This window comes from Limosilactobacillus coleohominis, assembly GCF_016901675.1.
In the GTDB taxonomy this organism is placed as follows: domain Bacteria; phylum Bacillota; class Bacilli; order Lactobacillales; family Lactobacillaceae; genus Limosilactobacillus; species Limosilactobacillus intestinavium.
In genome coordinates, this window is sequence record NZ_JACJKU010000001.1 from 1 (window position 1) to 51162 (window position 51162).

At 39.0% G+C, this 51162-nt stretch carries 49 protein-coding genes and 2 riboswitches; of the genes, 44 read left to right on the forward strand and 5 right to left on the reverse strand.

The window, feature by feature from the left end; translation table 11 throughout:
- From dtd to H5975_RS00025, 5 genes are all read left to right on the forward strand, one after another.
- The coding region (gene dtd / locus H5975_RS00005) for a D-aminoacyl-tRNA deacylase (RefSeq protein WP_204784364.1) at positions 1-333 on the forward strand (333 nt) is incomplete at its 5' end.
- A gap of 299 nt (positions 334-632) precedes the next feature.
- Positions 633-1292, forward strand: coding sequence for an amino acid ABC transporter permease (locus H5975_RS00010; protein WP_204784365.1), 660 nt, complete (start codon positions 633-635; stop codon positions 1290-1292).
- Entirely contained in the window at positions 1273-1950 is a 678-nt protein-coding gene (locus tag H5975_RS00015) for an amino acid ABC transporter permease (protein WP_204784366.1), read from the forward strand. Before H5975_RS00010 ends, H5975_RS00015 begins: the two co-directional genes overlap by 20 nt.
- Before the next feature lie 18 nt (positions 1951-1968).
- Positions 1969-2709: an amino acid ABC transporter ATP-binding protein gene (locus H5975_RS00020; protein WP_204784367.1), complete on the forward strand. Its 741-nt coding sequence runs from the start codon at positions 1969-1971 to the stop codon at positions 2707-2709.
- Positions 2710-2727: 18 nt separating this feature from the next.
- A complete protein-coding gene (locus H5975_RS00025) occupies positions 2728-3582 on the forward strand; it encodes a transporter substrate-binding domain-containing protein (RefSeq protein ID WP_204784368.1) in 855 nt (284 codons plus the stop codon).
- A gap of 110 nt (positions 3583-3692) precedes the next feature.
- Here H5975_RS00025 and H5975_RS00030 read toward each other — a convergent pair whose 3' ends face one another.
- Both H5975_RS00030 and H5975_RS00035 read right to left on the reverse strand, forming a co-directional pair.
- Positions 3693-4532: a fructosamine kinase family protein gene (locus H5975_RS00030; protein WP_204784369.1), complete on the reverse strand. Its 840-nt coding sequence runs from the start codon at positions 4530-4532 to the stop codon at positions 3693-3695.
- Positions 4533-4550: 18 nt separating this feature from the next.
- On the reverse strand, positions 4551-5243 hold the full coding sequence (locus H5975_RS00035; protein WP_204784370.1) for an N-acetylmuramoyl-L-alanine amidase: 693 nt from the start codon (positions 5241-5243) through the stop codon (positions 4551-4553).
- A 522-nt stretch (positions 5244-5765) separates the two neighbouring features.
- Between H5975_RS00035 and hisS the strand changes: the two genes are divergently transcribed.
- From hisS to rpoD, 13 genes are all read left to right on the forward strand, one after another.
- Entirely contained in the window at positions 5766-7058 is a 1293-nt protein-coding gene (gene hisS, locus H5975_RS00040; RefSeq protein WP_178659551.1) for a histidine--tRNA ligase, read from the forward strand.
- Positions 7059-7063: 5 nt separating this feature from the next.
- A complete protein-coding gene (gene aspS, locus H5975_RS00045) occupies positions 7064-8833 on the forward strand; it encodes an aspartate--tRNA ligase (protein WP_204784371.1) in 1770 nt (589 codons plus the stop codon).
- A 135-nt stretch (positions 8834-8968) separates the two neighbouring features.
- Complete coding sequence (rpsU, locus tag H5975_RS00050) at positions 8969-9154, forward strand: 30S ribosomal protein S21 (protein WP_033935611.1); 186 nt, start codon at positions 8969-8971, stop codon at positions 9152-9154.
- Positions 9155-9209: 55 nt separating this feature from the next.
- The gene (locus tag H5975_RS00055; RefSeq protein WP_204784372.1) at positions 9210-9659 is read left to right on the forward strand and encodes a GatB/YqeY domain-containing protein; all 450 of its coding nucleotides are present in this window, start codon (positions 9210-9212) and stop codon (positions 9657-9659) included.
- Positions 9660-9888: 229 nt separating this feature from the next.
- A complete protein-coding gene (locus H5975_RS00060; protein WP_204784399.1) occupies positions 9889-10875 on the forward strand; it encodes a PhoH family protein in 987 nt (328 codons plus the stop codon).
- On the forward strand, positions 10875-11348 hold the full coding sequence (ybeY, locus tag H5975_RS00065; RefSeq protein ID WP_204784373.1) for an rRNA maturation RNase YbeY: 474 nt from the start codon (positions 10875-10877) through the stop codon (positions 11346-11348). The genes H5975_RS00060 and ybeY overlap by 1 nt, the downstream gene beginning before the upstream one ends.
- On the forward strand, positions 11332-11730 hold the full coding sequence (locus H5975_RS00070) for a diacylglycerol kinase family protein (protein ID WP_204784400.1): 399 nt from the start codon (positions 11332-11334) through the stop codon (positions 11728-11730). The genes ybeY and H5975_RS00070 overlap by 17 nt, the downstream gene beginning before the upstream one ends.
- A gap of 3 nt (positions 11731-11733) precedes the next feature.
- Entirely contained in the window at positions 11734-12639 is a 906-nt protein-coding gene (gene era / locus H5975_RS00075) for a GTPase Era (RefSeq protein ID WP_178659555.1), read from the forward strand.
- 203 nt (positions 12640-12842) lie between these two features.
- Complete coding sequence (gene recO, locus H5975_RS00080) at positions 12843-13625, forward strand: DNA repair protein RecO (protein ID WP_204784374.1); 783 nt, start codon at positions 12843-12845, stop codon at positions 13623-13625.
- A 286-nt stretch (positions 13626-13911) separates the two neighbouring features.
- A complete protein-coding gene (gene glyQ / locus H5975_RS00085; RefSeq protein WP_204784375.1) occupies positions 13912-14883 on the forward strand; it encodes a glycine--tRNA ligase subunit alpha in 972 nt (323 codons plus the stop codon).
- 25 nt (positions 14884-14908) lie between these two features.
- Positions 14909-16981 (forward strand): glycine--tRNA ligase subunit beta, encoded by a 2073-nt coding sequence (gene glyS / locus H5975_RS00090; protein WP_204784376.1) that lies wholly within the window; start codon positions 14909-14911, stop codon positions 16979-16981.
- 127 nt (positions 16982-17108) lie between these two features.
- Complete coding sequence (gene dnaG, locus H5975_RS00095; protein WP_204784377.1) at positions 17109-18992, forward strand: DNA primase; 1884 nt, start codon at positions 17109-17111, stop codon at positions 18990-18992.
- Between the two features lies 1 nt (position 18993).
- Positions 18994-20139 (forward strand): RNA polymerase sigma factor RpoD, encoded by a 1146-nt coding sequence (gene rpoD / locus H5975_RS00100; RefSeq protein WP_204784378.1) that lies wholly within the window; start codon positions 18994-18996, stop codon positions 20137-20139.
- Between the two features lie 61 nt (positions 20140-20200).
- On the opposite strand, the gene dapF is transcribed toward rpoD, so the two are convergent.
- Positions 20201-21211: a diaminopimelate epimerase gene (gene dapF, locus H5975_RS00105; RefSeq protein ID WP_204784379.1), complete on the reverse strand. Its 1011-nt coding sequence runs from the start codon at positions 21209-21211 to the stop codon at positions 20201-20203.
- 13 nt (positions 21212-21224) lie between these two features.
- Complete coding sequence (locus H5975_RS00110; RefSeq protein ID WP_204784380.1) at positions 21225-22589, reverse strand: aspartate kinase; 1365 nt, start codon at positions 22587-22589, stop codon at positions 21225-21227.
- A gap of 172 nt (positions 22590-22761) precedes the next feature.
- Positions 22762-22945: riboswitch (Lysine riboswitch) on the forward strand.
- A gap of 91 nt (positions 22946-23036) precedes the next feature.
- On the opposite strand from H5975_RS00110, the gene lysA reads away from it, so the two are divergent.
- The 9 genes from lysA to pepT all read left to right on the forward strand — a co-directional run bounded on the left by lysA (position 23037) and on the right by pepT (position 32085).
- Entirely contained in the window at positions 23037-24347 is a 1311-nt protein-coding gene (gene lysA / locus H5975_RS00115) for a diaminopimelate decarboxylase (RefSeq protein ID WP_204784381.1), read from the forward strand.
- A gap of 20 nt (positions 24348-24367) precedes the next feature.
- Entirely contained in the window at positions 24368-25081 is a 714-nt protein-coding gene (gene dapD, locus H5975_RS00120) for a 2,3,4,5-tetrahydropyridine-2,6-dicarboxylate N-acetyltransferase (protein ID WP_178659564.1), read from the forward strand.
- A 2-nt stretch (positions 25082-25083) separates the two neighbouring features.
- Positions 25084-26244: an N-acetyldiaminopimelate deacetylase gene (locus H5975_RS00125; RefSeq protein ID WP_204784382.1), complete on the forward strand. Its 1161-nt coding sequence runs from the start codon at positions 25084-25086 to the stop codon at positions 26242-26244.
- A 2-nt stretch (positions 26245-26246) separates the two neighbouring features.
- Positions 26247-27167, forward strand: a complete 921-nt coding sequence (gene dapA / locus H5975_RS00130; RefSeq protein WP_239473095.1) for a 4-hydroxy-tetrahydrodipicolinate synthase — start codon at positions 26247-26249, stop codon at positions 27165-27167.
- A 1-nt stretch (position 27168) separates the two neighbouring features.
- On the forward strand, positions 27169-27948 hold the full coding sequence (dapB, locus tag H5975_RS00135) for a 4-hydroxy-tetrahydrodipicolinate reductase (protein ID WP_204784383.1): 780 nt from the start codon (positions 27169-27171) through the stop codon (positions 27946-27948).
- A 19-nt stretch (positions 27949-27967) separates the two neighbouring features.
- Positions 27968-29149, forward strand: coding sequence for an aminotransferase class I/II-fold pyridoxal phosphate-dependent enzyme (locus H5975_RS00140; RefSeq protein ID WP_204784384.1), 1182 nt, complete (start codon positions 27968-27970; stop codon positions 29147-29149).
- Between the two features lie 90 nt (positions 29150-29239).
- Complete coding sequence (locus H5975_RS00145; protein ID WP_204784385.1) at positions 29240-29959, forward strand: tRNA (adenine(22)-N(1))-methyltransferase; 720 nt, start codon at positions 29240-29242, stop codon at positions 29957-29959.
- Positions 29934-30755 carry a Nif3-like dinuclear metal center hexameric protein gene (locus H5975_RS00150; protein WP_204784386.1) on the forward strand — a complete coding sequence of 274 codons (822 nt, stop codon included), beginning with the start codon at positions 29934-29936 and terminating at the stop codon, positions 30753-30755. The genes H5975_RS00145 and H5975_RS00150 overlap by 26 nt, the downstream gene beginning before the upstream one ends.
- A gap of 82 nt (positions 30756-30837) precedes the next feature.
- Complete coding sequence (gene pepT / locus H5975_RS00155) at positions 30838-32085, forward strand: peptidase T (RefSeq protein ID WP_204784387.1); 1248 nt, start codon at positions 30838-30840, stop codon at positions 32083-32085.
- Between the two features lie 93 nt (positions 32086-32178).
- On the opposite strand, the gene H5975_RS00160 is transcribed toward pepT, so the two are convergent.
- A complete protein-coding gene (locus H5975_RS00160; protein ID WP_304134593.1) occupies positions 32179-32382 on the reverse strand; it encodes a YjzD family protein in 204 nt (67 codons plus the stop codon).
- A 133-nt stretch (positions 32383-32515) separates the two neighbouring features.
- On the opposite strand from H5975_RS00160, the gene dnaE reads away from it, so the two are divergent.
- The 17 genes from dnaE (at position 32516) to H5975_RS00245 (ending at position 51115) form a co-directional block, all read left to right on the forward strand.
- Complete coding sequence (gene dnaE / locus H5975_RS00165) at positions 32516-35845, forward strand: DNA polymerase III subunit alpha (protein WP_204784388.1); 3330 nt, start codon at positions 32516-32518, stop codon at positions 35843-35845.
- A gap of 162 nt (positions 35846-36007) precedes the next feature.
- Positions 36008-37429 (forward strand): pyruvate kinase, encoded by a 1422-nt coding sequence (gene pyk, locus H5975_RS00170; RefSeq protein WP_178660780.1) that lies wholly within the window; start codon positions 36008-36010, stop codon positions 37427-37429.
- A gap of 121 nt (positions 37430-37550) precedes the next feature.
- Positions 37551-38438: a CvfB family protein gene (locus H5975_RS00175; protein WP_204784389.1), complete on the forward strand. Its 888-nt coding sequence runs from the start codon at positions 37551-37553 to the stop codon at positions 38436-38438.
- The gene (gene xerD / locus H5975_RS00180) at positions 38431-39336 is read left to right on the forward strand and encodes a site-specific tyrosine recombinase XerD (protein WP_239473096.1); all 906 of its coding nucleotides are present in this window, start codon (positions 38431-38433) and stop codon (positions 39334-39336) included. The genes H5975_RS00175 and xerD overlap by 8 nt, the downstream gene beginning before the upstream one ends.
- A 12-nt stretch (positions 39337-39348) precedes the next feature.
- Positions 39349-39714, forward strand: a complete 366-nt coding sequence (locus H5975_RS00185) for a reductase (RefSeq protein ID WP_178662361.1) — start codon at positions 39349-39351, stop codon at positions 39712-39714.
- A gap of 14 nt (positions 39715-39728) precedes the next feature.
- Complete coding sequence (locus tag H5975_RS00190) at positions 39729-40520, forward strand: segregation and condensation protein A (RefSeq protein ID WP_204784390.1); 792 nt, start codon at positions 39729-39731, stop codon at positions 40518-40520.
- Positions 40498-41061: an SMC-Scp complex subunit ScpB gene (gene scpB / locus H5975_RS00195; protein WP_204784391.1), complete on the forward strand. Its 564-nt coding sequence runs from the start codon at positions 40498-40500 to the stop codon at positions 41059-41061. The genes H5975_RS00190 and scpB overlap by 23 nt, the downstream gene beginning before the upstream one ends.
- A gap of 32 nt (positions 41062-41093) precedes the next feature.
- Entirely contained in the window at positions 41094-41816 is a 723-nt protein-coding gene (locus H5975_RS00200) for a pseudouridine synthase (protein WP_178662364.1), read from the forward strand.
- A 54-nt stretch (positions 41817-41870) separates the two neighbouring features.
- Positions 41871-41989: riboswitch (FMN riboswitch) on the forward strand.
- A 99-nt stretch (positions 41990-42088) separates the two neighbouring features.
- The gene (locus H5975_RS00205) at positions 42089-42667 is read left to right on the forward strand and encodes an ECF transporter S component (RefSeq protein ID WP_178662365.1); all 579 of its coding nucleotides are present in this window, start codon (positions 42089-42091) and stop codon (positions 42665-42667) included.
- An 82-nt stretch (positions 42668-42749) separates the two neighbouring features.
- Complete coding sequence (locus tag H5975_RS00210; RefSeq protein ID WP_204784392.1) at positions 42750-43778, forward strand: helix-turn-helix domain-containing protein; 1029 nt, start codon at positions 42750-42752, stop codon at positions 43776-43778.
- Positions 43771-45222 carry a RecQ family ATP-dependent DNA helicase gene (locus H5975_RS00215; protein ID WP_204784393.1) on the forward strand — a complete coding sequence of 484 codons (1452 nt, stop codon included), beginning with the start codon at positions 43771-43773 and terminating at the stop codon, positions 45220-45222. The genes H5975_RS00210 and H5975_RS00215 overlap by 8 nt, the downstream gene beginning before the upstream one ends.
- A 58-nt stretch (positions 45223-45280) precedes the next feature.
- Positions 45281-45862, forward strand: coding sequence for an SAG1386/EF1546 family surface-associated protein (locus H5975_RS00220; protein ID WP_204784394.1), 582 nt, complete (start codon positions 45281-45283; stop codon positions 45860-45862).
- 17 nt (positions 45863-45879) lie between these two features.
- Positions 45880-46560 (forward strand): (d)CMP kinase, encoded by a 681-nt coding sequence (cmk, locus tag H5975_RS00225; protein WP_204784395.1) that lies wholly within the window; start codon positions 45880-45882, stop codon positions 46558-46560.
- Positions 46561-46637: 77 nt separating this feature from the next.
- Positions 46638-47873 (forward strand): 30S ribosomal protein S1, encoded by a 1236-nt coding sequence (gene rpsA / locus H5975_RS00230; RefSeq protein WP_204784396.1) that lies wholly within the window; start codon positions 46638-46640, stop codon positions 47871-47873.
- A gap of 91 nt (positions 47874-47964) precedes the next feature.
- Positions 47965-49275, forward strand: coding sequence for a ribosome biogenesis GTPase Der (gene der, locus H5975_RS00235; RefSeq protein ID WP_204784397.1), 1311 nt, complete (start codon positions 47965-47967; stop codon positions 49273-49275).
- A gap of 211 nt (positions 49276-49486) precedes the next feature.
- Positions 49487-49762, forward strand: a complete 276-nt coding sequence (locus tag H5975_RS00240) for an HU family DNA-binding protein (protein WP_006915942.1) — start codon at positions 49487-49489, stop codon at positions 49760-49762.
- A gap of 90 nt (positions 49763-49852) precedes the next feature.
- Positions 49853-51115, forward strand: a complete 1263-nt coding sequence (locus H5975_RS00245; RefSeq protein WP_204784398.1) for a tetratricopeptide repeat protein — start codon at positions 49853-49855, stop codon at positions 51113-51115.
- Positions 51116-51162 lie beyond the last annotated feature (47 nt).

Below are 51162 nucleotides of genomic sequence, written 5' to 3' on the forward strand. Positions count from 1 at the left end.
GATGATACAGAAGATACTTTAGATTATATGGTTCATAAAGTTACTAATTTACGCGTGTTTGAAAGTGAACCTGGAAAAATGGATTTAGGATTAACCGATGTTAATGGTGCTATTTTATCCATTTCTCAATTCACGTTATATGCGGATGTTAAGCATGGAAACCGGCCTGGCTTTTCAAAAGCCGCTAAGCCATCCTTGGCAAAACCGCTTTATGAAAAGTTCAATCAAAAATTGGCGGCTACTGGAATTCATGTTGAAACGGGTGAATTCGGTGCTGATATGAAGGTTGATTTAGAAAACGATGGCCCTGTAACCATCCTTTATGAAAAATAATTAATAGAATTATTAGAAAAAATGAAGATTTAGTATTGACATTTAGTAAGTAAAAACTTATAGTATAAACATACTTTATGAAGAGGAGGAATTAACCATGTCAAACTTTACTTGTTGTTGCTGTACTCACATTCTAAGTCGAGCTGACATGGCTTCAGTTGGACATCTTTTTGGGGTACAGTAATAATGAATCTCTTAGAGATGGACAATTAATTCCTAACAAATGTTAAGGATCACTAGTCATGGATAGCTAGTGATCCTTTTTGTTTGCCTTAGATTTGAAAGGATGGAGAAGAAAGATGAGTTGGACAGTTATCCAACAAAGCCTACCGAATTTCGTGAAAGGATTCCAGTTGACTTTATGGTTATCTTTAATCGGAATTGTTGGATCGGTGATTGTTGGTATCATTACTAGTTTAATACGTTATTTTAAAGTTCCAATATTAGGAAAAATTTTGGGAGCATATGTTGAAATCGGAAGAAATACTCCGTTATTAATTCAATTATTCTTCTTGTACTATGGTTTTCCTGTATTAGGGATTAAACTTTCCGCTGAAACGAGCGGAATTATTGGTTTAATCTTTCTTGGAGGAGCCTATATGGCTGAAGGATTTACCGGTGGTTTTAATGGGATCAGCAAATCGCAAATTGATGCAGGAAAAGCTCTGGGAATGAGCCCTTGGCAAATGGCGCGCTATGTGGTCCTGCCTCAAGGTTTAACGCTGAGTGTACCAGCATTTTCCGCGAATGTGATTTTCTTAATTAAGGAGACGTCGATTTTCTCGGTGATTGCTATTCCTGAATTAACTAATACAGCACTAGATTTAATCGGAATGTACTACCGCTCAAATGAATATTTGTTGGTCTTAGTCATTGCGTACGCAATTATTTTAATTCCGTTGATTATCATTTTAGATTGGCTTGAAAGGAGGGTTCGATATGGCTCATTCGGGGATTAATGTTTTATTTGAAGGAAGTAATTTTGCACGATTAATGGGTGGCCTTTGGACTGCTGTATGGATTGCTGCAATTTCCCTAATAATTGGGTTGGCATTAGGGACAATCTTTGGGTTGTTGAGAACCCTAAAAAGTAGAATTATTCGTTTAATTTTATTGTTGTACTTGGAATTTTTCAGAATTGTTCCAACGATTGTGTTACTGTTCTTGGTTTACTACATTTTGCCACGTCAATTTAATGTCAATATGCCAGCTACTTGGATGGCCGTTCTAGCATTCTCATTATGGGTTGCTGCAGAGTTTAGTGATATTGTCCGGGGAGCGTTAGAATCCGTTCCTAAACATCAACGAGAATCGGGTTTGGCATTAGGATTGGATCAATGGCAGTTGTTTAGATACGTATTGTTACCACAAACGGTTCGACTGGAATTGCCAGCAACCATTAATTTAGCTACTCGGGTTATCAAAACCACATCATTATTAATGACCATCAGTATTATGGATGTTATTAATGTTGGTCAACAAATTGTTGAAGCTAATAATCAATCCCATCCGACTGGCGTGTTCTGGGTTTATGGATTAATTTTCATCCTATACTTTATTGTTGATTATCCATTGTCACTATGGGCAAAACGCTTAACAGCAAAACAACATTATTAATTTAAAACAGGTGATAATATGGCGGAAGAAATTTTAAAAGTCGAACATTTAAATAAATTTTATGGAGACTGGCAAGCCCTTCATGATATTAGTTTTGATTTAAAGAAGGGTGAAGTAGTGACCCTATTAGGACCTTCAGGTTCTGGGAAAAGTACATTGATTAGAACCTTGAACGGGCTAGAAGATTTTAAAGATGGCGCAATTTATTTCAAAGGTGAAAAAGTGGATCCATCGCCAAAGACGTGGCAAGGGTTACGCCAGAAAATTGGAATGGTTTTCCAAAGTTATGATTTATTTCCAAATTTAACGGTAATGGATAATATTCTGTTAGCGCCTACTAAGGTTCAAAACCGACCACGAGAGGAGGTGAAGAAGGAAGCTATGGAACTGTTAGAGCGAGTTCAATTAGCCGACCAAGCCGATTCCTACCCAAGGCAGTTATCTGGTGGACAGAAACAGCGAATTGCAATCGTTCGTGCATTAGCGATGCATCCTGAATTAATGCTTTTCGATGAAGTTACTGCATCATTAGACCCTGAAATGGTTCGTGGTGTTCTAAATATCGTTAAAGAATTATCAGATCGCGATCACATGACAATGATTATTGTGACTCATGAAATGAACTTTGCATCGCAAATTGCTGATAAAGTCTTATTTTTGGAAGACGGCAAGATCCTAGAACAAACTCCAGGGAAGCAGTTCTTCGAGCATCCTCAAACAGAACGTGCAAAAGAATTCTTATCAAGCATGGACTTTTAATATAAGGAGAAGATAAATATGAAATTTAATTGGAAAAAGATTATCACAGCAGCAGTTGCTGCAATGAGTGTCGCTGCTGTGGTGGCAACCGCCGCGGTACGTCCATCAACTGCTAACGCAGATTCAAATACAAGCTCAGTTAGCGCAATCAAGAAGCGTGGTACGCTTCGGGTAGCCGTTTTTGGTGATTTACCTCCATATGGTTGGGTGAACAAAAATGGTAAGCGTGTTGGTTATGATGTTGCTTTAGCTCGTCAAATGGCGAAGGATATGGGAGTTAAGGTTAAGTTTGTTCAAGTTAATGCTAACAACCGGGTTGACACTTTAAACTCCAACAAAGCTGATATTGTTTTAGCTAACTTTACCCAAACTCCTGAACGTAAACAAGTGGTTGATTTTGCTAAACCTTACATGAAAGTTTCAGTTGGGGTTGTTTCTCCAAAGAAGAAGGCAATTACTAACGTTAACCAATTAAAGGGTAAGAAGGTAATTGTTACCAAAGGTACTACTGCTGAAAACTACTTTACTAGTAAGCAAAAGGGCGTTTCACTTTTGAAGTTTGACTCTAAGACTCAACAATTCAACGCCTTAAAGAACAACCGTGCCGCAGCGTTAGCTGATGATAATTCTTATCTCTATGCATGGGTTAAGAATAATCCTAAGTACACTGTTGGTATTAAGAGCATTGGTCCTAAGCAATACATTGCCCCAGGTGTTAAGAAGGGTAACAAGTCATTGTTAAACTGGACTAATAAGGAAATTACCAAGTTAAACAAGCAAGACTTCTTTACTAAAGATTACAACAGTGAATTGAAGCCATACTTTGGTAGTGAAGTTAAGCCTTCAGACATTGTAATTACCTCTGACAAGTAGTGTTAAAGAGATAATGAATAACTCATAAACTCACCTTTCCATCCTTTGAGTAAAAAATTGACGCGAAGCATTCGGATAATCCGAGTGTTTCGCGTCATTTTTATATTAAATTAGTATTTCGATAGAATATTGTCTACTGCAGGCCCATAAGTTTCTCCAAACAAAATTAAGTGCATACAAAGGTAATAAAATTGATACCACGGAAGACGATTTTCAAAACCATCTTGTAGTGGGTACGTTGCATTATATGCTTGATAAAAATCAGGTGTAAACCCACCGAAAATAGTGGTCATAGCTAAATCGTACTCACGATCTCCATAAAGAGCATCTGGGTCAATAAGAGTGGGGGTACCATCTTCTGTAAACATGTAATTACCTGCCCAAAGATCACCATGAAGCAAGCTTGCAGTAACAGGATGCTTTGAATAATAGTGATCGAAAGCATTAACCATATTTTGAAAATGTTGATTGCGCCATTCTGACCAACGATGCTTTTGCTGAGCAACCTTGACTTCTGGAATTAAGCGCTGATTAATATAAAAATCACGCCAGCTGTTATTCCAAGAATTATCTTTGATTAACGATTTAGTATGGTGATTTGTATAGAAACCAAATTGGTCATGATGTTTTTGGTGCATTTTAGCTACTGTAGTACCCAAAGCACTTTGATTTTCTGGTCCTTCAGTTAACCAATTTAAAATTAAATAAGCATCATGATCAATGTCACCTGAAGCGATTGGCGTTGGAGTGTTAATGACAGTTCCTAATTCTTGCAGGCCTCTTCTTTCATGGGCAAAGTATTCTTGCGATTGGTTAGGTTGAACCTTAATAAAATATGGAATACCGTCTGCTATGACTTGATATGCTTCGTTAATGTCACCACCGCTAACCGGTTGCCATGAAGAAATCGGTGCGATTGACAACGAATTAAACCATTCTTGATTTTGCATTGATAAAGCTTCTTTCTATTATTGATTTGCTAGATACAAGTTAATTCCCTTAGCAATAGCATGGGCAGCCTTTTTCTGGAAACTTGATTGACGAATAAGTTTGAAGTCTTTGCTGGTATTTACATATCCAGTTTCACAAAGAATTGACGGTAATTTGGTATCCCGAATTACTAGGAAGTCACCAAACTCTACCCCGCGATTACTAATTGGGAAATTCTTAAACTGGTGACTAACTTTTTTAGCTAACTGTTTTGATGGACCACGATGATAATAGTACGTTGTAATTCCGGATCCCTCGTTTTGAGTAGGTGAGGAATTAAGATGGAGACTGACAAAACAATCTACATGATCATTTTCGGCAATTCGGACCCGTTCTTTTAGACCAACGTCCTTATCCGTTGAACGTGTCATTACCACTTGTGCGCCAGAAGATTCTAATTGATGAGCTAATGATTGAGCTATTTTTAGGGTATAGGTCTTTTCCATGTATTTGCTTTTGTCGGAATCATCTTTATATTCGGCACCGCTATCGCTACCACCATGGCCAGGATCAATAGCAATGATTGCCCCAGCCAAATGATTTTGATTGTTCAAAGGGCGTTTGGAATGAATGAGCCAGCTTGGCACCCAAGCACTTTGGTGATCGCTGAGGCGAATCCGGTACCAGTTACGTCGCTCGCCAATAATGAAGACCCGCTTTTTTTGTTTCATATTTACACTTGAGTAATTAATACCAGGCCCGGACTTAATTGGGATAGTTGTTGGGTTGATGATAATCGTATCATGGTAGATTAGTGCACTAAGGATGAAGATTGCAAGGATAATAAAAGTGCATCCTACGAGTGCTGATTTATTTAGTGGTTTGCTTTTGATAAGAATGACCCCCGTTAACAATCACTTTACTTCAGTTTAAAAATCCTTAAAAAGAAAAGCAAGGAAATATGGATGTTTTAGTGAAAAACATTGACTATCGTTTCGATGACGAGTAACCTTATTAACGTAAATTAATAATTAATGACCGATGAAAAAAGAGTGATTAATTACTGCTGATTAAGCGAGTAGGTGATGGTGAAAGACCTATTGAAGCGTAATTAAGTGACACTTTTGAGGCCCGGCAATGCCCGTCGCTAGTGCGACGTTATCCATGAGTGATACCAAGGTGGTACCGTGCTTTTGCACCCTTGTTTAGCAAGGGTGTTTTTTTGTTAATTGGTTAAATGAGGAGGAAGCAAAATGCGCTATCAACGGCCAAAAGGGACAGCTGATATTCTACCAGGGGATTCCGCACGGTGGGATTATGTAGAAAACTTAGCTCGTCAGGTTTTTCATAAATATGATTATCGTGGAATTCGAACACCAATGTTTGAAAGTTATGATATTTTTGCTCGTTCAGCAGGAGATACTTCAGACGTGGTGACTAAGGAAATGTATGACTTCCAAGATAAGGGAGATCGGCACATTGCATTGCGACCAGAAGGGACAGCAGGAGTAGTCCGTGCATTTAATGAAAATAAATTATATGGTCCCGAATATCAAAAGCCTTACAAGGTTTATTATATGGGACCAATGTTCCGTTATGAACGTCCACAATCTGGTCGTCAACGTGAATTTCACCAAATTGGTGTGGAAGCGTTTGGAAGCGATAATCCAGCAACAGACGTTGAAGTTATTGCAATGGCTTTACAGTTGTTCAAAAAGTTAGGCTTAAAGAATTTGCGGGTAGCCGTAAATACACTTGGTGACCAAAAGAGTCGGGATGACTACCGTACTGCATTAATCAACTATTTAAAGCCACATTATGATGAATTAAGTGAAGATTCTCAAGAACGGTTAGAAAAGAATCCATTACGGGTACTTGATAGTAAGGATCCACGTGATAAGCAATTCGTTGCTGATGCACCTTCAATTTTAGATTACCTAACACCAGAAGCACATGATCGGTTTGAAGAAGTTAAGAAAATGCTCGACGTGCTAGACATTGATTATGTAATTGATCCGGACATGGTTCGTGGTTTAGATTATTATAATCACACGATTTTTGAAGTAATGGTTCAAGCTAAGTCACTTGGTAACGGCTACACAACTATTTGTGGTGGTGGTCGTTACAGTGGCTTGGTAGCTCAACTTGGTGGCCCAGAAATATCAGGTGTCGGCTTTGGAATCGGTGAAGAACGATTACTATTATTGCTACAAGATGAAGGTATTAAATTACCAACCAGTGATGATTTAGATATTTACGTTGTTGGAATTGGTCATGAAACTAATATTGAAAGCTTGCAACTAGTAGAAGCCGCACGTGAGGCAGGCTTATCTGCTGATCGTGATTATCTTGAACGAAAACCAAAAGCGCAGTTTAGAACAGCGGACCGTTTGAATGCCAAGGTTGTGTTGACAATTGGTAAGCAAGAGTTAGCAGAAGGCAATGTTCATTTAAAGGTGATGGCAACCGGGAAAGAAGTATCTGTTAAACTTAATGACTTATTAGATAATTTTGCGGATGTTTATGCAAAACACATTGAGGGGTAATTAAAATGAAAAGAACTAATTATGCAGGTCGAACCAGTGAGAGTCAAATTGGCGAAGAAGTTGTATTAAAAGGCTGGGTAGCTAAGCGACGGAATTTAGGCGGATTGATTTTTATCGATTTGCGTGACCGTGAAGGAATTGTTCAGTTAGTATTTGACGAAAAACAAGATCCTGAAGCATTTGAGGTTGCTAATGAATGTCGAAGTGAATACATTATTGAAGCGCGTGGTTTAGTTCGCCAACGTTCAGAAATTAACCCAGATATTCCAACTGGAAAAATCGAAGTAGCTGTTCAGGAAGCACATATTTTAGCTAAGTCCCAAACTCCGCCTTTTGAAGTTAAGGATGACGTGGACGCTAGTGAAGATTTACGTCTTCAATATCGTTATATTGATTTACGACGTCCAGAAATGATGAAGAACATGAAGTTGCGGAGCAAAGTTGCTTCAATTATCCATAATTATTATGATAATCATGATTTTATGGATGTTGAAACACCAGACTTAACACGGTCAACTCCAGAAGGAGCACGTGACTTCTTAGTACCATCACGTTTATACCCAGGTCATTTTTATGCACTTCCTCAATCTCCACAGTTGTTTAAACAATTATTGATGGCTGCAGGGGTCGATCGTTATTACCAAATGGCACGTTGTTTCCGGGATGAAGACCTTCGTGGTGATCGTCAACCTGAATTTACGCAGGTTGATACTGAAATGAGCTTTGCGACTGCTCAAGACATTCAGAATATGACAGAAGGCTTAATTAAACGAGTTATGAAAGAAGCTCTGGGAGTTGATGTTAAAACACCATTCCCACGGATGGAGTGGCAAGAAGCCATGGATAAGTATGGTTCTGATAAACCAGATACTCGTTTTGGCATGCTGATTAATGATTTATCCGACATTGTCAAGGATAGCAGTTTTAAGGTGTTCTCTGGAACAGTTGCTGATGGTAACTATGTGCGGGCTATTTGTGTACCAAATGGGGCAGATCATTATTCACGCAAGGATATTTCTAAAAAAGAAGAATATATTAAACGTTATGGTGCTAAGGGGTTAGCATGGGTTAAAGTTACAGCGGATGGCTATAGTGGACCAATCGCTAAATTTATTAATGATCTAGCCGAACCAATTAATGAACGTTTAGGTGCTCATGAAGGTGACTTAATTCTATTTGTTGCAGATAGCTTCCATGTGGTTGCTGATTCATTAGGATACCTCAGAGAAAAAATTGCCCAAGAAATGGATATGATTAAGCCAAATCAATGGAATTACCTCTGGGTTGTAAACTGGCCAATGTTTGAATATGATGAAGGCTTTGGTAAGTGGATTGCAGCTCACCACCCATTTACCATGTTAAATGAGGAAGACTTGCATTACCTAGAAGATGGCGAAGACCCTCATAAGGCACACGCCCAAAGTTATGACATCATCTTGAACGGTAATGAAATTGGTGGTGGTTCCATTAGAATTCATGATCCAAAAGTGCAAGAAAAAGTCTTTAAAGCATTAGGCTACACTAAAGAAGAAGCTCGTGCTCGTTTCAGCTTCTTGATTAAGGGATTGGAAAACGGGATGCCTCCTGAAGGTGGACTAGCATTTGGCTTTGATCGTTGGGTAATGTTATTAGCAGGAGCAGATAACATTCGTGATGTCATTCCATTCCCTAAGAATTCTAAAGGGGTTGAACCTATGACGGCAGCACCAGGAACTGTTGATCAGGAACAATTGGATGAACTTCATGTTGACGTTCAAAAAGAAAATAAGGATTAAAATAATTCAAAAAAACGCAAATTTTTTATTGACGCCGATTAAACGGTTGTCTATAATAAACTGCGTAGTGTAAAGACAAGTTTAATTAAGTCGAAACACAGTACGATTTTAAGCTCGGAGGGAGGGGAATTTAAAATGTCAAAGACAATCGTTCGTAAGAATGAATCTTTAGATGATGCTCTTCGGCGCTTTAAGCGTACGGTTTCACGGAACGGAACTCTTCAAGAATACCGTAAGCGTGAGTTCTATGAAAAGCCAAGCGTAAAACGTAAGTTAAAATCTGAAGCGGCACGTAAGCGTAAAAACAAGCGTCGTCACTAAAATATTTAAAGCTCCCGTTTCCTGACGGGAGTTTTTTGTTAAAGGAGATTATAAAATGAGTTTATTAGATACATTAAAAAAAGACATGATTTCAGCAATGAAGGCCAAGGATAAAGATACATTGAGTGTAGTCCGGATGTTAAAGGCTTCCGTTCAAAATGAACAAATTAAGGTAGGACATGACTTAACACCAGATGAAGAAAATGCATTAATGGCAAAGGAATACAAGCAACGAAAGGATTCATTAGCAGAATTTGAAAAAGGTGGTCGTCAAGACTTAGTTGATGCCACTCAAAAAGAAATGGCAGTAGTTGCTAAGTATATGCCAAAACAAATGACCGCTGATGAAGTTCAGAAAGTTGTCGAGGAAACCATTAATGAAGTTAACGCCGAAAGTATGAAGGATTTCGGTAAGGTGATGGGTGCAATTATGCCAAAGGTTAAGGGTAAGGCTGATGGCAAGGTTGTTAATGAAACAGTGAAAAAGGTTTTACAAAGCAAGTAGTGAAGACCTAATTGCTTGAATGATTAGTGCTGACAAAATGCCAAGTTCAGTAGAATATACAACTTTTAAAACACAGGGAAACCGCTAGCATCTTGATTTCATTGTTAGCGGTTTTTCATATTGATGGAATGTGTGAAACGATTCGAAGTTCTTGATTATGGATAGCTGTAAACTAGGTAAAATTACCGTAATAACGTATGCTATAATGAGTAAAAAAAGTAAAGGAGAAATGTTTTTGGCAGCTGATGCAAAAGAAATTACCATGAGTTTTGAAATTGATAATCCGCAAGTAGAGGTTGGATTATTAGGAACTCAGGATAAATATGTTGCCCTCATTGAAGAAGGGATGAATGTTCAAGTTAATCCTTTTGGAACAGAGTTAAAAATCACTGGTGAACAAGAGGATGTCCATTTGACCATGGATGTTTTGCAGAGTTTAGTAGATCTGTTAACGCAAGGCATTATGATCAGTAGCACTGATATTGTGAGTGCGATGAAAATGTCTCATCGGGGAACATTAAAGTATTTTGCTGATCTTTATAATGAAAAGATTATCAATGACCGGAAGGGGCGGCCAATTCGGGTTAAGAATTTTGGACAGCGTCAGTATGTTCATGCGATGAAAGATAATGATATTACTTTTGGCATTGGCCCGGCCGGAACTGGGAAGACGTATCTGGCTGTGGCGATGGCGATTGCGGCACTAAAGCGTGGAGAAGTGGAACGGATCGTTTTAACTCGTCCAGCCGTGGAAGCTGGGGAGAGTTTAGGTTTTCTACCTGGTGACCTTAAGGAAAAGGTTGATCCATATCTGCGTCCCATTTATGATGCCTTGAATGGCATTTTTGGTGCTGATCATACTGAAAGACTAATGGAACGTGATGTTATTGAAATTGCCCCCTTGGCATATATGCGTGGTCGAACATTAGACAATGCATTCGTTATTTTGGATGAGGCCCAGAATACGACTAATGCTCAAATGAAAATGTTTCTAACTCGTCTAGGATTTGGCTCTAAGATGGTAGTTAACGGAGATGTTTCACAGATTGATTTACCGCATGGTTCCCGAAGTGGTTTAATTAGTGCCCAAAAAATATTGGCTAATGTTCCATCAATCGAATTTGTTCATTTTAGTGCAGAAGACGTTGTTCGTCATCCGGTTGTGGCCAAGATTATTACTGCTTATGAGGAAAATGCTAATCAGGAGAAAGCATAATGGATTTAGAATTTTATGATCATACCCAAGGTGAGTTGACAAGCCATCAACGTCAACTAGCTGAAAAATTGTTGGCTTTTGCAGCGGAACAGTTACAACTCAAAGATAATGATGAAATGTCGTTAACGTTTGTTAAAAATCCTGAAATTAAAGAAATTAATGCTAAATACCGGGGAGTAGACCGTGCGACAGATGTGATTTCATTTGCAATTAACGATGACGATGAAAAGATTGTAATGGATGATGAAATGGCGGCAATGATTCCCAAAGATTTAGGAGATTTATTTATTTCGATCGATAAGGTGAAAGAACAGGCGTTATTTCTGGGACATTCTGAAGATCGTGAACTAGGCTTTCTGGTTGTCCATGGTTTCTTACATTTAAATGGTTATGATCATGAGGAGCCTGCAGACGAAGAAAAGATGTTTAGCTTACAGGAGAAAATTTTAGATGCGTATGGACTCAAAAGATAAACACCAAGTAACTAAAAACCACCGCTTAATACAGGCAATGAGTCATGCTAGTCAAGGTATTTGGATGGTGATTTCAAAAGAACGGAACATGCGCTACCATTTGGCCGCTAGTGTGATTGTCATTATTTGCGGACTATTGTTGAGGGTAGCAGCTTGGGAATGGTTATGGTTATTTTTGGCAATCTTTACGGTTTTTTCTGCTGAATTTATGAATACGGTGGCCGAATCATTTTGTGACTTGGTTGTTGGTCACCAATTTGATTTTAATGTCAAAAAAATTAAGGATGTCTCAGCTGGTGGTGTTTTAATTGCTGCACTCTTTGCGGTAATTGTTGGTCTAATTATTTTTATACCCCGGTTGATGGCAGTATTTGGAGGATAAAGAGTGGATAATCAAGAATTTCATTCAGGTTTTGTTGCCTTGATCGGGCGGCCTAACGTTGGTAAATCGACATTACTTAACTATATTGTTGGTCAGAAAGTAGCAATTATGTCTAACGTTGCACAAACGACGCGTAACAAAATTCAAGGTATTTATACTACCAAAAATGCACAAATTGTTTTTATTGATACACCTGGTGTTCATAAGCCAAAAACTAAGTTAGGCGATTTTATGGAACGGTCAACAATGTCTGCTCTATCAGAAGTGGATGCCGTTTTATACGTAGTAGCGGCAGACGAAAAACGTGGCCCAGGTGATGATTTTATTATTAATCATCTGAAAGACATTAATCAGCCAATTTATTTAGTGGTAAATAAAATTGACACAGTTAATCCAAATGAATTACCAGATATTGTTGCACAATATAAAGATGCTTTGCCATTTAAGGATATTGTCCCAGTTTCTGCATTACAAGGTAATAATGTGAATACGTTAATGAATGAACTAGTTCAAGAGTTACCAGTTGGTCCGCAATATTATCCTGATGACCAAATTTCGGACCATCCAGAAAGATTTGTAATCGCTGAAATGATTAGGGAAAAGGTCTTTCAATTAACGCGTGAAGAGGTTCCGCATTCGGTCGCAATTGATGTCACTTCAATTAAGCGGGAAGATAATGATACTGTGCATATTAGTGCCAATATTATTGTTGAGCGACCGGGACAAAAGGGAATTATTATTGGCAAAAAGGGCCAAATGTTGAAAAAAATTGGTCAGCTAGCGCGTCAAGATATTGAACACTTGTTAGGTGATCACGTTTACCTTCAATTGTGGGTAAAGGTGGTTCCAGGTTGGCGTGATAAGTCTGCAATGCTGAAAGACTACGGTTATCGTAAAACAGATTATTAATTTGCAATGGAGCTGTGACATAATTAAGGCTTAAATTATTAAATACGAATAACGTAGTACAACAATGGGACCTAGCACTCGGTAAACCGATCGCTGGGCCCCTATTGTTGCTTTCTACAGGCTAACTACGTGTCGACGGGGTGTGAAAACGAAGTCGCAAACCACTTCTGTCACGCCCCAATTGTTCTTAGCGAGGTGAGTAGATGACAAGAGTTAATGAACTATTTAATGGAGTGGTGATGCAGGTAAGAGATTACCGTGAGCATGACCAATTGATCAAGTTCCTAACTGATAAACAAGGACCAGCAATGTTTTTAGTACGGGGTGCCCGACGGAAAAACTTTAAGATGGCAAGTGATCTTTTGCCGTTTACTTATGGCCAATATGTTGGCTGGTTGTCTAAGGACCGCTTGAATTACATCATCAGCGTTCAAGAATCTAACCATTTAACTCACATTGCAACCGATATTAATGCTAATGCTTATGCTACTTATCTTTTAGAATTAGTAGATCGCGCATTTGATGACGGAAAAAACATTGGCGGATGGTATGACCAAGTGATGGCTGCTCTTCACTTGATTGAAAAGGGACGTGATCCGCAAATTGTAGTAAATGTCATTGAAGTACAACTATTAGGACGATTTGGGATACTACCTGAGTGGCGGCATTGCGTAATTTGTGGGCGTACAGAAAAGGTCATGGATTATTCTGAAGCTTATGGTGGATTAATTTGTATTAATCATTTTGATCAAGACCCGCATCGCTTGCACTTAGACCCCAAAACAGTCAACTACTTACGCTTTTTTGCTACCTTGAATTTAAAAAAGGTTCATGAGATTAAAGTTGATCCACTAGTGAAAAGGAATTTACGATGGGCATTAGATAAAATTTATGGTGACCAGGTTGGATTGCGGTTAAAAAGTAAAAGATTCATTGACCAAATGGGTACTTGGACCGCTCAATTAAAAAATTGGCGTGAAAAATAATCTTTTTTAGCATATCAAATTGACTTTTTTTAACATGGTTGTATGATTATAAAGTGTAAATTAAATGAGTTTAACGAAGACGGAGAGTTTCCTAAAAGTGATTTTGTCAGCGAGCAAGGAATGGTGTAAGCCTTGTAAATCTATTTAGTGAATGGCACTCTAGCAGTTAAGATGAATTAAGCTGTTTCACAGAGATGTGAAAAAGCAGGGTGGAACCGCGATTCATTCGTCCCTGCAGTGGCCTTAGTGCCATTGCAGGGGCTTTTTTTCTGAAAGGAGCACAATTATGACAAAGAAGTTAACAGTGCAAGATATTATCTTTACTCTGGAAAAATACTGGGCAGATCAAGGATGTATGTTAATGCAGGCCTATGACAACGAAAAAGGTGCCGGAACAATGAGTCCATACACTTTTTTACGGGCCATTGGTCCTGAACCATGGAACGTCGCATATGTTGAACCATCACGCCGTCCAGCTGATGGTCGATATGGTGAGAACCCAAACCGGTTATACCAGCACCACCAATTCCAAGTATTAATGAAGCCATCACCAGATAATATTCAAGAACTCTACTTGGGTAGTTTAAAGCAATTAGGGATTGATCCTCTAGAACATGATATCCGCTTTGTGGAAGACAACTGGGAGAATCCATCAATGGGTTGTGCCGGTGTTGGTTGGGAAGTATGGCTCGATGGGATGGAAGTCACTCAATTTACATACTTCCAAGTAGTGGGTGAATTAACTATGAATCCGGTCGCTTCAGAAGTTACCTATGGTTTGGAACGACTTGCTGAATATATTCAAAATGTTGATTCAGTCTATGATTTGGAATGGGCAGATGGTGTTTTGTACGGTGACATCTTCAAAGAACCTGAATATGAACATTCTAAATATTCATTTGAAGAAAGTAATCAGGAGATGCTGCTAGAAGCCTTTAATAACTACGAATCAGAGGCTAAACGGTTAATTAAATTGGGACTAGTTCACCCGGCATATGATTATGTTTTAAAGTGTAGCCATACCTTTAACTTATTAGATGCTCGCGGTGCTGTTTCTGTTACTGAACGGGCCGGTTACTTACACAGAATTCGTATTATGGCAAAATCTATTGCCAAGGCCTTTGTTGAAGAACGTCGGAAACTTGGCTTCCCATTAATTCATGATGAAAAAGTTCGTCAACAAACGGTGGATGAATATACTAAGAAGGCTGAAAAAGCTAAGGAACGTGCTGCTAAGCAAGCTGCGAAAAAAGCCTAGAAGGCACAAAAGGGGGAAAAGTAACATGGCTAATTCATACTTACTTGAAGTTGGGGTCGAAGAAATGCCCGCTCATGTTGTAACGCCAAGCATTAAGCAATTACACGAGCGTGTGGCAAAATATCTTAAGGAACAACGCATTACCTTTGATAGTATTCGAGAATATGCTACTCCACGGCGGATGGCATTATTAATTGAAGGATTGAGTGATAAACAACCTGATATTGATGAGTCAGTAAAGGGACCAGCTAAGAAAATTGCCCAAGATCAAGATGGTAATTGGACTAAGGCAGCAATTGGTTTCACACGAGGCCAAGGAGCTACTGTTGATGATATTGAATTTAAGGATGTTAAAGGCACTGAATATGTTTTTGTTGAAAAGCATATTGCTGGAAAGAGCGTTGCTGAAGTATTACAAGGGTTACCAAAAGTTATTACGTCCATGAACTTCCCAACCCTTATGAAGTGGGGATATAATAACCTGCAATTTATTCGACCAATTAGGTGGTTAGTATCATTGCTAAATGATGAAGTAGTGCCATTTAGCATTTTAGATGTCCATGCAGGTCGCCAGACTCAAGGTCATCGCTTCCTAGGGCACCCTGTTGAAATTGCTTCTGCTGAATCTTATGAACAAACCCTTCATGATGATTTTGTTATTGCTGATCAGGCGCAACGGAAGCAATTAATTAAAGAACAAATTAACAAGATTATCAACGAACATGATTGGCAAATCGACTGGGATGCCGATTTGTTAGAAGAAGTTAATAACTTAGTTGAATGGCCAACAGCTTTTGCAGGTTCATTTGACAAGAAATATTTAGCATTGCCAGATGCTGTTTTAATTACTTCTATGAAGGATAATCAACGATTCTTCTGTGTTCGTGATCATGATGGGAAACTTCTTCCACACTTTATTTCAGTTCGGAACGGAAATACTAAATTCATCGAAAATGTCATTAAAGGTAATGAACGGGTACTGGTGCCTCGTTTGGAAGATGCTCAATTCTTCTATGAAGAGGACCAAAAACTTTCGATTGATCAATATGTTGAACGATTAAAGAAAGTTAGTTTCCATGATAAGATCAGTTCAATGTATGACAAGATGGCCCGCACTGCTGTAATTGCTCAAATTTTGGGCAAGAAATTAAATCTAAATGACGAGGAGCTAGCTGACCTAGATCGTGCAGCACACATTTATAAATTTGACTTAACTACTCAAATGGTAGGAGAATTCGCTGAACTTCAAGGGATCATGGGCGAAATTTATGCCAAACTGTTTGGTGAAAAGGCGAGTGTTGCAGCTGCTATTCGGGAACACTACATGCCGATTTCAGCAGAAGGAGATCTTCCAAGCACAAAGATTGGGACAGTTTTGGCAATTGCCGATAAACTTGACAGTATTATTAGTTTCTTTGCAACTGGTATGATTCCTTCAGGATCTAACGACCCATATGCACTACGGCGTCAGGCTTACGGTATTGTAAGAATGATGGCAGAGCAGGGATGGCATTTGCCACTACTAGACATGCAGTCAGAATTTGCGGATGCAATTCAAAAAGCTGGAATCGAAACTAAATTTGATTATCAAAAGAATGCTGGTCAAGTACGTGAATTCTTTATGGATCGTCTTAAACAATTCTTTAATGCAGAAAAAATGCGTCATGACATTGTTGATGCAGTTACCGATACGAATCAATATGATATCGTAAATATTTTGGCAGCTGCAAAATCCATTAATGAACAAAAAGATGATGACGGCTTTAAGGATGATATTGAGGCACTGACACGGGTACTTAGAATTGCTAAGAAAGGTCAGGGTCAAGATTCAAACATTAATTCACAATTATTCCAAAACCCTTCCGAAGAAAAGCTCTTCAATGCGGTAAATAATGTTGCAGATGATTTCTCTCAAGAAGATATGGATAAAGATCTTCGTAGTCTACGGTCATTGTCTTCAGTCATTACTGAATATTTTGATGAAAATATGATTATGGACAAGGATGAACAAATCAAGAATAATCGATTAGCTCAGTTGCAAGAAATCGCAAATATGACTAAGGAATTGGGTAATTTAGATTTATTAATTGTTAAATAACTATTGGATTATTTAGTTAATTGTGGTATCATGTTAGTAAGTTAAATTAGGTATTGTTTAGGAAAGGTCGCAATCCGTTTTGGAAAGCGACCTTTCGTAACTATTTTATATGACTGGAGGAGACGATGTGGCAAGAATTCCAAATGAATTAATTGACCAAATTCGTGATTCAGTTAATATTGTGGATGTAATTAGCCAGGACGTTCAACTCAAGAAACAAGGCAAAAATTTAATGGGTCATTGCCCATTTCATCGAGATGATACACCGTCATTTGCCGTAAATGAGCAAAAGCAGTTTTTCTACTGTTTTAGCTGTCACCGGAGTGGGAACGTTTTTGGCTTTCTTCAGCAACTTCATAATCTATCATTTCCAGAGGCAGTGCAAAAAGTTGCGGAAATGAGTAATATTAGTATCCCAAGCCAATATTCTTCACAATCGCAAACTAAGGTCGACACTAGCCCGCGGGGCCAATTAGTACAGCTCCATGATCAAGTGGCAAAGTTGTATCACCATATTCTTGTGAATACGGAAGCAGGGAGACCCGCTATGCAGTATTTGCTCCATCGTGGAATGAGCAGAGCACTAATTGATCAATTTAACTTAGGGTTTGCTCCGGAAAATAATGCTGATGGAGAAATTTTGCTCCAGTATACTCAAAATCAAGACATTGATTATCAGCTACTTCGTAAATCTGGATTATTTACTGAGGATCGCAATGGTGACTTACATGATCGTTTTCATGGTCGGGTAATGTACCCGATTATGAATGAAAACGGGCACGTTGTTGCCTTTTCCGGGCGAATTTTAGCTCCAAAAGGAAATGATAACGAGCCGAAATATATGAATAGTCCTGAGACTGAGATTTTTAATAAAAGTCGAACGTTATTTAACTTGAATGTTGCCAAAAAGGCAGCACGTCAAACGGAGTCATTGACCCTTTTTGAAGGGTTTATGGATGTGATTTCTGCTTATGGAGCGGGTGTTGAAAATGGGATTGCGTCGATGGGAACCAATTTAACTGAGGACCAAATCAGAACGATTCAAAGAATAACAACCCATGTTAATATCTGCTACGATGGTGATGATCCAGGACAAAACGCAATTTATCGAGCAATTCAAATGTTTGAAAATAATGCTCCTCGTTTGTCACTTCAAATCATTCAACTTCCGGCCGGAATTGACCCTGACGAGTATGTACAGAAATATGGCGGCATTAAATTTAAAGATTATCTGCAGAATTCACAAGAGAATCCCGTTGAATTTCATTTGCGTTATTTGCAACGGGGGTTAAATTTAAAAAATCAAGATGAGCTCTTAGGATACTTGAATGCAGCATTACGGGTAATTGGCCAAGTTTCTGAGCCAGTAGCACGTGATTTATATCTACAAAAATTAGCGGATGAATTTTCCTTAGATAAGGAGAGTTTAAAGAGACAGCTGGACGAGATTATTCCACATGTTCAAAGAACGTCCGCTACTTCAAAGAGGAAAAGTGTTCAGCAACGTGTAACGAGTAATAGTTCATCAGCAATTTATGATCAAGGGCAAACTGCTACTGTAGTATCAAAATTAGAACGTGCAGAGCAGCGATTATTGAAGTATTATATCAATGATGAAGGGGTGCGGTTGTCACTCCAAAACAACAAATCTTTCAAATTTGTCGATGGTGATTATCAAGAGTTGTATACTAAGATACAGGAATATTTTGTTGATCATCAGGAATTTTCAACTGCTGCCTTGATGGATCGGGCAACAAATCAAAATCAACAACGAATTTTAACGCAGGTCGCAGAGCTATCTCTAGATGATAATATTAATGATGATGCTGTGAACGACTGCATTCGGGTGATTATAAATGATGCACCATTAGAACAGCAGATTAAAGCAAAAAAAGCAGCTTTAAATGAAGCGGCAATGATGAATGATCAAGAATTGACAACAAAATTGGCAAGTGAGTTGGTAACCCTCTACCAACACCAACAAAAAATAAAAACGGAGGAATTAAACTAATATGGCAAATGCAAAAAAACAACTTGTAATCTCTAATGATGAGAATTTTGACCAAAAAAAGTATGATCAAGCAGTCGGCAAGTTAATTCGCCAGTATAAAAAGGCTAAAAATATTAAATATGATGAATTAAGTGAACAAATCGCTGCTCCGTTTAAGTTAAATGCTGACGGCTTGGATAATTTAATGCAAAACATTGAAGATGCCGGAATCAGTGTTGTGGATGACAATGGCGATCCAGACCCACGTGCTCTTAAGGCTACCGAAAAATTATCTCAAAAGGCGGTTAACGATCGTGACACTTCCGCACCAACCGGGGTAAAAATTAATGATCCGGTTCGGATGTATTTAAAGGAAATTGGTCGAGTTAACTTATTAACCGCTGATCAAGAAGTTGAATTGGCATTGCGAATTGAGAAAGGGGACGAAACTGCCAAGCAAGAGCTTGCCGAAGCAAACCTCCGACTCGTGGTTTCCATTGCTAAGCGGTACGTTGGTCGTGGAATGCAGTTCTTAGACCTGATTCAAGAAGGTAATATGGGACTGATGAAGGCGGTTGAAAAATTCGACTACCGCAAAGGTTTTAAGTTTTCAACTTATGCTACATGGTGGATTCGTCAAGCGATTACCCGTGCCATTGCGGACCAAGCACGGACAATCCGGATTCCAGTACATATGGTTGAAACAATTAACAAGTTAATCCGGATTCAACGTCAGTTACTTCAAGACTTAGGTCGTGAGCCATTACCAGAAGAAATTGGTGCTGAAATGGATATGCCAACTAAGAAGGTTAGGGATATCTTGAAGATCGCTCAAGAACCGGTTTCTTTGGAAACACCAATTGGTGAAGAGGACGATTCACATTTGGGTGATTTCATTGAGGACCACGATGCTACTAGTCCAGCTGATCACGCAGCATATGAAATGATGAAGAAACAACTGGAAAATGTTTTGGATACGTTAACAGATCGTGAAGAAAATGTGTTGAGATTACGGTTTGGACTTGATGATGGTCGGACACGCACTTTGGAAGAAGTGGGGAAAGTATTCGGCGTTACCCGTGAACGAATTCGGCAAATTGAAGCCAAAGCTTTACGGAAATTACGTCATCCATCACGTTCAAAACAATTGAAAGACTTCTTGGAATAATAGGTGCTAAAAAAGAGGATTTGGTTTGTGATACCAAATCCTCTTTTTGTTAGTTAAGAAACTATTCCTTAACATCAACTTGAACTGTCTTAGGTAGGGAATTTACCATTTGTTCGTAAGCTGATTGTTCTTCAGTTTTAGTGATTGTCGCATTTTGTACAGATACATCTGCATCATGTAATGCTTGTTCGTCAACATCAATCTTGTGTGTAACTGTAGCATTACCAATTAACTCAATCCAATATTGGTGATTATCAAAATGAACAATTGTTTGTACCATTCCACCTGGATTGTAGACAGTGATTGGTGTGTTAAGATCGGCCATGTCGGGATGAGTTAATGCAAAAGCTAGCGATGTGGCTGACATTCCAGTACCACAAGCATTTGTATAACCAACACCCCGTTCGAATGTTCGAACAAATAACTTATTTTTACCAAGAATAGTAGCAAAGTTAACATTGACGCCATCTGAATAGTATGGATTATCACTGTTTAGATAACTTCCCAGTTCACCAAGGAGCGGTCCAGTAATGGTCTCCTTATCCATGAATGCAATTAAATGTGGATTGGGAACGGCAATTGAGGTGAACTTTAAACCAGGAGCTAATTCTGGTACATATTCATCAACAATCCTCTCACCACCTAAATTGTCGAAAGGCAGAGCTTTCTTATCAAAAGAAACTGGAGAAATTTCAGCTGCATAGGCAGGTACTCCATCTGCAAATGGTTGATGCTTAGCTACCTTTAAATCAGCTTTCATTGTTTCAATTTTAAATTCATTTTGATGTTCTTTTTCAGCAACGTACCGCGCCACTGTGCGAATACCATTACCACACATGGATGCTTCGCTACCATCCGCGTTAATAACCCGCATCTGAGCTGTTACTCCGGGATGATCGGAATGATTAACAACCAATAAACCATCAGCACCGTGAAGTAATCCTTTCTCTGGATCCGTAATCTGTTTTGTTAGAGCAACTAGTTCAGGATCCGTTAATTGATGCTCAAGTGTAGTTTGATCTAAAATGAAAAACTTATTTTGGGAACCATGGACTTTTAATAATTGAACCATCGCAAACTCCTCCTTAGTTATTTTTAGGGAAAAAGTGACGATAAATTGCACGAATTGCATTATCGGCATCTTTTTTATAAGTACCAATCATGATAGAAATGCGGGAAGCACCTTGATTAATCATGGAAATACGAATGTTTTGTGCAGCTAATTCATCAAAAATACCTGCTGCCACACCAACCCGATTCAGCATTCCTTCACCGACAACCATAATAATGGCATAATCATCAATCCATTCAAGGCTATCTGGATTAACAGTTGCTTTGACTTCATCACAGATGGTTTGAACCATGTCATCTGAGATTAATTTGCGGTCAAAAATAATTGTTATATCATCAATTCCCGATGGCATATGTTCATAAGGAACCCCATACTTATTTAAAATTTCTAGAATCTTTAGTGTAAATCCAGCTTCACGATTTAGCAAGTACTTGTGTAAGTAGAGAGCTGCATAGTGTTTACCGCCGGCAATACCTGTAACAATTTGTTGTGGTTTGAATCCTTGGTTAGGAACAATCAATGTACCAGGTTTTTCTGGAGCTTGGGTGTTCTTTACGTTAACAACGATGTTTCCTTGGATAGCAGGAATTAAAGCCTCATCATGGAAAACAGAGAAACCAGCGTATGATAATTCACGCATTTCACGATAAGTCATCCGTTTAATAGGTTGAGGATGATCTACTAATGCAGGATTTGCAGAAAAAATTGCGTCCACATCAGTAAAGTTTTCGTAGAGATCGGCATTAAAGCCACGAGCTAAAATTGCGCCCGTAATGTCAGATCCACCACGTGAGAAAGTAGCGATATTCCCATCAATCGTAAAACCAAAGAAACCTGGGAAAATAAGTTTTTCATCATTTTGATAATCAAAATGGGCAAGGTTTACGTAAGTTTGCGGATCTACAATAGCATTATTTGGTTCACCATCGACGATCAAACCAGCTTCTTTCGGGTCAACAAAACGTGCATTAATACCTTTCTTTTGTAAAACCAGTGCCATTAAACGAGCATTTAATCGTTCACCATGAGCCTTGAATGCAGCCATTAGGTAATCATCGTTCGGATAATCTTTGTTTGGCAACTCTACAATAATTTGATGAATGGTAGATAGAGCAGCTCGGTCGACACCGAAGTATTGGCCAATTTCTTCATAACGAGAAAAAATATCATTTTGAATGACACTATAGTCATTATGTTTTAGGACTGCATTGGCATAGTTAATTAATAGATCGGTAACTTTAATATCATCTTTAAACCGTTTTCCAGGAGCTGAAGTAACCACAATTTGTCTTTCAGGCTGGGCATTAATAATCGAAATCGCATGTTCAAATGATTCACCGTTAGCTAATGAGCTACCACCGAATTTAACAACTTTCATCTTTTTACCTTCTTTAATTAAAAGTTTATTATCTAGGATTTTACCATTAATAAGGGTGCTTGCAAACAAAACACTAGAGAAGTTAATATGACAATTGTTGAAAAATGTGAAAATGATGAGAATTTCTGTTGATTTACTATTGACGGGGATATAGTTACGAATTATAGTATAAACAAATCGAAGAGGAGCGACCAACATAAGTAATGGTTACGAGTTTTTACCTGATGATGACTAACTGTAAAAGGGGCGGTCGCCGAAGCGGTGATGATGGTAATAAGTCACTGAGCTGGGTCGTGGTTGAATAAACTACGGACTGTCGCAAGACAATATCAGCTTGCGGTGCGCTATCGACTACTGGATAAATAATATGAATGTCCCGGTATGCGCATTGTGTACCGGGATTTTTTTCTCTTCGAAATGGCAAATAGAGAGCTGGGTGAGAATTTAATGAATGATCAAATTAAGGCAGCAGATATTAATTCGTCTGGTCATCTTCAGATTGGTGGAGTTGATGCCCTAACATTAGCTGACAAATATGGAACACCGGTTTTAGTTTATGACGTTGCTAAAATTCGTGATCAAATTCATCGGTTTCGAAATGTCTTCGAACAAGAACATGTTGAATACGAAGTAAGTTATGCAAGTAAGGCGTTTGCTTCGGTTGCGATTTATCAAGTTATGAAGCAAGAACAAGCACATATTGATGTTGTTTCTGGTGGTGAACTGGCTACGGCAATCAAAGCCGATTTCCCGATGGAAAAAATTAGCTTCCATGGTAACAATAAGTCAGAAGCTGAACTATCAATGGCCTTGGAGCATGGCGTTGGTACGATCGTTGTAGATAATTTCCATGAAATTGATTTATTAAAGCAATTGATTGCTGATTCTTCAAAGCGAGTGAACGTTCAGTTACGAATTACTCCTGGAATAGCGGCGCATACTAATTCGTATATTGCCACAGGACAAGTTGACAGCAAATTCGGGTTTGATGTTGACTCTGGCCAGGCAGATAAAGCATTGCGTGAGCTAATGGCAATTTCGCAAATCAATGTTACTGGTATCCATGCTCATATTGGTTCACAAATTTTTGATGTGCAGGGATTTAAGGGTGTCGCTCACAAGTTAGTTCAAATTGCCGCAGATTGGCAAGAAAAGTATGATTTTCATACTAAGATTTTGAACGTTGGTGGCGGTTTTGGAATTAAATACTCTGCTGACGATCATCCAATTCATCCTGAAGATTTTGTACGGGCCATTATAGATGTAGTAAAAAAATCAGCTCAAGAATCAGGTATTGATATGCCGGCTATTTGGATTGAACCCGGTCGATCAATAGTTGGCCCAGCAGGATATACGTTATATACTATAGGTTCAAGGAAAGATATTCCGGGCCTCTTACCGTATGTAAGTGTTGATGGCGGAATGGGTGATAATATTCGCCCAGCACTTTATAATGCTAAGTATGAAGCGGTGCTGGCGCGTGACCCGCAAGCTCAAAATATCGAAGAAGTTCGCATTGCTGGGAAGTATTGTGAATCTGGAGATATTTTAAGTGATCGTCAACCACTGCCTGAAACACATCCAGGTGACGTGCTCGTGATGTTGGATACGGGTGCTTATGATTACGCGATGGCTTCAAACTATAACCGTAATCCACGCCCAGCTGTAGTATTTGTCGAAAATGGTCGTGATCAGTTAGTTATTAAGCGTGAAAGTTATGATGACTTAACTCATTTGGATCTAAACTACTCATTGTAATAATAGAAAGAGGTATGAAAATGGCAAAATTAGATGCGCAAAGTATTATTAATTATATTGGAAATGCTCCCAAAAAGACTCCTGTAAAAGTATATCTTCGTGGAAAAGATTTATCCAAATTACAATTTCCTGCTGAAGCAGATGCATATGTTGAAGAACATACAGCTACAGTTTTTGGCGATTGGGAAGTTTTAAAGCCATTTTTAGATCAGCATAAGTCAGAATTTGATGGGATGCATGTTGAAAATGATGCCCGTAATTCTGCTGTACCATTGTTAGACTTGAAGAACATTAATGCTCGGATTGAACCTGGTGCAACCATCCGTGACCAAGTTGTAATTGGTGACAATGCAGTGGTTATGATGGGCGCTACAATTAATATTGGTGCAGAAATCGGTGAAGGAACCATGATTGATATGGGCACAATCCTTGGTGGTCGTGCCATTGTTGGAAAGCATTGTCATATTGGTGCCGGTACTGTATTAGCTGGAGTGATTGAACCTGCTTCTGCTGAACCAGTTCGGGTTGACGATAATGTTTTGATTGGTGCTAACGCAGTGGTTCTTGAAGGGGTTCATATTGGTGAAGGTGCCGTTGTAGCAGCTGGTGCTGTTGTAACTCATGATGTTGAACCTCACACAGTTGTAGCCGGTGTTCCAGCCAAGTTTGTTAAGAATGTTGATGCGAAGACAGATAGCAAAACTGGTCTGGAAGATGATTTGAGAAAGTTATAATTATGGCAGAATTAAAAGAAGAAGAATTAATCAAAATTCGTCGTCATTTACACCAAATTCCAGAATTGGCCTTACATGAAGTTGAGACACATGCTTACCTAATGAAGGTCATTCAAGCCATGAATCAAGAACATCTGGAAGTTAAGGAATTTGAAGAATTGCCAACTGCTCTGATGGTTTTGATACATGGTAGTCAACCTGAAAGAACAATTGGCTACCGGACTGATATTGATGCGTTACCAGTTGAAGAAAAAACTGGTTTACCTTACAAGTCTACCCATCCTGGCGTGATGCACGCGTGTGGTCATGACATTCATATGACGGTTGCCTTAGGAGTATTAAGCTACTTTAGTGAGCATCAGCCAAAGGATAATCTGCTATTCTTCTTCCAACCGGCGGAAGAAAGTGAAGCTGGTGGAAAAAGAGCTTATGAACTAGGACTATTTAAGGGACAATGGAAACCAGACGAGTTTTATGGATTGCATGATAATCCCGAACTTCCTGCAGGTGCTATTGGCTGTCGAATGGGGACGTTATTTGCCGGGACCACGGAAGTTAACATTGACATTGAAGGAAAGGGTGGTCATGCGGCCTTCCCTCAAGATGCTAATGATGCGGTTGTAGCTGCTGCCAATTTAATTGTACAGGTCCAAACGATTGTTTCACGAAGTATTGATCCCATTGACAGTGGTGTGATTACTTTAGGGAAAATCACTGCTGGGACCATTCGAAACGTGATTGCAGGCCATGCACGAATTGAGGGAACCATTCGTGGATTAACTCAAGACATGATTCTTTTAATTGACAAGCGTTTACAAGAAGTATGCAATGGTATTGAGGCCAGCTTTGGTGTTAAAGTTACATTAGGATTGAATCAGGGTGGTTATTGGCCAGTTGAGAACAATCCCAAGTTAACAAAACGCTTTATTCAATACATGTCAGATGCAAAGAATGTCAACTTTATTGAAACGAAGCCCGCAATGACTGGTGAAGATTTTGGTTACCTATTAGCTAAATTTCCAGGCACAATGTTCTGGTTAGGGGTTGAGGATGATTCACAATTGCATTCCGCAACTTTGACTCCAAAAGAATCCTCGATTAAACGGGGCATTGATGCAATTACTGGTTTCTTGGAATATCGTATGAATGCTAAGGAGGAATAATAATGAAGTTAGCAGATGCTGATTTATTAACAGCGATTATTACACCTTTCAATGATAACAATGAGATTGATTTTGATGCTTTAGAGAAATTAACTAATTATCTCATTGAACAAGGAAGCAATGGATTTGTTATTGGCGGAACTACCGGTGAAACACCGGAGCTTTCCCATGATGAAAAGATTGAATTGTATACTAAGTTTGGTCAAATTGTTAATGGACGAGTACCAGTAATTGCTGGGACTGGAAGTAATAATACAAAAGAAACGATTAGTTTCACAAATGAAGTTGGTAAAATTGATGGCATTGACTACGCATTGGTTGTTGTTCCACCTTATAACAAGCCAAATCAACGTGGGATGAAGGCTCACTTCACTACTGTGGCTGACAACGTCAATATTCCAATCATTATTTATAACATTCCTGGTCGAACTGGATCAAAGATGTCTCAAGAAACCATTTGTGAATTATCACACCATGATAATATCGCAGGGGTTAAGCAATGTGCTTCACTTGAGGAAATGGAATACGTTATTGACCATAAAGCTGATGACTTCTGTGTATTTTCTGGTGAAGATGCACAAGCATTAACGGCACGTGTATTGGGTGCAAATGGGGTTATCTCGGTGGCCTCACATTCCTACACACCACAAATGCGTGCAATGTATGATGCTCTGTATAAAGGAGATTATCAATCAGCAGCCAAATTGCAACGGTGGTTAACTCCTAAGATGGCAGCATTATTTATGTTCCCATCACCATCACCAGTCAAGGCGTTATTAAATGCTCAAGGATTTAATGTCGGAGGTTGTCGAATGCCAATTATGACCCTAAATGATGATGAAAAAGCACAATTAGCAGTTGCGTTAGATCTGCCAAAAGATGCTTTCAATGGCAAGTTACCATTGAATTTGGAGGAAAATTAAGATGCAAAGAGTATTAGTTGCTGGTATTAATGGAGCGATGGGACAATATGCCACTAAGATGATTAATGATCTCGATGGCTTTGAAGTGTCTGCAGGTCTTGGCTTAGGAATTAAAGATGGCGACCAGGCTAAGTACCATGTTTCAGCAGATACTAAACTGTACGGTTCCTTAGACGAAATTGATGGTGATGTTGCTGATATTTGGTTGGACTTTACAGCACCAGTTGCGGTCTATCCAGATGTTAAATTTGCTTTGAATCATGGAATTAGACCAGTTGTTGGTACAACAGGTTTAACAGATGATCAAGAAAAGGATTTACAGCAGTTAGCTAAAGATAAAGGTTTAGGTGGTTTGATTGCTCCTAACTTTGGTATGTCAGCAGTTTTGTTGATGAAATTTGCTAAGGAAGCTGCCAAATATTTCCCAGATGTTGAAATTATTGAAATGCATCATGAGGATAAGAAGGATGCTCCTTCTGGAACTGCTTTAAGCACAGCCAAATTAATTGCCGAAAATCGGGAACCTCATCAAACCGCTCCTGACACAATTGAAACGTTGAAAGATGTTCGTGGTGGTGATTATGAAGGAATTAAGATTCATTCTGTACGTCTCCCAGGATATGTAGCTCACGAACAAGTATTATTTGGTGGTAAAGGTGAAGCGTTGACTATTCGGCAAGATTCTTTTGATCGGAGTTCATTCATGAGCGGGGTCAAAGTTGCTTTACAAAAAGTCAATGATTTAAATGGATTAGTTATTGGTTTGGAAAACATTCTGTAGAAAAGGAGAATGATGTATTATGCCAGAACTTGCAAAGGGTATGGAAAACTACGTAAACAATGATGTTAAGGCAATTCGTCCTTCAGCAATTCGTGATTTTGATATGAAGATTTCATCTATTCCTGGGTTAGTGAAGTTAACTCTGGGTGAACCAGATTTTAACGTACCAGAACACGTTAAGGAAGCCGCCGTTCAAGGAATTAGAGACAATGATTCTCACTACGGACCTGCTGCTGGTAAGTTAGAATTACGGAAGGCAGTTGCTAAGTACTTAGCTGATACTCGGAATGTTGATTATAATCCAGAAGACGAAATTCTAATTACTAATGGGGGAACAGAGGCTTTAACGGCGATTACCTTTAGTTTGTTAAATCCTGGAGACAAAGTTTTGGTACCTACTCCAGTATTCTCTTTATACTTCCCAATTATTACGCTAACTGGTGCTGAATGTATTCAAGTTGATACATCTGATGATGGCTTTGTATTGACTCCAGAAAAGTTACAGAGCGAAATTGACAAGCATGGTGATGTTAAGATGATCCTCTTAAATTACCCATGCAACCCTACTGGAAGGGCTTATCCAGAAGACTTATTACGTCGGTTAGGTAAGATCCTGCACGATAATAATATTTTGATTGTCGCTGACGAAATGTACAGTGAATTAACATATGATCAAGAACATTTTTCATTAGCAACAATTTATCCTGAACAAACATTGTTAGTATCTGGCTTATCGAAGTCACATGCTATGACTGGATGGCGACTAGGTTATATTGCTGGCTCTGCACCACTGATTGGTGAAATCTATAAGATGCATGGATTCATGGTTACTTGTGTTAACGACATTGCACAAGACGCTGCTGTTGAAGCTTTAAACAATGGTCGTGAAGATCCAGTGGCTTTCCGGAAAGAATATCAAAAGCGTCGTGACTTTGTAGTTGACCGTATGGAAAAGATGGGCTTTGATATTGCTACGCCAGATGGAGCCTTTTACGTTTTTGCTAAGATTCCTGCTCAATTCGGTAAGGATGATTTCAACTTTGCACTTGATTTAGCTAAGAAGGCTAAGGTTGGTGTTATTCCAGGAAGTGCCTTTGGTGCCGGTGGTGAAGGCTACATTCGGATTTCATATGCGGCTTCTGATGAAAAGTTACAAAAAGCAATGGATCAAATCAAGCAATACCTTGATACATTAGACTAGTAAAGAAAGCACGGAATTAAAAACCGTGCTTTTTTTGATGAAGTTATATACAATAAAAGTATTGAATTTTTTGAAAAGGAATGATGCAAGATGGATGCACACCATCTTTCAAAGCGGCTCACGGCGGTGGCACAATATGTCCCGCAAGGCGCCCGCTTAGCTGATATTGGATCGGACCATGCATATTTGCCAGCTTCGTTAATTATTAACCATCGCATTAACTTTGCAATTGCTGGAGAAGTTGCGAAGGGACCATTTGAAAACGAAAAAAAAGAAATCAGACAGTTAGGATTAGAAAAAGTATTAATTCCAAGATTAGCCGATGGTTTAGCAGCAGTTACTGCGGATGATGGCATTGATACAGTAACCATTGCTGGTATGGGTGGATCGTTAATTGCGAAAATTTTAGATGAAGGTCAAGATCGGTTATCTGGAGTGAAAAAATTGATCTTGCAACCAAACGTTGGTGAGAATCGGGTTCGTGAATGGTTGATGAGCCATCAATACCAAATTCAAAATGAACAAATTTTGGAAGAGGATCATCACATTTATGAAATTATTGTTGCGGAACCTACTGTCTGCCCAGTTCGGTATGGAGAAAAGGAATTACTATTTGGACCATTGCTGTTGGAACAGACTTCAGCCATCTTTAATGCAAAATGGCAAGCGGAATTAAAACGTTGTGAAAAAACGGTAGTTCAAATGCGCCAAGCTAAGACGATTCCAGAAGATCATTTGATGACGATGCAAAAGAAAATTAACTTGATTAAGGAAGTGTTACCTGATGACGACCGGGACAGAAATAATTAATCAATTTGAAAAGTTTTGTGACCCTAGTTTAGCCGAATCGTGGGATCATGTTGGCTTACAAATTGGAAACCCTGATAAACCAGTAACGCGCATTATGACGACTTTAGATGTACGGCCAGAGGTGGTAGACGAGGCAATCGAACGGCAAGTTGACTTTATTTTTGCTCACCATCCTGTTATGTTTCACCCGGCTAAGGATCTAGATACAAGAAATCCACAGAATGCAATGTATGCCAAGATTCTAAATAATGGAATTACAGTATATGCAGCACATACAAATTTAGACAGTGTGAATGGTGGGATGAACGATTGGTTAGCAGACCAGTTGCAACTACAAGATACGGTACCGTTAGTGGAAAAAGATATCGATCCTGCAACGGGAATTCCTCGTGGAATGGGTCGGATTGGACAATTGCAACATGCGATGAACGTTGATGAATTTGCTGACTATTGTTTAAAGGTTTTTAACATCAATGGATTACGTTTGATCGCCAAAAAAGGCGATACCCGTCAGATTAAACGGGTAGCAGTTTTAGGTGGTTCTGGATCAGAGTTTTATCAAACAGCTGTTGATAAACACGCTGATGCCTATGTAACTGGGGATGTTAGTTATCACGTTGCTCATGACATTCTCGCTAATGGTTTAGTTGTAGTTGATCCGGGTCACCACATTGAATGTGTAGCTGTTAAGGGACTTCATCAACTACTAGAGGAATGGAAGCAAAAGAATAATTGGTCAGTGGATATTATTGAAACGTCCATTAATACGGAACCATTTCGCTTTGTAACAAAATAGACGACATTTGTAATATGATATAATTATGACAAGCTGACATAGCAATTAGCGGTCTGATATTAATTAAATGAGGTGTTAAATTATGGCAAGTTTGAAATATGAAAACTTACTACCACGTTTTTTGAAGTATGTAAAAGTTGAAACACGGTCAAATCCAAACAGTGATACTATTCCTTCTGATCCTAAGGAAATGGACTTTTTAAAGGAATTGGAAAAGGAATTAAAGGAAATTGGTTTATCTGATGTTCGCTTTAACAAAGCAGGAACATATTTACTAGCTACCTTGCCAAGCAACGTAGATCATGATGTTCCTACCATCGGTCTAATTGCGCACGTTGATACAGCTGACTTTAATGCTCATAACGTCAACCCACAAATTGTTGAAGATTATGATGGCTCATCTGACATTCAATTGGATCAAGATGGGGAATTTGTTTTAAGTCCAGGTGAATTTCCATCATTAAAGAAGTATCAAGGTGACACACTTGTAACAACAGATGGTTCTACATTATTAGGGGCTGATGATAAATCTGGAGTGGCAGAAATTATTACTTTCTGCGAATATCTTATTAATCATCCTGAAATTAAGCACGGCACCATTCAAATTGGATTAGGCACTGACGAAGAAATTGGGATTGGTGCTGAACATTTTGAACCAGAAGAATTCGGGGCTGATTTTGCATACACTGTCGATGGTGGACCTTTAGGCGAACTTGAATATGAAACTTTCAACGCAGCACATGCAGTAGTTGATATTAAAGGGAAAAATGTTCACACTGGTGTAGCCAAGGGCACAATGATCAATGCCTTACAATTGGGAATTGATTTTCATAATAGTTTGCCAGATCATGATCGTGCTGAACGGACAGAAGGTCGGGAAGGATTCTTCCACTTATACAAGTTTAGCGGCGAAGTTGATAGCGCACAGATGGAATACTTGATTCGTGATCATGATAAGGACATTTTTAACGAACGTAAGCATGCATTGGAAGCCGTTGCCGACGATATTAATGCTCAATTAGGTGAGGATCGTGTTAAGGTTACCATTAATGATCAATATTACAACTTGCGTGACGCTTTAAAAGATCATATGGAAGTCGTTGAACTTGCTAAGCAAGCAATGGAAGACCTAGATATTAAGCCAGATATTTACCCAGTTCGTGGTGGTACAGATGGATCGACAATTTCATACAAGGGTCTGCCAACGCCAAACTTATTTGCTGGTGGTGAAAACATGCACAGTCGCTTTGAATATGTTTCGGCACAAACAATGGACCGTGTAATTGATGTTCTTTTGGAAATGAACAAGTTGAATGTTGAAAATAATTAGAAAAGAATTCCTAATTCAAACAAAAGAGGCTCCGTTAGAAATGACGGAACCTCTTTTGTTTAGTTAGCTTTAATAGATTGTTAACCAATTATTTTATTTGCTTTGTCGACGGGGATTAGCCTTATCAGTTATTGTATAAACAATGTTGGCAGCAAGTACTGCGAACACCGCCCCAATGATTGCAGCATTCAAAAAACTAATTGGTGCCGCTTCTAGTTGACCACCAATGTAACCGAGAAGCATTCCTAGAATACCACCCCAAATAATGGCCATAATACTTCCAACAATTCGTCTCACGAGTATCACCCCTTTAATAATCACAATTGTATTCTACCATATTTTGATGGAACTTACGATGACAATGAAAAAAAGAAATCCACCTAAAATCAAAGTTTGTTATAATTTTAAAAAGAAAGGTGAGGTGATAAAAATGGCAGTGGTACCGCTTGATATTAATAGCACATACAGCCTGCTACAAAGCACTATTCGTCCAAAAGAATTAGCAGCGGCAGCTCGCCAACGTGGTTATTCCGCAATGGCCCTCACTGATAATGACGTATTATATGGGGCAGTTGATTTTTATAAAGCTGCACAAGAATCCCAAATTAGTCCTATCATTGGCGCAAAATTTAACATATCGTTAAACGACATAGATGATCAGAAAATTAGTTTGACTGCTATTGCCAGTGATCTTCAGGGATATGAAAACTTGATGCAACTATCTACTATGAGAATGACCTCTGATGTTGATTTAACGAGGGAAGATTTATCTCATTATATAGAGCATTGTTTTATCATTGTTAATCCCACCCCGCCAATTTTGGGTGCGCAAGGGGATCAAGAAGCAGCGCAATTTTTAAAATGGTTAAGTATTCAGGACGTCCAGTCTTTTTTGGGAATTAACCTAACCCTTGACGAAACGATGCGGCAGGTAGTTCAAGATTTGTCAAAGCAATATCGTCTGCCAACTATTGCTGACGAAAGAGTTGATTACCTAAACCCGGACCAATATTTTTCTACTCAAGTCTTACGTTCAATTAGTAGTGGTAATCAAATTCAAACTCCTTTAGAAGTTTCCTCAAAAAAGGGAGCTCATTATCTTAGGACTGCAGAAGAATTAACGAAGCTGTATAACGAAGCCGGGTTGCAAGAGGCCGTTAAGAATAATGAATTGTTAGTTCAGTCAAGCGGCTTTAAGATGAATTTTCAAAAACCAGTGTTACCACACTTTTCCGTTCCGGGTGGCGTTTCAAGCGCTGATTACTTAAGACAGTTATGCATTGACGGTTTGAAAAAACGTCAGTTAGCCCCTCATATGACCATTCAAGATTACAAAAAACGACTGGATCACGAATTAACGGTAATTCATCAAATGAACTTTGATGACTACTTTTTAATCGTTTGGGATGTAATGGACTTTATTCACCGCTCAAAAATTATGACCGGTCCTGGTCGTGGTTCGGCAGCTGGGTCATTAGTGGCTTATGCATTAGCGATCACAGATGTGGACCCGCTTCAATACGGACTTTTATTTGAAAGGTTTTTAAATCCGGAACGAGCTCAAATGCCGGATATTGACCTGGACATTCCTGATAATCGTCGTCAACAGGTTCTTGGATATGTTCATAAGCGTTATGGGCATTCAAGAGTTGCACAGATTATTACATTTGGAACACTTGCTGCCCGTCAAGTTGTAAGGGATGTTGGAAGGGTTTTTGGAGTGCCCCAATATCAAATTGAGCAAATCATCGATATATTAAGACCTCTAACCCGTCATCGTAGTATTACATTGGCAGAAGCTGTTAAAGATTCGCAGCCATTAAGGAATTTGATAATCGATAACCCGATGAATCGACTAATTATCCAAACAGCACAGCAACTAGAAGGACTACCACGGCACTATTCGACACACGCTGCCGGAGTGGTCTTGTCAGCTTCTCCTTTAAGGACGATCGTGCCCTTGCAAAAGGGTAATGACGAAGAAGGGTTGTTAATGACCCAGTTTCCAAAAGAAATTGTTGAATCTGTCGGACTTTTAAAGATGGACTTTCTAGGATTACGTAACTTGTCAATTATGGATAAGGCGATGCAATTAATCCGTCAAAAGGATCCGGATTTTGATATCACTACTGTTCCGCTAAATGATCAGACAACAATTCAATTGTTTCAAAAAGGTGCTACGGATGGAATTTTTCAGTTTGAATCAACTGGAATTCGCCAAACGTTAATTAACCTGCAACCAGATTCGTTTGAAGACATTGTTGCGGTCAATGCTTTGTATCGTCCGGGACCACTAGAAAACATTCCCCATTTTATTGCACGGAAACATGGTCAGGAAAAAATTGTATTGCCAGATGAAAGTTTGCAACCAATTTTAGGACCAACGTATGGAATTTTGGTTTACCAAGAGCAAGTTATGCAAGTAGCATCTAAGATGGCAGGATTTTCTTTAGGTCAAGCCGACTTGTTGCGTCGGGCAATGAGTAAGAAAAAACAAGCCACAATGGAGAGTATGCGCGGCCGGTTCATTAATGGGGCGGTTCAAAATGGTTACAGTAAACAGATTGCGACGCAGGTTTTTGATTATATCGACCAGTTTGCAAACTATGGATTTAACCGTTCCCATGCGGTCGCTTACTCTAAGATGGCATATGAAATGGCATATTTGAAATGCCACTATCCTGCTGAATTTTTTACGGCTTTATTGTCGATCGAGCCAAATATTAATAAAGAACAACTCCATTTAGCAGATGCCAAAAAATTTGGTCTCAAAATTAAGGGGCCAGATATTAACCAAAGCCAGGAAAGTTTTTCTTTGATTAATGGCGATATTCAAATGGGCTTCACAATGATTAAAGGAATGCGTAGAGACTTCATTCAAGCAATAATGGATGAACGACAGCGTGGACCCTTTAAAAATCTGGGTGACTTTGTCCAGAGAATGGGAGACAAATGGCAAAAAGAAAACTTGATAAATCCTTTAATTTATAGCGGCGCGTTTGATCATTTAGGATATAATCGTGCGGAAATGATAGAAGGTCTCTCGGGACTATTTGCCGGTAATGAATTCGCGTTTAAGAGCGCGGATTTGCAGCCGATGATGGAACGTCGAAAAGAATATCCTTTAACATACCGCTTGTTAAAAGAAAAAGAGTATCTTGGCGTTTATATTTCTGGCCACCCAGTTGCACAGTATCAGAAGGTCCGCGAAAGAATACGAACACAGCGGGTATCTGATATTAAAGTCAATGAACATGTCAAAATGTTGGTGATGATTAATCAACTTCGGCAGATCAATACCAAAAAGACACACCAGCCAATGGCATTCGCAAGTGTTTCAGATGAAACCGGAAGCGTTGATGTTACTATTTTCCCTGACCAATATCAAAGGTATGTTGATATTGTCCAACCATCAAGGATTGTCCTCATCAATGGAACTGTGGAATTTCGTAATAACCGTCCTCAAGTAATTGCAAATGAAATCATCCCAGTTCAACGATTGATTACTACCAATTCCAAAAGTAATCAGCGATGGGTGGTAAGGATAGTGAAGGGACAATCACAATCAAAACTATTACACGCATTAAAGGAAAACAGCAGTGAAATTAGCGGCAGTGTTCCGGTGGTGGTATTTGATGAAGCTTCTAATAAGGCCAACTTGTTGGACAGATCTATGTGGCTTCAGAGTTCTAGCAAATCTCGTGAGTTATTGAACAAGATTTTTGGAAGCGCAAACGTTGTATTACAGGCAATTGATTAGTAACCGCTTTCATAAGAAAGGTGCTAAAATGAAGCTTTTCACGTGAAAAAATGGCCTGAAGTTACAGACACAAAAAATAAAACGTGTTATTATAGCACTGTACAATCAAAACTGCTAAGTGAGATTTGATTGGGGTAGTAATGCAAAGGAGAGAATTTTGTTATGAAGAAAACCAAGATTGTTAGTACCTTGGGTCCAGCAAGTACGGACGTAGATACAATTGTTAAGTTAATTAATGCGGGAGCTAATATTTTTCGTTTTAATTTTTCACATGGTGATCATCCAGAACACCTTGGTCGTTTAAACAACGTTCACAAAGCTGAAGAAATCACTGGTAAAAAAGTTGGTATTATGCTTGATACCAAAGGTGCTGAAATTCGGACTACTGTTCAAAAAGATGGTAAGATCGAATACAACATTGGTGACGAAGTACGGATTTCAATGGATGATAGCATTGAAGGAACTCACGACAAGATTGCCGTTACTTATGAAGGCCTTTATGATGATGTTCATGAAGGTGGCCATGTTCTTTTCGATGATGGTTTAATTGACATGCTCGTTGAAAAGAAAGACGAAGCAAATAAGGAACTTGTATGTAAAGTTTTGAACCACGGTATTCTTGGTTCCCGGAAGGGTGTTAACGCCCCTGGTGTTTCCATTAACTTACCTGGAATTACTGAAAAGGACTCTAGTGATATTCGGTTCGGTTTGGATAATGGCATTAACTACATTTCTGCTTCCTTCGTACGGAAGGCACAGGATGTTTTAGACATTCGTGAACTTTTGAAGGAAAAGAATATGGAAGATGTCCAAATTTTCCCTAAGATTGAATCACAAGAAGGAATTGACAACTTTGAAGAAATTATTCAAGTTGCTGATGGTTTAATGGTTCCTCGTGGTGACATGGGGGTTGAAATTCCTGCAGAAAACGTACCTTTGGTACAAAAGCGGATGATTCGTCGTTGCAATGTTTTAGGTAAGCCTGTTATCACTGCAACTCAAATGCTTGATTCAATGCAAGAAAACCCACGTCCTACTCGTGCGGAAGTTTCAGACGTTGCTAACGCCGTCTTTGATGGTACTGACGCAACAATGCTTTCTGGTGAAAGTGCTAATGGTGACTATCCTGTTGAATCAGTTGCTACAATGTCTCGGATTGACGTTAAGGCTGAAAACAACTTAGACCAATTTGGTACTGAAACATTCAACTTTGACAAGTCCGACGTTACTGAAACCATTGGTTCAGCTGTTGCTAACGCTGCCCGTGATCTTAACATTAAGACCATTGTTGCTGCTACTGCTTCTGGTTACACAGCACGGATGATTTCCAAGTATCGTCCTCATGCTGATATTGTTGCTTTAACATTTGATGAACGGACTCAAAAGGGTCTGATGATTAACTGGGGTGTTCAACCATACGTTGTTGAAAAGCCAGGTAACACTGATGAAATGTTCAAGTTAGCTAATGATGAAGTTAAGAAGCTTGGTTTCGCTAACGAAGGCGACAAGATTATCGTGATTGCTGGTTTACCTGTAGGTAACAAGGGTACTACCAACATGATGCGGATCCAAACTGTTAAATAATAAATAGTTTGCCGTTATCTAAGAGAGGTTAGAAATTTTCTAGCCTCTCTTTTACTTTACATAAAATCTATGTAAAATAGAATAGTTAATGATTACGACGTCGTAAAGTGAGGGAAAGTCAATGAATCAGAATTTAGGGCGAATTGTGAGCGCAGTAATGATTGATGAAAATGATCACGATTACTTTGTGCAACCAGATCGGGATGGCCAGACTTACCGTCTTCCCAAAGAAGAATCTCCACAAGTATTGCACATTGGTGGTTCTGTTCAGGGATTCGTGTATGAAAACGAAAACCACCAGTTACAAATGACCTGTCAACATATTCCAACCATTCAAATTGACCATTATGATTTTGGCAAGGTTGTAAGTGTCCGCCGAGATTTGGGTGTCTTTGTGGACATTGGCTTACCTAATAAAGATATTGTGGTATCTTTAGATGACTTGCCAACGCTAAAAATTTTGTGGCCGCAGCCTGGTGATCAATTATTGATGGCATTGCAAGTAGATGACCATGATCGAATTTGGGGTAAGCTGGCTGATGAACAGATTTTTGAGACAATGGCAACTAAAGTTTCCCCAAAAATGAAAAATTTGAATGTTAACGCAACAGTTTATCGTTTGAAAATAACTGGTACTCTTGTGATTACAGATCGACTCCAGTTAGGTTTTATCCATCCTTCTGAACGTGATCAGGAACCGCGACTTGGTCAACGGGTTCATGCCAGGGTGATTGGAATATCCAGTCATGGAAGCTTGAACTTATCTCTAAAGCCACGTGCATATGAGGCTATCGATGATGATGCAAAACAGATCTATCAAATGCTTTTCCATGCTCCTAATAAACAGTTGCCTTATACTGATAAGAGTTCCCCTGCAATGATTAAAGAGGTCTTTGGTATGAGTAAGGGACAGTTTAAACGTGCAATTGGTCATTTATTACGAGAACGCATTGTCAGCCAAGCCGGTGGTCAACTTATTTTGTTAAAGGAAGTTACAGCTCATGAGTAAGGAGCAAATGCTGCAGGATGTGAAGGATTTTGGCCAATTCCTGTTAGTTGAGCGTGGTTTAAGTAATAATACTATTCAAAGTTATCAAAATGACCTCAAAAAGGCGGGCCAATATTTTAACAGTCAGCATTTAACAGACTGGCAACAAGTTGATCGATATGCAGTTTTAAATTTGTTGGCTCATTTAACTAACCTCGGCCAGAGTCGAACAACTATTGGCCGGCAAGTGTCCAGCTTAAGGCAGTTTTACCAGTATATGCTTCGTCAACACCGGGTTAATGATGACCCCATAGCTTTGGTGACCCTTCCTAAGGGACATCGTCATCTGCCAACTGTGTTGACTCAAGAAGAAGTCCAAGCAATGTTGAAGGTTCCTGATACAAGTAAAAAAATGGGAATTCGCGATCGGGCAATTTTGGAAGTGATGTATGCTACCGGTATGCGGGTTAGTGAGTTAACTGGTTTACGTTTAAATGATCTCCATTTAGACGTTCATTTAGTTCAACCGCGTGGTAAAGGTGATAAGGAGCGGATTATTCCGATTGGCGAAGTTGCTGAATACTGGTTGAATAAGTATTTAAACGAAGTTCGACAACCGCAACTGGTCAATCATCCAGCAAGTGAGTTCGTTTTTTTGAATGCGCGGGCCAAACCATTAACGCGCCAGGCAATTTGGCAATTAATCAAAAAAACCGCTCAGCAAGCAAACATTGATAAAGATGTAACGCCACATACGTTAAGGCATAGTTTTGCTACCCATTTGTTAGGAAATGGTGCAGATTTAAGAATTGTCCAAGAACTATTAGGTCATAGTGATATTACGACTACGCAAATCTATACCCATGTTTCTCAAAAACGACTATTAGCTGTTTATAAGGATACTCATCCGCGAGCATAAAGGAAGTATTAGATGTTAGTAAATTATCGGAAAGATTATCAAAAAATTGTGATGGGGTTGTTATCCTTTATCCCTGATTTAGATGAATATGATCGGTTAGATGAAGAAATTGAATGGGGAACTGAACCACCACGAAGAATTGTTTTATGGAAAAATACCAAAATTGATCAATTTGGTGGGGTGGCCATTATTGAATCTGGTGCTGACTATATTTTAATTCGGCGGATGTCATTCACTCCTAGTGAACGCTCTGGAAGAAACATGTATTTATTTTTATCCGCCATTGCAGAACAAGAATCAGATAAGCGGGTAATTGGTACTTTGAAAACCCAGTCGTTAGTTACTAATTGGCGACATAGCAACCAATATGATAATTAGTTAAAGGGGGATTAATGGTGGCCACAAAAGAATTAAGCAAGTTACCATATCAGCCAACGCTAAAATTAAATGAATTTGAGGGCCCACTAGATCTGTTGTTACACCTGATTCGCCAATCTAAAATGGATATCTATGATATTAAAATTGCGGAAATTACGGACCAATACATGAATTATTTGGCGGAAAATAAAAAGCATCAGCTAGAAATAGCTGGTGAATATTTTGTAATGGCTGCTACTTTAATGGCTATTAAAAGTCAGATGCTTTTACCGACTCCACCAACCGATGAAGAAAATGAACAATCAGAAGAAGATGATCCCCGCAGTGAGTTGGTTGAACAATTGTTAGAATATCAACGTTATAAGCAGGCAGCGGAAGATTTAAAAGATAAGGAAGAGAATCGGCAAACAGAATATACGCGAGAAGCAATGGCGGTTCCTGAAGGGCTGGTTCATTTGCAGGTGGCTCCTGGAGTAACGATTGACGAATTGCAAAATGCATTTGCTAAAATTGTGGAGCGGCACCGTTTTAAAGAACCGGAAATTGAGAATGTTCGTCCTGAAAGAGTAACGGTGGCACAACGAATTAAATCAGTGGTAGAGCAAGTAACTAGGCCAACGCGATTTGTGGATTTGTTTCAGGACGATGTTACTCGTGACAACTTAGTTACCACTTTCATGGCGGTTTTAGAATTAACTCGTCATGAAATTGTGCAGATTAACCAATCACAAATGTTTGGACCATTAATTGTGATCCCTGGTCCCAAGATGAAGGAGTATCGTAATGAGCAATTTGGCAAAAATTGAAGGACTGTTATTTATCAGTGGCGATGAGGGAATTACGGTCACTGATCTTAGCAATATTACTGGCTTTATGAAACCGGCCGTGTTGGGCTTATTAAATAAATTAGGACAACAATATGCCGAAAATGATGATTGTGCTTTAACACTGCTCCAGAGCGATGAAACGTATCGATTAGCAACCAAATCATCATTATCTGACGTAATGAAAGCTTATTTTAAAAAGCCTCTAACAACACCGTTAACCCAGGCCTTATTAGAAGTGTTAGCTATCATTGCCTATCGTCAGCCAATCACTCGAATTGAAATTGACGCACTACGTGGGGTACAAAGTTCGGGATCAATTCAAAAACTAATTGCCAGAGGATTGATTGAAACCCATGGCCGATTGAACGTTCCGGGACGACCATTTAGGTATGTTACAACCAATGCTTTTTTAGATTATTTTGGTTTGCAAACATTGAAAGATTTACCACCTTTAACAAAACAAATGTCGCTAGAAGATATGGATAGTGATATTTTCTTGAGAGCATTACAATCGCGTTAGGATAAACTGAATCAGAAAGGAAAATAATAAGAATGGAACGTCTTCAAAAAGTAATGGCAGAGGCAGGAGTTGCTTCACGACGGGCCTCAGAAAAATTAATTGCGGCCGGACATGTAGCTGTTAATGGGAAAATTGTTACTCAACAGGGAGTAAAGGTCACCAAAGCGGATCAGGTGACGGTTGATGGTGTTCCTATTAAACATGAACCATTGAAATATTATTTGCTGAATAAACCGCGTGGGGTTATTTCATCAGCCCATGACGAAAAGGGTCGACGGACTGTGGTAGATATTTTGAAAGAAGACGGAATAGAAGAGCGAATATATCCAGTTGGTCGGCTTGATTATGATACAACCGGGATCTTACTGTTAACAAATGATGGTGACTTGGCAAATAAGCTGATGCATCCTAAGTTTGAGGTTCAAAAAACTTATGTTGCAAAGGTTAAAGGCGTCATTACCAATGCTGAGATGAAACAGTTACGACTGGGAGTTATGGTAGATGGACGGAAGACTAAGGAAGCGCGGGTTAAACTGTTAGAAGTAGCCGATAATCATCAATCCAGCAGGGTTCGTTTAACCATTCATGAAGGACGCTATCATCAAGTTAAGCGGATGTTGAAGGCTGTTAATCATCCGGTTATGAAGTTGCATCGTGAAACGTATGACTCACTAAACCTGGCGGGCTTGCCAAGTGGTGGTCAATGGAGAGAATTGCGCCCAAACGAAGTCAAAAAACTAAAAAAACTGGTTTAATTCTGTACTATTGTTCGTAAAACCAGTATAATATTCTTGTACAATAAAATGATGGTTTGTCTTCAAGGCAGGGTGTAATTCCCGACCGGCGGTAAAGCCCGCAACCCGCTTAGCGGTGGAATCTGGCGAAATTCCAGATGCCGACAGTATAGTCTGGTAGATAGAAGATTATGCTTTCCAATATTGGAAGGTAATTTTGAGGGCAAATGGTGTGCCCTCTTTTTTATACCTATAATTTAAGAAGATGACCTCAATCAATGGAGGTTTGATTTATGTACAGTACTTACAATAGAACACGGCGGTTTACAATGACTGCTTGTTTAGCTGCGTTGGCATTTCTTTTGATGTTTATTGAGTTTCCATTAATTCCTGTGGCATCATACTTAAAACTGGACTTTTCTGACATTCCGGTTTTACTAGGAACAGCAATATATGGTCCGTGGACGGGGATACTGATTGCAATTATCAAGTGTCTTTTACACGGATTAGTACGTGGCTTTTCGCCAGTTGAGCTGTTAGGATTATTTGCTAATTTATGTACGTCCGTAGCTTTATTGCTTCCGTTTGACTGGTGCATTCGTCATACAAAGTGGTCGCAAAAAAAGCAGTTGTTAGTAGGCGGGATTTCAGCAACGTTAATAATGACAATTGTGATGACCGCCTTTAATTATTACGTGCTCACACCTGCATATATGCGCATGTTTAATTGGCATCCAACATTACCGATTAATGAATTAATGTTGGTAGGAGTTGCTCCTTTTAACTTGATTAAGGGGATCCTCGTTAGTCTTCTATTTGGGATTATTATGCTGCATTTAAAATGGTGGGTGCAAAAACATCAAGAAAAATAATTAAATTAAGAAGTTGGGTGTAAGCTCGACTTTTTTTATTAGATAATATAACTTAGAACTTATTCTAGGAATGGAGAAAACGATGAATAACTACTTATTCATGTTATTTACGGAGCACCCTCGCCGGTATCGAGTTATTGAAAATACAATTCGTAATAAAAGAACGCAGGCCACCTTATTTTGGGCATTGAATTATCAGATATTAAATTGGCTCGGCAGTGCAGATCACATGACACGGAATGAATTTGACGCATGGATGCATCATCAACAGGAACAGGGCTTATTGATGGTGCAGGATGACTGTGCCTGGTTAACAAAAAGTGGTGTCCATCATAAACAACGAATTTTAAAAAATTATTATCAGCCACGGTTTGACCGGTGGACATGGCTGGTCAACACAAAAAAATATTCGGAAAGGTTTCTGCTAGCAATACAGGCAATATCTGAACTGTCATTTTATAATCGTAATTATGTTCCATTAGGAATTTCAATAACAGAAATGAGTGTTGTACGAAATTGGTTAACCCGTCCTGGCTTAATCAGTACAGTTCACAAAGAATTATTGTCAATTGGTGAATATCTGAGTAGCACTGATAACCAATTAGCAGTATTATTCGCCCATACTTTATTAGGTCATGAGATGAGCGGATGGACAGATACCCAAGCAGCTAATGAACTGGAAGTTACTAGCGAAGAAGTAATGATCATGCTACGTGATATTTGGTTGGGAATTGCTAGTTACTTAGCTGGACACCCACAGTCCAATCTGGGGCAATTAATGAATTCGTTACTTAATTCAACACCGATCAGTAATAGTGCTTGGCGAACAGTTCGCGAATTTCAAAGGGGAGTTCCAATTCCTAAAATTTCTCATGTTCGTCATCTCAAGATTAGTACGGTTCGTGAACATCTTTTGGAAGCTGCCATTATTATTCCGCAATCGATCGACTGGCAACGATTGCTAACTGCAAATAAAATTAAAGCAGTTCAATCACACCATCGTGGGCCTGTTAGTGAATGGCAATTTACACGTAGTACTAATCAACCAGCGGATGATTTCTTTTACTTTAGATTAGTCCAGATTTGGGAGTTACATCACCAACATGAATAATATCAGCTTAACTTTACATAATATTTTACATGACAAGTATAATTTTAAAACTTTCCGTCCAGGTCAAGAAGAAACTTTAATGAGCGTACTAAGTGGCCATCCAACATTATCAATTTTGCCAACAGGTTCCGGGAAAAGTTTGTTGTATCAGCTGCCTGCTCACCTTACGAATGGATTAATTGTGGTGATCTCACCGTTAATTTCTTTAATGCAGGATCAGGTTGATCGGATTCGCCAGCAAAATCAGTTCAAGGTAGCGATGCTAAATTCCAATTTAGATTTCCGTGAACAAACGCAGATTTTAAAGACGATGCAACAATATCGCTTCTTGTTTACTTCTCCTGAAACATTGGTCAAGCCGGCAGTTCAGCAGAAATTAGCGAATTTGGATATTAGCATGCTGGTAGTTGATGAAGCCCACTGTATATCACAATGGGGACCAAATTTTCGACCAGAGTACTTATTGATTAAAGATGTTATTAGGAGGATTGCCCCTCAGCGACTATTGATGTTAACTGCTACGGCAACTCCTTCAGTAACTAAAGATATCATCACCAAAATGGGATTAGATCCAAATGCGGTAAAAATAATTCGCCAACCTGTAGACAGGAAGAATATTTTTCTAGCTGTTCATCGATTGCCGGATGAACATACTAAACAGGAAAATTTAATTGAAATGATTAATAAGTTGGGACCGGGTGGCGTAACATATTTTTCTAGTAAAAAGGTTACTAATCAGGTTGCAGAACTCATTACTAAAAAGACAGACTTAAGGGTTGGAATATATCATGCTGGTTTATCAAGGATTGAACGTTATCAGGTTCAACAGCAATTTATGCACAATCAATTAGATTTGATTTGTGCAACTAGTGCTTTTGGAATGGGAATTAATAAGAACGACATTAGATATGTTATCCATTACCACATGCCCGGTAGTATTGAAAGTTATGTCCAGGAATTTGGTAGAGCGGGGCGTGATGGACTAGCAGCGCTCTCACTAATTCTTTATGCACCCGGTGATGAATTTATCCAAGATAATCTCGTGCAGACAGCTGTACCATCTGTAGAATCGTTAGAAGCAGTTCTGCAAAAAAGATTGCCATTAAATGTTTTTGGAGAAGAGCAAGATTTAATTGATTTTTACCTTCAACATCACTATTCGCCTCAGCAAATTTGCCAAATTTTAGATGAACAAAACTTGTTAAGTAAGAAACGAGTTCGAACAATGTTGAATTATATTGCTGGTGATCATTGCTATCGTGAAGTCATAAACGCTTATTTTGGTCAGGATGATTTTCAAAAGCCGCAAATGTGTTGCTCTTATGATCAACCAGACTGGCAAGTTGATGATCTTGATTTACCGGCAGTTAAACAACAAGTGCAAGTAAAATCAACAGATTGGCAAACAATCATTGATAATTTATTTCATGATGGATCAATCTAGACAGTATCTATATAAATGCGCTACAATTTTATGTATGTAAATCAAGGAGGGTTAATTCATGAGTGAAAAGCGTGAAGACCAGCGCCCAGAAAATGAAAAACTATGGGATAAGACTTTTGAAGACGACGAAGATGTAGATTCAAAAGGTAATCTCTCTCGAGTTAAGCGTCGTAAACAGGATTCCCATAATTCGCGGATTACCACTATTTTGGTGGTTTTAATTATTATTTTGGCTGCGGCGCCGATTATATACTGGGTTCGTCATGAACAGGCTTTTGACCACCCGGTACGGCATGAAAGGGTTGCGCAAAGCGCCAAAGTTACTAAGAAAAAAAGTGCTACTGAAAAGTCAAGCCATCATAAAAGACATCCGAGTAGTTCCAGTTCTATAGACAGTAGCCAAGACTATTCAACTACTAATAATAGTAGTACGGAAATGGCAGCTTCATCAGCAATTAGTAGCTCAAGGGCAAGTAGCAGTTCAACTGAGTCCAGCAACCGGTATGCAACAGTTCAATCTGGTCAGGGAATATACCGGATTGCTGCTAATAACGGTTTAACAGTAGATCAGTTAGCGCGTATGAATAATATATCACCTAATACAGCATTGCACCCTGGACAACGACTGCGAGTTAAGTAAAGGAGAGGTTATTAAGAATGGCAAAAGGATTGCAAGTAGCAATTGATGGACCAGCTTCGGCAGGAAAGAGTACTGTAGCAAAGAAAGTGGCAAAAAAGTTTGGTTATGTTTATTGCGATACTGGAGCAATGTATCGATCAGTAACCTGGGCTGCTTTACAAGCAAACTTATCAATGGACGACAAGGAAGCGATTGTTGAACTGGCACAAAAAATCAATATCAGTTTTCAACCGGGAGATCCTGAGCAACGGGTGTTTGTTGATAATCATGAAGTAACGAAAGAGATTCGCTCTAATGAAGTAGCCGAAAATGTCTCTGCAGTGGCTGCCATTCCTGAAGTAAGGTCAGAAATGGTGCAGGAACAACGTAAGATTGCCGGCCAAGGCGGGATCGTCATGGATGGTAGAGATATTGGAACAACCGTTTTACCAAATGCACCTGTTAAAATTTTCTTGGTAGCAAGTGCTTATGAACGGGCAAGACGCAGATTTGAGGAAAACAAGGCCAAGGGAATTGCTACTAGTACTTTAGAGGAATTGCAAAAAGCCATTGAATTACGTGATCAAAAGGACTCGACTCGTAAGGTTTCACCATTAACAAAGGCAAGTGATGCAATCGAAATCGATAGTACTCATTTAACAATCAATGAAGTCGTTGATGAGATTTCAAAAATTATTGAAAAAAAGGATAACAATTAAAGTTAACACTGGTAAATTGCGATTAAATCTAGTAAAATAGTAGCCAGAGTTGATTGTTGCAAGGAGGATTTTTTTAGATGGCTGAAAATGAAAACAATAACGCTATGTTAGAAGCGCTTGACAGCATCAAGCAAGTTAAAGTTGGGGATGTTGTTAAGGGTAAGGTACTGCAAATTGATGACGATCGCCAAGCAATCGTTGGGATCGAAGACGCTGGGGTAGAAGGTGTGGTTCCAGCAAACCAACTTACTACTAAACCAGTTGACGACATCAATGATGTTGTTAAGGTTGGCGATGTCTTAGATTTAGTTGTAATTTCTAAGATTGGTTCCGACAAGGAAAACGGCAGTTACTTACTTTCACATCGGCGTTTGGAAGCCATGAAGGTATGGGACGACATTCAAAAGAAGTTCGATGCCGGCGAAACCATTACTGCTAAGGTAACCCAATCTGTTAAGGGTGGTTTAGTAGTAGATGCTGGTGTACGTGGATTCGTTCCAGCATCAATGATTACTGATCATTATGTAGAAGACTTGAACCAATTCAAGGGTCAAGAACTTGAATTTAAGATTATTGAAATTGAACCTAGTGAAAATCGTTTGATCCTTTCTCACAAGGAAATTGTTAAGAAGGAACACGAAGAAGCTGCCAAGAAGATCTTCTCTGAATTGGCTGCTGGTGATGTCGTTGACGGTAAGGTTGCTCGTATGACTAACTTTGGTGCCTTCATTGACCTCGGTGGTGTTGATGGCTTAGTTCACGTTTCTGAAATTTCTTATGACCACGTTGACAAGCCTTCAGACGTATTGAAGGTTGGTCAAGATGTTAAGGTTAAGGTATTAAGCGTTGACCCTGAACGTGAACGGATTTCACTTTCAATTAAGCAAACATTACCTGGACCATGGGATGACATTGAAGAAAAGGCCGCTGTTGATACTGTCTTAACTGGTACTGTTAAGCGTTTAACTAGCTTTGGTGCTTTTGTTGAGGTATTCCCTGGTGTTGAAGGGTTAGTTCACATTTCACAAATTTCACACAAGCACATTGCAACTCCTGCTGATGTGCTTAAGCCTGGCCAAGAAGTTAAGGTTAAGGTTATTAATGTTGATCCAGAACATCAACGTTTAGGTCTTTCTATCAAAGCGTTAGAAGAAAAGCCTGCTGACAGTGACGATGATAACCACAAGCGTAACAACAACCGTGGTAACCGTCGTCCTCGTCGCAACAACTTTGCTGCTGATGCACCAGAAGAAGAAAATGGCTTTACTCTGGGTGATTTGATCGGTGATGAACTGAAGAACGCTGGTAAGTAAGCTTTCAAATATTTTGAATGAGGCTGAGGAGATTAGGTTCTTCACAGCCTTATTTTTGTTTATTATCAATTACAATTAAAGGAGGGATATTATGGCAAACACAATTGTTGCAATTGTTGGTCGACCGAACGTTGGTAAATCGACTTTATTTAACCGAATTGCTGGAGAACGAATTTCAATTGTTGAAGATACACCTGGCGTCACTCGTGACCGGATATACACTCATGCAGAATGGTTAGGGAAGAATTTTAACTTAATTGATACCGGTGGGATTGAAATGTCTGACCAGCCGCTTTCTACACAAATTCGAGAACAGGCTGAAATTGCCATTGATGAAGCTGACGTAATTATCTTAGTGGTTGATGTACAAAATGGCATCACTGATGCTGACGAAAAAGTTGCTCAACTACTTTATCGTTCAAATAAGCCAGTTGTTCTGGCAGTAAATAAAGTTGATAATCCAGAGCGGCGTACTGATATTTATGACTTTTATTCACTTGGCTTAGGTGAACCATATCCCGTTTCAAGTGTCCATGGTGTTGGACTTGGTGATCTACTGGATGCAGTGATTAAGAATTTCCCTGAAACAGCTGAGAATGGTACTGACGACAGTATTCGGTTTAGTTTGATTGGTCGACCAAATGTTGGTAAATCTTCGTTAGTAAATGCAATTTTAGGTCAACAACGAGTAATTGTTTCTAATATTGCAGGGACTACCAGAGATGCTATTAATACTAAATTTGTTGCTGATCATCGTGAGTTTACAATGGTTGATACTGCAGGGATTAAGAAGAAGGGGAAGCTTTACGAAAATACTGAAAGATATGCCTTAATGCGATCAATGAAAGCCATTGACGATAGTGATGTAGTCTTAGTAGTATTGAATGCTGACGAGGGTATTCGGGAGCTGGACAAGCATATTGCCGGATATGCTCATGAAGCTGGCAAAGCTGTGATCATTGTCGTTAATAAATGGGATTTAATTAAGAATCGCGACCATCGTACGATGACAGATTTTACTAATTTAATTCGTAATGAATTTCAATACTTAAGTTATGCCCCAATTATCTTTGTTTCTGCCATTACAAAGCAACGTCTAATTAAGATTCCAAAGTTAATTGAAGAAGTTTATGATCATGCGCGCCGTCGTATCAAGTCATCTACTTTAAATGATGTTTTAATGGATGCAATTGCTGCTAATCCAACGCCAAGTACCAACGGAAAACGACTTCGTGTTTACTATGGAACACAGGTGGCCGTTGAACCGCCAACTTTTGTGATTTTTGTAAATGATCCTGATCTGATGCATTTCTCATACGAGCGATATTTAGAAAATCAGATTCGGCAAGCCTTTGATTTTACTGGAACGCCAATTCACTTAATAAAACGACGCCGCAAGTAGTTTAAAGCGCAAAAAATCACCGAAGTTGTTAAATAATCGCAAAATGACGGGATTTTATAAGCAAAACGCCTTGCCAACGGGGTTTCACTATGCTAATCTTAAATCTGAAATGATACGTTGTTGCGTTATTATTTCGTTAATTTTGGACCACTCAAAATTAACAACGCTTGATGTAATGTTTAATTGCATCAAAGTGGGAGGTGAAAATGACATGGCAAACAAGGCTGAATTAGTAAGCAATGTTGCTAGCGCAACTGGCTTAACCAAGAAAGACGCTACTGCTGCTGTAGATGCAGTATTTAGCTCAATCCAAGCATCTTTAGCAAAGGGTGAAAAGGTTCAATTGATTGGTTTTGGTAACTTTGAAGTACGTCAACGTGCTGCTCGTAAGGGTCGTAACCCACAAACTGGTCAAGAAATCCAAATTCCTGCAAGCAAAGTACCTGCTTTCAAGCCAGGTAAGGCTTTAAAGGATGCTGTTAAGTAATTTTTTAGAAATTACTCAATAACATAAGAGGTTTGAGTTTTACTCAACCTCTTTTTATTTTCAAACGTGCATTTGAATGGGAGGTTATTAATGAGCTATTCTGAGAAAATGTTGGATCAGTTAGAAGCTGGTCAAATGGAAGCTGCTAAGAAATCATTTGCCTGGGCATTGCGAAAGGATGAAGACGATACACTTTTCAATTTAGCTGAGCAGTTGTATGGCTTAGGCTTTCTTCACCAAGCTCAACGGATATACCTCAAGTTACTTGATAAGTATCCTGACGAAGATGAAATTAAAACTTCATTGGCCGAAATTGCGATTGATGGTGGCCACAATGATGAAGCATTGGCTTATTTGTCACAGGTTCCTTCAAGTTCACCAGCCTATTTACAATCACTTTTAGTGGCTGCTGATTTGTATCAAACTGAAGAGCAATTTGAAGTAACAGAAGAAAAATTGCGTGAAGCATATGAAATTGCCCCAACGGAACCTGCAGTGTTGTTTGCACTTGGTGAGTTTTACTATCTAGTCGCTAAATATGATCAAGCTATTCCCCTATATATTGCTTTGATTAAACAAGGATACACTGAGTTTGCCAAGGTTGATATTGCTGGCCGTTTGGGAATGGCTTACGCACAAAGCGGCAAGTTTACGCAAGCGTTGGGGTATTTGGAGCAGGTTGATCCTCAATATCAAACTAGTGATATTCGTTTTCAAACTGGTTTAACCCAACTGCATTTAGGAAAGCTGACAGATGCAATTGAAACGCTGAAAGATTTAATCGATTATGATGATCAATACGCTTCTGCATATCCTGCCTTAGCAAGTGCTTATGCACAAAATAATCAATTTAAGCAAGCTTTGACAACTGCTCAGGAAGGATTAGGTGTTGATCAATATAATGAGCAACTATTTGCTCAGGCTGCTGATATTGCCAGTCACTTAGGTGATTATAAATTAATGGATAAGTACTTAAAGGCTGCTCATGAGCTTGATCCGGAAAATATGACGATTGCCTTACAGTACAGTAACTTCCTTTTGCAACAACAACGTTATCAAGACAACATTGATTTATTATCACCATTTATTAAAGAGCATGAAGTGGATCCACAACTAGAATGGAATTTGGCCCAATCGTATATGAAGTTGGAGCAATTTGATAAAGCAGGTAAGGCTTTTGAAACTGCTTTGCCAACATATCAAGATAACCCTGAATTCCTGCGTCAGTTGATTGATTATTATCAAGAAACAGGTCAACACGATCAATTGGTTGATGAATTAGAGCATTATGTTGAATTAGTACCGACTGATACTGAAATGATTGACTTATTGGATTCATATCAGAACTATTGATTAAATTAATTGATTATATAAAATGGGCTTCATTCGTTCAAACATTG

Coding starts and splice junctions, on each gene's coding strand:
- H5975_RS00010 (WP_204784365.1), top strand. CDS start 633: ATGAGTTGGACAGTTATCCAACAAAGCCTACCGAATTTCGTGAAAGGA.
- H5975_RS00015 (WP_204784366.1), top strand. CDS start 1,273: ATGGCTCATTCGGGGATTAATGTTTTATTTGAAGGAAGTAATTTTGCA.
- H5975_RS00020 (WP_204784367.1), top strand. CDS start 1,969: ATGGCGGAAGAAATTTTAAAAGTCGAACATTTAAATAAATTTTATGGA.
- H5975_RS00025 (WP_204784368.1), top strand. CDS start 2,728: ATGAAATTTAATTGGAAAAAGATTATCACAGCAGCAGTTGCTGCAATG.
- H5975_RS00030 (WP_204784369.1), bottom strand. CDS start 4,532: ATGCAAAATCAAGAATGGTTTAATTCGTTGTCAATCGCACCGATTTCT.
- H5975_RS00035 (WP_204784370.1), bottom strand. CDS start 5,243: ATGAAACAAAAAAAGCGGGTCTTCATTATTGGCGAGCGACGTAACTGG.
- hisS (WP_178659551.1), top strand. CDS start 5,766: ATGCGCTATCAACGGCCAAAAGGGACAGCTGATATTCTACCAGGGGAT.
- aspS (WP_204784371.1), top strand. CDS start 7,064: ATGAAAAGAACTAATTATGCAGGTCGAACCAGTGAGAGTCAAATTGGC.
- rpsU (WP_033935611.1), top strand. CDS start 8,969: ATGTCAAAGACAATCGTTCGTAAGAATGAATCTTTAGATGATGCTCTT.
- H5975_RS00055 (WP_204784372.1), top strand. CDS start 9,210: ATGAGTTTATTAGATACATTAAAAAAAGACATGATTTCAGCAATGAAG.
- H5975_RS00060 (WP_204784399.1), top strand. CDS start 9,889: ATGTTTTTGGCAGCTGATGCAAAAGAAATTACCATGAGTTTTGAAATT.
- ybeY (WP_204784373.1), top strand. CDS start 10,875: ATGGATTTAGAATTTTATGATCATACCCAAGGTGAGTTGACAAGCCAT.
- H5975_RS00070 (WP_204784400.1), top strand. CDS start 11,332: ATGGACTCAAAAGATAAACACCAAGTAACTAAAAACCACCGCTTAATA.
- recO (WP_204784374.1), top strand. CDS start 12,843: ATGACAAGAGTTAATGAACTATTTAATGGAGTGGTGATGCAGGTAAGA.
- glyQ (WP_204784375.1), top strand. CDS start 13,912: ATGACAAAGAAGTTAACAGTGCAAGATATTATCTTTACTCTGGAAAAA.
- glyS (WP_204784376.1), top strand. CDS start 14,909: ATGGCTAATTCATACTTACTTGAAGTTGGGGTCGAAGAAATGCCCGCT.
- rpoD (WP_204784378.1), top strand. CDS start 18,994: ATGGCAAATGCAAAAAAACAACTTGTAATCTCTAATGATGAGAATTTT.
- dapF (WP_204784379.1), bottom strand. CDS start 21,211: ATGGTTCAATTATTAAAAGTCCATGGTTCCCAAAATAAGTTTTTCATT.
- H5975_RS00110 (WP_204784380.1), bottom strand. CDS start 22,589: ATGAAAGTTGTTAAATTCGGTGGTAGCTCATTAGCTAACGGTGAATCA.
- lysA (WP_204784381.1), top strand. CDS start 23,037: ATGAATGATCAAATTAAGGCAGCAGATATTAATTCGTCTGGTCATCTT.
- dapD (WP_178659564.1), top strand. CDS start 24,368: ATGGCAAAATTAGATGCGCAAAGTATTATTAATTATATTGGAAATGCT.
- H5975_RS00125 (WP_204784382.1), top strand. CDS start 25,084: ATGGCAGAATTAAAAGAAGAAGAATTAATCAAAATTCGTCGTCATTTA.
- dapA (WP_239473095.1), top strand. CDS start 26,247: ATGAAGTTAGCAGATGCTGATTTATTAACAGCGATTATTACACCTTTC.
- dapB (WP_204784383.1), top strand. CDS start 27,169: ATGCAAAGAGTATTAGTTGCTGGTATTAATGGAGCGATGGGACAATAT.
- H5975_RS00140 (WP_204784384.1), top strand. CDS start 27,968: ATGCCAGAACTTGCAAAGGGTATGGAAAACTACGTAAACAATGATGTT.
- H5975_RS00145 (WP_204784385.1), top strand. CDS start 29,240: ATGGATGCACACCATCTTTCAAAGCGGCTCACGGCGGTGGCACAATAT.
- H5975_RS00150 (WP_204784386.1), top strand. CDS start 29,934: ATGACGACCGGGACAGAAATAATTAATCAATTTGAAAAGTTTTGTGAC.
- pepT (WP_204784387.1), top strand. CDS start 30,838: ATGGCAAGTTTGAAATATGAAAACTTACTACCACGTTTTTTGAAGTAT.
- dnaE (WP_204784388.1), top strand. CDS start 32,516: ATGGCAGTGGTACCGCTTGATATTAATAGCACATACAGCCTGCTACAA.
- pyk (WP_178660780.1), top strand. CDS start 36,008: ATGAAGAAAACCAAGATTGTTAGTACCTTGGGTCCAGCAAGTACGGAC.
- H5975_RS00175 (WP_204784389.1), top strand. CDS start 37,551: ATGAATCAGAATTTAGGGCGAATTGTGAGCGCAGTAATGATTGATGAA.
- xerD (WP_239473096.1), top strand. CDS start 38,431: ATGAGTAAGGAGCAAATGCTGCAGGATGTGAAGGATTTTGGCCAATTC.
- H5975_RS00185 (WP_178662361.1), top strand. CDS start 39,349: ATGTTAGTAAATTATCGGAAAGATTATCAAAAAATTGTGATGGGGTTG.
- H5975_RS00190 (WP_204784390.1), top strand. CDS start 39,729: ATGGTGGCCACAAAAGAATTAAGCAAGTTACCATATCAGCCAACGCTA.
- scpB (WP_204784391.1), top strand. CDS start 40,498: ATGAGCAATTTGGCAAAAATTGAAGGACTGTTATTTATCAGTGGCGAT.
- H5975_RS00200 (WP_178662364.1), top strand. CDS start 41,094: ATGGAACGTCTTCAAAAAGTAATGGCAGAGGCAGGAGTTGCTTCACGA.
- H5975_RS00205 (WP_178662365.1), top strand. CDS start 42,089: ATGTACAGTACTTACAATAGAACACGGCGGTTTACAATGACTGCTTGT.
- H5975_RS00210 (WP_204784392.1), top strand. CDS start 42,750: ATGAATAACTACTTATTCATGTTATTTACGGAGCACCCTCGCCGGTAT.
- H5975_RS00215 (WP_204784393.1), top strand. CDS start 43,771: ATGAATAATATCAGCTTAACTTTACATAATATTTTACATGACAAGTAT.
- H5975_RS00220 (WP_204784394.1), top strand. CDS start 45,281: ATGAGTGAAAAGCGTGAAGACCAGCGCCCAGAAAATGAAAAACTATGG.
- cmk (WP_204784395.1), top strand. CDS start 45,880: ATGGCAAAAGGATTGCAAGTAGCAATTGATGGACCAGCTTCGGCAGGA.
- rpsA (WP_204784396.1), top strand. CDS start 46,638: ATGGCTGAAAATGAAAACAATAACGCTATGTTAGAAGCGCTTGACAGC.
- der (WP_204784397.1), top strand. CDS start 47,965: ATGGCAAACACAATTGTTGCAATTGTTGGTCGACCGAACGTTGGTAAA.
- H5975_RS00240 (WP_006915942.1), top strand. CDS start 49,487: ATGGCAAACAAGGCTGAATTAGTAAGCAATGTTGCTAGCGCAACTGGC.
- H5975_RS00245 (WP_204784398.1), top strand. CDS start 49,853: ATGAGCTATTCTGAGAAAATGTTGGATCAGTTAGAAGCTGGTCAAATG.